We start from the raw sequence: 57,671 nt of genomic DNA, 5'->3' as shown, positions 1-57,671 counted from the left end.
ATTTCTACTTTTCGGGGGTCGCCTACCAAGGTAATCGAGTTTAATCGCTCGTTAGTCAGTACAGACAAACCGGAAAGAACTAACGGTCCAACACCTCTTTGTGCCCGAAGTACTTTAATATCCGGTTCTCTAATTTCTACTGTCCTAGCGGCTGCACCTTCACCGATCGTATTAATTTGTACTCGTTCGATCGGTAATTGAGTTTCCGCACCTTGGGCAGTTAAGAAGTTAGCCGCAGTTGCAGCTGGAACCTGGTTCAAACGCAGACTTCGCACAATAATATTACTAGCGGCTTCCGGTAAATTAGTTCCAACAAAAATGGTATTTCCATTACGGTTAGCTTGTAGCCCTGTAATCCGCAATACATAGTTAAATACATCTTGGAGCGGTTCGTTTTCAATATCTAGAGAAATTGGGGCATCTAGAGAAGTCGCAGCAGCACCTTGTTGTCCTGGTTGTTGTTGTCCCTGTTGTCCTGGTGTCCCTGTTTGAGTAGTCAAAAATACAACGTTGCGATTAGCAGCACGGGCTAATAAAGATAATACTTCTCTTGCGGGAGCATCACGTAATAACAATCGTGGCACTCTTTCCGCTGTTCCCAAATCGATCGTGCTGGCAGCAGAATTGACTTCCGAAACCGCAATATCTCCCACTGGAGGTGCAACTGCTCTAGGTAGGAAAGGTGGGGCGGGACTCACAGGTTGTACTACTCCCGCTGCTGGTGCTGGACCACCCTCATAAGTAATTGTTGGAGTAGGAACTAAGGGTGTTTGATTAGCTGGTAACTGAGCAGTTACCGGAGAATTATTGGGAGCAGGAGTGACATTTGGTGTTCTAGGTGCTGCTGCTGCACTACCGCCCCCCAGATTTAAATTAAAAGTGATACCTTCGCTTTGTTTTGCAGTAACTTCTCCTGTAGGAGTGGCATTTGCCCCGACAACTTGTAAACGGATGCTATTAGGAGCTAATTGAGTTACCGTAACCGCAGCAATTCCTGGTGCGGGGTTTTGCTGATTAAACTGCTGACCTTGAGGTAAACGTAGTTGGGTATTGGTAATGTCGGCTACAAAGACATTTTGGCGATTGACCGTAAATATTTGGGGTCGATCGCCTTCCTTCGTATCCAATATTACCTGTATACTGTTACCTACTGGCTGTACTCTTACTCCAGTCACTTGAGTAGGAGCCGCCCATACAGGCTGTGTTGCTAGGAGAACCGCTGTTCCCCCAAATAACAATCCACCGAGTCCCTGATTATACTTCACCTTGCCTCCTCACACTAACAAGTTGACTGACTCCGGTTATTTATCTGGCTATCGTTGACTTACGCTTATAGCACCTCCATTGAAAACAAGCAATAGAGAGAGCTACTTACGGACTAGGAGTTGCTCCCGGACTAGGAGTTGCTCCTTTATCTTTATCTGCTGTTGGTGGTGGTTGTACCGACTTTTGTTCTTCTGTAGTCAGTGGTCTGAGCATATTTAATTTAAAGGAAGTTGTAATACTCGTGACTGGTTTACCTACAGGAACTATTTGACCCTGCTGCTTATCCACCACTACTTTTTGGAAAGAATTATCCAACAAGGTCTTAAAGTTGTTTGCCACCAATAGATTCTTTTGTCGTTCTAAGTCGAGCAGAGATACTCTAGTTTGATCGAAAGTCCCTTGCATTTCCACATCATATACCTGACGGTAGATATGGTTATTTGCTTGGGAACCAAAAGAACCATCCTTAACAATACCAGACGCACCTGGATCGGGGTCAAATTTAGTCAATTTCGCCTTAATATCTTCTGGCCTCAGATTGCTATTTCTAGCTTCTATGCGCTTGTTCACATCAAGCAGCAAAGTTTTCATGCTTTGTTCGTTACCAAATAAAGCCGCAACTGTATTTTTTTGTCGTTCAGCTTCATTTTTTTCGGCAACTGCTTTTTGCATTAACTCAGGAAAATTTTCTTGAGCTTTTAGTTCTGATTCTTTTTGCGCCAGTTGGGATCTGAGTTCGTCATTCTTTTGCATTACTGGCATCACAAACTGATAGAACAGATAACCAGCCGCACCTAATCCTAAAACTCCTATTAAGGCACCAATTACAGGTGGTGTTAGTTGAATCCCAAACAGACTACTAGAACCACCATTTTCACTTGTCTGTTGTTCCGATCCGTCTAAGGCAAAATCTGCGTTACTCATTTTTTAATAACTCCTTGTTCCTTGAGTGTTTCAATGCGAGCAGTTAATCCTAAATCACCCAAATTGTATAATTGTGGCAGTAATTGAGAAGCAGTTTTATCACTCAGGCTAGTTTGAACTTTAAATTGTACAACCTTGGGTAATTCTGGAACTTGAAAATTACTACCCGAAGATTGTTGTGTCCCAGGATTACGTTCTACCTTAATGGGGTTATCCACCAATTTAGCGGTAATTAAGCGAGTTTCTTTGTTGTTTAAAAATGCCGATCGCTGCAAAGTTAATATCAAGTCATTCACATTATTAAATGACTTAGCTATCCCAGTAATTTCTACTTTGTCTTGAGGTACAACTACTGGAGCACTAGTCGTAGTTGTGGTAGAAGAACTTGTTGAGGTAGTTGATGGATTTGGTACATTTTGACAACCGCCAGTAGAAGAGGGGGTGCTACTAGCTGGAATTTGACCAATACAAGTAATTTGAATTCCTGGAGGGACTCTTTCGCTAATATCTTTAACCATTGCTGACCAAGGTCTAATTTGCTCAAACACGCTAGCTAATGCCTGAGTTTGTTCTTTATATGAATTAGTTTCTTGGCGAATTTTTTGTAATTCTCCTTGTTCTTTAGCAGCTTTATCCAACTTGGCTTGAATTTCCGAAATTTGCGTTTCTAAACTACTTTGTTCTGATTGTTGCCAGAACCAAAAACCAGCTACTGCTAGTGGCAGAAAAGCGCCAACTACGATACCTGCAACTAATGGCACATTACTGCTGACATTAAATTTCTTCTTTTGCTTGTTCTGCTCTGGTTTAACAAACTCAGGCCGATCTTTCAAGAAATTAACATCTAAACTGTACATTTTTAAACCTCCCTAAGTCCTAAGCCCAAAACCACACCTAAACCAGGTCGTTGTACTGGAGCAATTTCATCTCCTACTTCCAAAGATAGTGCTGCTACTGGGTCTACTTGAACAGTAGGCAAACTCAACCGCGATGTGAAAAATTCATCTAGTTGACCAATACCACCACCGGGGCCTGCTAATAGTAATTGTGCTACTTCTATGTTGCTCTGATTTAAATAAAAATCGATCGAGCGTCGCAATTCATCAGCTAATTCTCCTAACACCCTCAACATAGCTGCCATTCCCGGATTAATCCCAGTAGAACCAGTGCGAACACTATCTGGTGGAGTCGAAGGAATGGTCATACTTTTCAAGAAATCAGTATTTCTGGTAGCAGGTAAATTCATCGCTCGGTTCAGCGCACTTTGAATTTGGAACATTCCGATCGCCACAGTACGTGAAAATTGCGGCACCCCATCTACAATAATCGCAATTTCTGTACTTTCAAATTCTACATCTACTAATACGACAGCTTCTTGCGGAGAAAACTGTCGTAATTGTTCCCGAATTGTCCGAATCAGAGCAAAACTATTAATCTCTAAAACATCAAGAGTTAACCCAGCTTGTTTAAACGTCTCAATGTAAGTATTAGTTACATCTTCCCGTACTGCTGCTAACAGCACTTGCACTTTTTCAATCCCATCCTCATCCGTAAAGAACCCCAATTTTTGATAGTCTACATCAGCTTCTTCTCGCGGAAAAGGTAAATACAAACCTGCCTCATGATCTAATACCATGCTACGGAGTTCTTTATCATCCAATTCCGCAGGAACTGGTATGATTCTAACAATTGCTCCTGCTGCTCCCGGTACAGCACTGGCAACTTTTGTTACCTTAATTTTTTTTTCCGCTAAAGCAGTTTGAATAATTTCCGCCATTGTTGGCGGGTCAGTAATCATTCCTTCTTGGAAAACTCCTTCTGGCACTTCTACCGAATGTAAGGTCGTGATTTTAAAACCATGTCCTTGTTTCCGCAGTTGAGCAATATTTACCCTTTCTGGGCCTAACTCAATGCCAATCCCTGGTTTACGCTTGGAAAATAGATTACTTATGAAGTTAACCACTGTTGTAGTCCGTTTTGTGTCAAGTTTAATTTGCAACCGCAAGTAGAAAAATTATTGATTGAGATAAATTTTAGATACTTGCTACCCAATTTAGTCTACGATTACCACGTTTGTCCCGAAAGTACGATCGAGATTGACATGATTCGACACCAAACTTGGAAACGTTTAAGTGTGTTTGCTTTTTTAGGACTATTGCTCAGTTGGATGGTCAGCTGTAGTACTGGCAATGTGAGCAATAAGCAAGCTACATCTAGTCGTCAGGAAGTGGAATTCTGGACGATGCAGTTACAGCCGCAGTTTACAGACTACTTTAACAAGCTAATTGCCAGTTTTGAGGCTGAAAACGCAGGTGTCAAGGTGCGTTGGGTAGATGTACCTTGGAATGATATGCAAAGCAAGATCTTAACAGCGGTTTCTGCCCAGACTGCCCCGGATGTAGTAAACTTAAACCCGGATTTTGCTGCCCAATTAGCTGCCCGTAATGCTTGGCTGGAATTAGATGGTAAAATTCCAAAAGCTGTGCGCCAGTCTTATTTACCAAATATTTGGCAAGCTAGCACTTTTAACGGTAAGAGCTTTGGTATTCCTTGGTATTTAGCAACTCAAATAACTATTTATAACAAAGATTTGTACCAACGGGCGGGTATTAGTAAACCTCCAGCTACTTACGCAGAGTTAGCACAAGTAGCAAAACAAGTAAAGGAAAAGACGGGTAAGTATGGTTTTTTTATTACTTTCGTCCCGGAGGATTCTGCTGAGGTGTTGGAATCTTTGGTGCAGATGGGTGTAAAGTTAGTAGATGCTCAGGGAAAAGCGGCGTTTAATTCTCCTGAAGGTAAGGCAGCTTTTCAGTATTGGGTAGATTTATATAAACAAGGTTTGTTGCCCAAGGAAGTTTTAACTGAAGGTCATAGAAAGGGAATTGAACTTTACCAAGCTGGAGAAACAGCAATTTTAGTAACTGGTGCTCAGTTCCTCAATACTATTGCCAAGAATGCGCCGCAAATTGCTAAAGTTTCGGCTACTGCACCCCAAATTACTGGGAAAACGGGGAAGAAAAGTGTGGCGGTGATGAATTTAGTAATGCCCCGCAATACTGAGCAAGCTGATGCCGCGTTGAAGTTTGCTTTGTTTGTTACTAATGACCAAAATCAATTAGCTTTTGCTAAGGAAGCAAATGTTTTACCTTCTACTGTTAAGGCGTTAGCAAATCCCTATTTTAAGTCTGTTGCTGTTAATTCTTCAACTGTCGATCGAGCGCGGGTGATCAGTGCTAGTCAAATGAAACAAGCAGAGGTTTTAATTCCGGCAATTAAGAATGTGAATGTTCTGCAACGCTTAATTTACGATAATTTGCAAGCGGCGATGTTGGGGGAAAAGTCGGTGGACAAAGCTTTAAGTGATGCGGCGACGGAATGGAATCAGAATTAGTAGAAGTGTAATCCAAGCTGGCAGTTGCGATCGCCGATCTTAAAGATTAGTAAAAAAGCGATCGCTAACCTGTTTTTTGGTGTATATTTTAATAATGGAAATCTGTGCGTTCTTATATACTATTTAGATTTCCATTAAACCATGCTTAAAACGAATATAAGGCAAAATTGCTAAATTGACAAGAATTGGGAAAAAGGAAGAGTTTAACAAAGGAATTTTTAGAGAGATTTTTGGCTTAGTTGGAAGAAGTAACCGAGTAGATAGAGAGAACCGCATAAAACAGTTAAACCTTGATTTGAAGGAACAGCAACTTCCAAAGCATCGGACAAATCTGGATGAGTTTGGATTAAACTTAGTTGGGGACAAAGCTGTTGAGCGAGAGATGCTAAATCGTCAGGGTTAGCAGAGGAAGGCTCGGGTACAGGTACGAGGTGTAATTGGTCATTTGGTTGGAGTAAAGCTTGAAAAACATCAGCATGATCTTTTGTGGAAAGCATACCGATAATCCAAGTTACTGACTGAGGATTGAGACTATTAATATAGTGACCCAGAGCGATCGCAGCTGCCGGATTATGAGCCCCATCTATTAAAATGCGATGACCTTTCCAATTAACCCATTGCAACCTTCCCGGCCATTGAGCATTACGCATTCCCGAAACAATAGCTTCCGAAGGAATGTTCCAACCTTGTTTTTGAAGGAATTGGAGAGAAGCGATCGCCAAAGCCGAATTAGAAAGTTGAAACTCACCCAACAAACCCAAAGGAAACTCAATCCCCCCATACTCAACCCATCTTTCTTCCTCTTTCCTCTGCGTCCTCTGCGTCTCTGCGGTTCCCAATTCCTTAGCCGCCTCCGGGAAAACCGAAGGACAATTTAACTCTTCAATTCTCTTTTTCACAACCTGCATTGCTTCCGAAGGTAACTGACCAATAACAGCCGGACAATTAGGTTTTAAAATCCCCGCCTTTTCGCCAGCGATATCTGCCAAAGTCGGGCCTAAAACCTGCCAATGTTCGCGACTAATAGAAGTAATGATGGTGACTAAAGGGCGATCGCAAACATTAGTCGCATCCAACCGACCGCCCAACCCCACTTCAATCACCGCAATATCGACCTTTTGTTGAGCGAAATATAACCAAGCAGCGGCGGTAATTACTTCAAACTGAGTCGGAGATTCAGAATCTAAACTAATCGCAGACTTTACTTGTAAAATTACCCATTCTAACTCCGCCAAAGGAATAGGTTTGTCATTGATACAAATGCGTTCATTCCAACTAACCAAATGGGGAGAAATATAACGACCGACGCAATAACCTGCGGCAGTTAGTACCGAAGAAAGATAAGCACAAACCGAACCTTTACCATTAGTTCCGGCGACGTGAACGATCGGAACTTTGTGATGAGGATTGCCTAAATTCGCGAGTAATTTTTCGATGCGTTCTAAACCTAAATTAACGCCGAAATGATGGAAAGGTTGGAGGAGAGAATCGATAGTCACGGTAGAGTTTTGTTAAGAGATTATCTAAAACTTTGTGGCAAAACCAAAGATATCTATGAATTCATCTGTGTTTATCTGTGTGCATCTGTGGATATCTGTGGTAAAAAATCATAAAATGGCGGGGTTTGCCAGAATTACAGTATACGATCGCAAATTAGCTTCAGACCGATCGGCGATCGCCTACTTTGCCGTCAGGCAATCTTAGAGAAATATAAAAAGAAGAAACAATTATATAAAGATTTATTTCATTAATTTGAGGAGTTTTGCCCATTTGATCTCTTCCGATGAAACAAACCGTCCCCTAACAAAGGAGACGGTGAGTAAATTTACTTTGATATTCAGCCTAACTTAGGCTTGCTTGCTCAAAAAGGCTTGCACTTGAGCAACGGCATATTTACCGATATTGTACACAGCCCAACCGCCTGCAACTGCCAAAGGTGCTAATACAACAATCACGCGCCAATCCATAATTTGTTTCCCCTCTTTAAAGTTTTATGAACCAGTTTTCATCTTTAATTTATATTTTGCGATCAAGTGGGCAAAATTTCCAGATCCCCGACCAATTTTTAGGTTGAAAGAGGGGGAGAAAAGCCCAAATCCGTACCGATACCAGCGTGAACCAAAGCTAACTTATAATAACGATGGGCGTGGACGATTAATTCCTCGGCTTGTTCTGGGGAAACTTCGCGGACTCGTTTAGCTGGGACACCGACGACTAAAGATAAAGGTGGGACATCCTTAGTGACTATAGAGCCTGCGCCAATTATACTGCCTGCGCCGACTCTGACTCCATCTAAAACTACTGCCCCAATGCCGATTAAACAACCTCGTTCGATATAGGCGGAATGTACTACTGCCCTGTGTCCAACGGTAACGCGATCTTCTAAAATTGTTGGTTGTCCGGGGTCGCCGTGTAAAATTGCCCCATCTTGAATATTGGTAAACTCACCAAGCAAAATTTTTTCTACATCGGCGCGAACTACAGCGTTGTACCAAACACTGACTCCCGATTCTACTTTTACCCAACCCATAACTGTGGCATTGGGGGCGATAAAAGCTGCCTTTGACAAATCGGGTGTAGGCCAATAGGATGACCAATTAGGGAATAGGGGGTTGATATTTTCCACTATCTGCGATCGTTCTTGAAGAAATGCCTGTATACCTCATGTCAGCTATAATAGAGCCACTGGTACCCATTCCACCGCAAAAAATGTTATTACTCACTTCATGATCAGCCCAGGTTTGCAATATCCAATATTTGGCCCAGAAATTCAGTGTCCCCACTGTCGTCAGGTTATCCCGGCGTTGACACTGACAGATACTTATTTGTGTCCGCGTCACGGGGCTTTTGAGGCGAATCCGACGAATGGGGAACTCATTCATCTGCAATCTGGTCGTCAATGGCGGCGGTGGAATAATGAGTGGTATCGTCAGCACACCCATCCTGATGGGATTAGGTTTGAAATTCACGAAGCTCTCGATCGCTTATATACTCAAGGTTATCGAGCAACTAGAGTAATTATTGCCCGTCGCTATCAAGAATTGATTAGTGGTTATTTGGAACGGAGTACTCCTTGGCGCGGACAGTCGGACACTTCTCGCCCCAGACTTTACGGTTTACCTGTTGATTTTAGCCCAGACCCGGAAGAGGAACCCTGCTGGGAAGTAATTAATTTCGATTTGGAAAAAGAACCCGGTGTTCCGGTGCGCTATCCTTATTACCGATTGTTTGAATAGCGATCATTGGTAATAGCAGAGGGGTTTTCAAAGACAAGGAGAATTTTTATCTTCTCCAGTGTGACTTCACCTTCTGCCTTCTGCCTTCTGCCTTCTGCCTTTCTTGCCCTATGCACCATGCTTCGATTCGTACTGCTAATATACACAGAGCGATCGCATTTTACGAACAGCTAGGTTTTACCGTCTGCGAACGTTTCACCACAGGTTACACCCTAGCTTGCTGGATGGAAGGATTAGGCGGACGCATCGAATTAATTCAAATTCCCGAACCTCACCCAGCCCCAGATGCCTTTGGTGACGAACATTACGTCGGTTACTACCATCTATCTTTTGATTTAACCCATTCCACCCCCGACTTACCCAGTTGGTTATTATCTTTAAAAGAACGTATTGCCGAAGTTTCGAGCCAACAACCGGAACAATTCTCACCCCTGAAAGTGCTTTTAGAACCCACCCAGCAAATTATCGGCGATCGCGTTTATGAAGTGACATTTATTGCTGACACTGATGGACTACCCTTAGAATTTATCAGAGTTCTCAGTCCCGCCAATCCATTAACTGCTTAATAAGAAACATTAAAACAATCAGGAAATTTCTACTTAAGAGGCGAAACACTGTTTCGACAAACTAAGAAATAGGCATAAAGTTGGTAAAATGCTGATCTGTTACCCAATATCGTCAGAAAGTAACTTCCAGCAAATTAACAAATAGCCTATTGCTTAATTCAACCAACAACAAAATGTATTTTTCGCCAAATAAACTATGTCTCTTTCATCATTGTGGCGTAAATATCGCCTGTTCGGATTAATTTTTAGTCTTTGTCTGGGAACAACATTATTGCTTTCCAGCGTCGCAACTTCTACCCCATCTACTATTAGTTACGACTTGCCAAACCAAAATTTAAAATCTAACGTTGAATTAGCACTTAACACTCCCCCGCAAGCGCCTAGTTTAACCGAAAATGTTCGGCAAACTGTACTAGAAAACGGTTTAACAGTTTTGACCAAAGAAGTACATAGCGCACCTGTAGTTACAGTCCAAGTTTGGTATAAAGTAGGGTCGCGGAATGAAGAACCGGGAGTCAACGGTATTGCCCACCAATTAGAACATATGTTATTCAAAGGGACAAGCGATCGTCCCATTCAATTTGGGCATTTGTTTAGTGCTTTAGGCAGTGATTCTAATGCGTTTACAGGTTATGATCAAACGGCTTATTTTGGTACTGTAGAACGGGATAAACTATCAGCACTGCTAACTTTGGAAGCAGATAGAATGCAAAATGCCAGGTTAGAATCCCAAGATTTAGAAAGGGAAAAAAGAGTAGTAATTTCGGAATTGCAAGGTTACGAAAATAGCCCAGAATATCGCTTGTATCGTAACGTTGCTAAAGCCACTTTTCCTAATAATATGTATGGGCTACCTGTGGGTGGAACTAAGGCAGATGTGGAAAAATTTACACTTGAGCAGGTGCGCTATTATTACGAAACTTTTTACAGTCCTGATAATGCGATTTTATTAATTGTGGGAGACTTTAAAACAGAACCCACTTTGCAAACAGTAAAAGATTTATTTGGGAACATTCCTCGACGGGGAGAAGCAGAAAGGAAAAAGATTGCACAAAAGCAACCTACTCCGATTAATACTTCTTCTGCAACTAGTAAAACTAAGGCACCTATTTTGGTAAAAGAACCGGGAAGTGCGCCTTTATTACAAATAATGTATCCTTTGCCCAAAGCAGATAATCCTGATGAAGCAGCTTTGCAAGTGATGGATTTTGTATTAACAGGAGGACGCAGTTCTAGATTGTATGAAGCTTTAGTAGAATCAGGAATAGCTAACAGTGTAGAAGGGGAAGTTTCTACTTTGACGGGAATTGGTTGGTATGGACTTGCTGTTAGTGCTATACCTAATCAAAGATTACAAAAAGTTGAAACTGTGATTCGCCAAGTAATTACATCTTTGCAAAATAAAGGAGTTACTGCGGAGGAATTAAACAGAGCAAAGACACAATTTAAAGCTGGGGCAATTTTAGGAAATCGAGATATTAATTCCCAAGCTTCTCAATTGGGAGAAGCAGTAACTACAACGGGTGATTATCGGTATACTGATACTTTGCTTGCAGCAATTTCTCAAGTTACGGCGGCAGATGTGCAAAGAGTAGCTAAAAAGTATCTAACTCCAGCTAAAAGTGTTGTGGGTTATTTTCAACCTACTCAATTACGGGAAGAAACAAAGCCTCAAAGTATTAATAATCATCAAAATCATCAAACTTTGGGAAATTATAATTCTGGTGGGCGGGTAGATCCAGAGTTGGTTACTAAGTATCTCCCACCAATTTCTAGTAGTTCAGAAACACCAAATCAAAAAATATTACCTGAGTTTTTTACTTTAGGTAATGGAATGCAAGTGTTACTCTTAGCAGATAAAAGTACTCCCGCAGTAACTTTGAGTGGTTATATTCGGGCTGGGACAGAATTTGATCCGAAGAATAAGTCAGGTTTGGCGAGTTTAACGGCGGCAAATTTGATGAATGGGACTAAAACTAAGAATGCGATCGCGATCGTTAAATCTCTGGAAAATATTGGTGCTAGCTTAGATTTTACGGAAGCAGGAGAAGGTGTCAGTATTGAGGGCAGTAGTTTATCTAATGATTTGCCAACTTTAATTAAAACTTTGGCTGATGTGTTGCAAAATGCGATTTTTCCGGCAGATCAATTGGAAATTGCTAGGGAAGCAGCAATTTCTGATGTGGAACAAGGCAAAAATGAGCCAGAAACTTTAGCATATAAAACCCTGCAACAAACGGTTTATCCGCCAACTCATCCATTTCATGCTTTTCCTACAGCTAATACTTTGCAGAGTATTACTCGTGCAGATATTTTACAGTTTTACAAACAGCATTATCGTCCCGATACGATGATTCTGACATTAATGGGAGATTTTGAGTCGGCAACAGTACGATCGCTAATTCAGCAACAATTTGGTAATTGGAAAGCAACTGGTGTTGCACCAGAAGTAACTTTTCCTGATGTACCAATGCCGGAAAAAACTGTGCAATTAAATCCAGTAGTTCCTGGTAAAAGTCAATCAATTACTTTCATGGGTTATCAGGCAATTAGCCGCAAAGACCCTCGTTATTATGCAGCAAAAGTGTTTAATCAAATCTTGGGTGGTGATGCTTTTGCTAGTAGATTGGGGGAGGAAATTCGCGATCGCTTAGGTTTAACCTACGGCATTTATAGCAGCTTCAATGCAGGTCAACAACCAGGTCTGTTTTTAATTAATATGCAGACTGCACCAGAAGATGCGAAAAAAGCAATTTCCAGTACATTGTCTTTGTTGCAACAAGTTCACTCTGAAGGCGTAACTAACGCAGAAGTAGAAAATGCCAAAAAATCTATTGCGAGTGTTTACACTGTAGAATTGGCAAATCCAGATAATTTATCTGGTGTCATTTTAATGAACCGAGTTTACGGTTTGGATCTATCAGAAATTTACAATTTTCCCCAAAGAATTCAAGCCGTCACTACAGAACAAGTGAATCAAATTGCTAAAGAATTACTGCGACCTGATAATTTAATTATTGTCACCGCAGGGCCGTCTTCAGCAGCAGCAAAATAAGAAATGGGGAGATGGGGGGAAAATAATTTAATTACCTCTTCAACTCCTCTTACCTCCTTACCCCCGCCACCTCTTCCTCTCAGTGTTCAATTACCAATTACTTATTACAAAAGCAGTGATGATTCAACTTTTGACTTTAATTAAACAAACTCTTTGGATAGCGGTGGGATTAGTGGTTTGTTTCGTGGTGATGTTTCCTGTGAGTGCGATCGCCGCTACAACATCCACTAATGTAGAAGTAGTAAACGTAGATTTGGGTAATACTGCCAACGAATTGAAATTTGTTCCTAATGAACTTAAACTAGTAGCCGGAAAACGCTACAAAATAGTTTTAAACAATCCCAGCCCTCAAAAACATTACTTCACGGCTAAAGACTTTGCTAATAACAGTTGGACACAAAAAGTCGAAGCTGGGAAAGTAGAAATTAAAGGCGCAATAAACGAATTAGAACTAAAACCTGGTGCTACAGCAGAATGGGTATTAATCCCAGAAAAACCGGGAACTTATTCCCTGCGTTGTCCGATACCTGGACATACGGAAGCGGGAATGACAGGGAAAATTATCGTTTCTGCTGAGTAAAAATTTCAAGGTACGTTGTTGGCTGTCTTTACCCTCGCAACAACGTACTGCGGTTAGTGCAACAAAGTTGCAATATCAGTTAACGTAGATTAAGACAAGATAATAAACTGTCAAACAGAAGTTAGGTAGTGGGTAGTGGGTAGTGGGAAAGATAAGATGTATCTTTGTGCTGATATCTTTATAAATCTTAGCTTTCAGGCTATATACTTTTACCAACTGCCAAATATTGACTACTGTCTACCTAACGCTCTCAATTATCACCCTTAGCTACCTGTTAATCTATGAACATTCTTGGCAATATACTCCCCCAACCACCAGCAGCCCCAAGTAATAAAAAACGTAGAGGAATTGAAATTAAGTCGCAGCGTGAGATTGACATTATGCGACAAGCAGCGAAAATTGTCGCGACGGTGCTCAAGGAGGTTTCCCAGATGGTAGAACCTGGGATGACGACTGCTGACATCGATGCTTACGCGGAAAAACGGATTCGGGAAATGGGCGCAGTTCCCAGTTTTAAAGGTTACATGGGATTTCCGGCTTCAATTTGCTCTAGTGTGAATAATGAAGTGGTGCATGGTATTCCCAACGCCAAAAAAGTAATTCGCGCTGGTGATGTATTAAAAGTTGATACAGGTGCTTACTTTCAAGGTTTTCATGGTGATTCTTGCATCACTATTGGTGTAGGTGAAGTAACAAAAGAAGCGGCTAAGTTAATTCGGGTAGCGGAAGAAGCTTTATACAAAGGTATTGAACAAGTTAAAGCAGGTAATTATTTAATGGATCTTGCTGGTGCAATTCAAGACCATGTGGAAGCGAATGGCTTTACTATTGTGGAAGATTTTACCGGACATGGTGTAGGTCGAAATCTGCACGAAGAACCTTCTGTGTTTAATTTCCGCACTCGTGAAATGCCGAATGTGAAATTACGGGCGGGAATGACTTTGGCGATCGAACCAATCGTTAATGCTGGTTCTAAGTTTACCCGCACTTTGCGCGATAAGTGGACAGCGGTGACTGTGGATAATGCCCTTTCTGCTCAATTTGAGCATACAGTATTGGTGACAGAAGATGGTTATGAAATTTTGACCGATCGCTCGCAAGTTTAATCTCAGTGACAAGCAAAACTTACTCAGAGGGAGGAAGAAAATTTCCCCCTCTTTTTTTTGGGAATAGGGAACCGTGAACGGGGAATTTAGACTTTGCAATTGGTGCAAGATGTGAGTAAAAGGTGACAGTTACTTAACCGTCCACTCCAACTGCCGGAAAAGTAGGATTTCACTTCACTACAAAGCAGTTTAAACGGGACGATGGGTAAACTGTCAACGCAAATTTTAAGTTTGGCTAATTTGCGATTTAAAGTGTGATGAAACTAAGTTAATCAGGCGATAAACTGGTCATGAATAATAACTTAGATGAGTGTTCAACTACTTCAGAAAGTGGCGATCGACAAAATTTTCTCCCACCTCTGACAGATGCAATTATTCAACGGGCGCAAGAAGGTTTAGCGGCGGCGCGAGATCCTGAAGCTAAGGAAAGTGTACGAGAATCTTTGGCAAATGCAGAAGCGATCGCGCAAGGTAATTCCCATAAACAAGTAAACGGCGAATTGCGAAGGTTATTAATCAGAACTATTATCAATTCTTTGTTTCGGGTAAAAGTGGAATACCGCGAAAGAATCCCCCAAGTTCCGGCAATTTTAGCACCCAATCATCTCAGCCATTTCGATCCTTTTTTGATTCTTTCGGAAATTCCGGCAAATCCTTTTTACTATATTTTAGGTGATGCTCGGACTCTTTATAATAAGTGGTGGAAACAAGTATTTTTGAGTTTGAATGGTGGGACTATTCCTTTAGATCGTTTGTGGAAAGAAGAATTAGCGGTTATTGAAGGGGCTCGGAAAAATAGAAAAGATTTAGTAGATTTGGCAAATGCGATCGCTCAAGATGTTCCTGATGGTAAATCTCTGCAAAAACTTAGAAGATTAGACCGAATTAGTCAAGGTATATTATCTCGTGGAAATGGGTTGTTGCTTTTTCCTGAAGGCAAATTGGGAACGGCGGAAGGTGAGTTATTGCCTTTAAAGAAAGGAGTTGCAATTTATGCTTTGCGTGCGGGAGTGCCGATCGTTCCCGTAGCAATTATTGGCAGCAAAGATTTATATTTTAGAAAGCCCATAACTTTGAGGTTTGGTAAACCTTTGGTTTTTCCTCAATCTCTGCGACCAAAATCATCTCAAGTGCAAGCAGTTTTAGATGCTTTACAAGCAGCTTTAATAGATTTATTGCCTTCAAATTATCAGGAACCACAGGGAATAAAATTATGGCGAAACTTCCTTAATCACGCATTATGTTAATAAAGGTTTGTTGTAAGTGCTTTAGCACTACTAGCACTGAAGTGCTTACAACAGACCATTTTACAACTAACCTAAAAAATGTTTGAACCATGAATAAGATTGATTTGGCTTTTACTCCGGCTTTAGAACAAGCACAATTAATTAAAAAGGGCGAAGTTTCTCCTTTAGAATTAGTTGAGGTTTATTTGGAACGTATCCAAAAATTAAACCCGCAATTAGGTAGTTATTTTACTGTGATGGCAGAAGCAGCGTTAGCTGATGCCAAGGCAAAAACTGAGCAATTAGCAGTAAGTCAGGAAAATTTACCGCCTTTTTTTGGGGTGACAATTTCGATTAAAGATTTGACTTCTGTAGCGGGTGTACCTTGCACTTATGGTACGCCAGTTTTAATGAATCAAATTGCTAGTTACGATGATGGTATTGTGAGTAAAATTAAAGCGGCTGGTTTTACTATTTTGGGCAAAACTGCTACTTCAGAATTAGGTTCTTTACCTTATACAGAACAGCCAGGTTTTCCCCCAGCGAGAAACCCTTGGAATTTAGAATATACTGCTGGTGGATCGAGTGGTGGTGCAGCAGCTTCAGTAGCAGCGGGATTAAGTGCGATCGCACAAGGTTCCGATGGTGGTGGTTCGATTCGGGGCCCAGCAAATTGTTGCGGTGTGGTGGGAATTAAACCTTCTAGAGGTCGGGTTTCTTATGCACCAGTAGGCGATCGATTAAGTGGAATTTCTGTTAATGGGCCGATCGCACATACTGTAGCTGATGCCGCCGCATTACTCGATGTCATGTCCGGCTATATCACCGGAGATCCCTATTGGTTAGCAGATCCAAATCCCTCTTTTCTCGCGGCAACAAAGCAAAATCCTAGTACTTTAAATATCGCTTTTTCTAACACCTTGCTACCTGTGGGTGAAGCCGATTCAATTTGCCAAAAACCAGTATTAGAAACAGTACAACTTTTAGCAGAAATGGGTCACAAAGTAACCGAAGTTTCTCTAGATTTTAGTGATTTAATTGAACCGTTTAGATTAGTTTGGCAATCAGGCGTAGTAGCAGCAGGAATTCCTTCAGCCGCCTTAGATAAAATTAATAAATGGTTGGCAGAAAACAGCTGCACTACAGGCCAATATTTACAAGCTGTGGCGCAAATGCAAATAATTGCACGGCGCATAGTTGCCTTGTTTGACAATTTTGATGTATTGGTATTGCCTGTGTTTATGCACCCCACAATTCGCGTTGGTGAATGGGCAGAATTATCCCCTGAAGAAACCTTGGCAAAAGTGATTAATTGGGTAGCACCTTGTCCACCTTTTAACGCTAGTGGACAGCCATCTATTGCAATTCCAATGGGCTTTAATTCAGCGACAGGTTTACCTCTAGGAGTACAATTAGTAGGTCGTCCAGCAGCAGAAGCAACTTTAATTTCTCTAGCTGCACAAATTGAAGCAGCTAAACCCTGGATTCAACATCGTCCGATTTTGTAATAAAGCTAGTTCGTTGTGAGGACTTTAGTCCTATTTTTCCAAAGAGAAACGACTAAAGTCGTCACTACAAACTGAGTTCGTTGTCCAACTTTAGCAACTTAGAAAAGTTATGAGTCTATGCGACGAGATTCTATCTTTTACCAATTGTTTCAACAATGGCCCGAACTGTTGTTTGAGCTATTGGATAATCCTCCAGCCAATGCTCAAAGTTATCGGTTTGATTCTGTTGCTGTGAAAGAACCCAAGTTTGAAATCGACGGGGTATTTCTCCCACCAGAATCGGAAACACCGGGAGTTGTTTATTTCTGTGAAGTTCAGTTTCAAAAGGACGAACAACTTTATGAGCGATTGTTTGGGGAATTGTTTTTATATTTTTACCGTAACCGCGATCGCTTTGATGATTGGCAAGCTGTGGTGATTTATCCATCCCGATCGACAGAACAAAGCCAAACTCGCCCATATCAAGATTTATTGAATGGCGATCGCGTTCATCGAGTGTACCTGAATGAAGTGGGCGAGATGGCTCAATTGCCGTTGGGGGTTGCGTTAATGGTATTGACAACACTTCCAGAAACCCAGGCACCTATAGAAGCGAGAAATTTGCTCTTCCGTTCACGACAGGAGTTACCACTAGAAACGAGTCGTGCCATCATGGAGATGGTAGCGACGATTATGGTTTATAAGTTTACAAATCTGAGTCGGCAAGAGGTTGAAGCAATGCTAGGAATCACACTTGGGCAAACAAGGGTGTACCAGGAGGCTAGAGAAGATGAGGCGAAATCGCTGATTTTGCGCCTTCTACCCCGAAGAGTGGGAGAAGTACCTGAGTCAGTCAGAGTACAAATTAATACCTTATCTCTTACCCAACTGGAATCTTTGGCAGAAGCATTGCTGGATTTCTCTAGTCTGTCTGATTTAGAAACATGGTTGGCCCAACAGAGGCAGTAGCTTTGCTACGCTATGAGAAAATACAAAACAAAAAAAGTGCTATGTTTCAAGCTTTTATTTAAACGATGGTAAAGGGCGATCGCACATGGTTTTTTATGACTTTTAATTGATGTGTTAGGCTGGTAGCGAAGACAAACCGAAGATACCTTTAAAAAGAATGCTGCTGACAGGCATAGAAAACGGATCATCAAGTTAACGAAATTATCTAGAAGAAAAAATCGTAAGGGAAAATGACCTGTTTTTTCTGGGATTTTGCCGTTAAACTTAGCCTGTATTACCTTCTACCTTTTTTCAGCAAATCCTAATTTAGAGGTCAAGTAAATGGAAAAATTTTTGAGTAATTACTAATTACTTAAAACATAAAAGCTTCTTCCCCTGTAATCCTTAACTTAATCTCCCGATCGCACACGCCACATTCTAATAGTGCTGTCATCATCATCACTCAACATAGCTGGTTTTTCAGCACTGCTAAAATAAAACGAATTGTTATCTTTATTGTTGATAATTCGCAGCAATTTGCCAGTATTTAATTGCCAAAACCTTACGGTATTATCATCACTACTACTAACTAAAGTGTGGTTATCAGAACTAATTCCTAGAGATAAAATTGCTCCGCTATGACCAGTCAAATTATATAGTGGTGATGATGTTTGTGGTTTGCCATCTTTTCCTAATTTCCAAATTTTAATAGTTTGGTCAGAACCGCTACTAGCTAAAGTTTTTCCATCAGCACTAATTGCCAGTGCATCTACCCAATTAGAATGACTTTTAAGAGTATTAAGTAATTTACCAGTTTTAAGTTGCCAAATTTTAATGGTTTGGTCAGAACTAGCACTAGCAAAGGTTTGACCATCAGGATTCATCACTAAGGAAGCTACCCAATTGCAATGTGCTTTAATACTGCGAAGCATTTTGCCATTGCTGGTTTGCCAAATTTTAATTGTGCTATCAAAACTACCGCTGATGATATTTTCTCCATCAGGACTCATAGTAACCGCCATTACTGAACCAGAATGTCCGGTAAGATTTCGCAGTAATTTACCATCCTTTAAGTTCCAAACTTTCAGGCTATTATCATTACTGCCACTGACTAAAGTTTGCCCATTTGAACTAATTTTTAAACTCAAAACTGCGCCCAAATGACCTGTCAGAGTTCGCAGTAAACTTCCGTGTTCTAAACACCAAATTTTAATAGTACCATCGTTACTACTGCTAGCTAAAAGTTTACCACCAGGACTAATAGCAAGCGATCGCACAGGTTCTAAATGGCCTGGAAGAATGCGAAGCAATTGACCACTTCCTAAATGCCAAAGTCTAATGTCCTTAGAGTCACCAGTGATTAAAGTTTGTCCGTCGGGAGTAATACAAAGAGTACGGACATAATCAACGTGACTGACGCGAGTGTTTACTAGTGGAGGACGGGGAGGGGTAAACATTAATTTAAAGTTATCTCCTTTTTTATAATTAACGAAGTATTTGCTTTATTTTCAGAGAATATTATACATAAAAGCCAAATTTGGTAAGTATTTTTGCTATAGAAATAATTCATCTGGGCGCTTTTGCTCGTAAGTTCCAGATAGATGCCACTGATTTCTAGTATGTTTCTTTCTGGCTATGTCTGACAAGGTGATCTTCACTACAGCTGATTCTACCTGTAAAATATCAATTTTTGCACCCAAACAAGAGAACTTATGGCTCTGCCAACGTTATTATATACCAGCTACATCAACTGATATTGAATCATTTTTACCAAAAACTTCACCAGCGTTACGGAAATCTACATGAATCTAAGGAGAAGTAACAGATAATAATTATTACTCAGTAATTATTTACATACGCTTTTTTCCTTGCTTTCGGAAGGTAACTTTACTTCTTTGCGTATTTTGACAGGATAAATGGCAAAAATCAACCCTAATAACACTGATTCTATCATGAGTAAAGCATCTGTACTAGTAGAGCGTGGCGGAAATGATTGAGCAGATGAAAAAAAGGTAAAAATTTAGGGGTAGGTTTAGAAGAAAATTTTGTCATCATAACAGAACAATTAATCAAAAAACCCACCCCGACAAAGCCTTCATTCCAGGAAGACTTCTACATCAAAGCCTTGTGCCTTCTTGTCCAAGTAACTCTTCTATATTCCTGCCCGTAAAAATGGGGCAGTTCATTTATTTCATGGTAAAAGTTTCTGCCCCATTGATATTTTTTCTCCAGTTTATCACTGATGTTAAAAGAACTTTATGTACCAGAACAGCGATCGAACCATTCCTGATAAATACTTTTATTTTCAGTATTTTCTAGCACTATTTCCACTCGCACTAATTGACAATCATCATGCTTTTGTTTAGCAATAGCATCTAATAAAAGACTGGCAGTTTTCGGAGAAACAAATTCTCCTTTGACAATGTTGTTATTGCTAGTTTGGTTAACAGCAATGTCATTGCTTATAGTAGTGACATCTTGTTGTTGACCTAAATCAACTTCAGCGATAATTTTGGGTTCTGGACTAACTTGTTCTACAATCAATTTTTCATATTGAACTGGCACTTCTACCATGCGAGTTTCAATTTCTTTCCGCACAACTACTTCGCCTACTTTACGCTTTTGATGATTGATGACTAATCTTTCTTCTATTAGACGAATCACTTCTTCTTCGACAACATCTGTGCTGGATGAATCAGAAATTTCGGAATCATTTACATAGCTATCGGGCAAACTAGTTTCGTCGGTAACTTGTTGGTCTACTGTTTGCAGTTGAGGAGATGCCAGAATTGGCTGAATCTCTGATTTATCAATACTCGTCAAAATTGCTTTTTGCGAGTAATCAACTTGCTGAATTTGATTACTTGTCAGAGAAAAGGTGTATGACTGTGGCAAATCTGTGGCTAAGATCAGCAAGTTAATTTGACGAGTATTACTCAAGTAAATGTCCTTAATTATGCCAATTTCCAATCCTTTATTATCTAAGACTCGAAAGTTGTTTAGTTTGTTTTTCAACTTATCTAACAAAGCTTTAACTCTGAGATTGTGTCTCACGGTTTCCTGTTTTCTTGCAGCAGCTTGATTATCCATCGGTTCCCCCATTTTTAATTTGATTAAAGTCTATTTAAAAGTATAGGCAGAGCTTTATGTTGCCCCGCCTGAGTAGTTTTTAAGCACTCATTTCAGTTAAGATATTAACAACTTGTTATTCCAAGTTGTTCAAATGCGATCGGTATTCTCGACAATAGGATTACCATCAGTATCGATATCCAATCTTTCCCTACGAATTGTCTCTTCCCGATCGACTGTATCGCGATCGACTACTTTCTTAATTGTCACTTCTTCACGCACGAAAGCTTCTTTATGAATGTCGGGAGTTTCTTCATAAATTTCCATGCGTACTACTTCTCCTTCGCGGAAGTCAGCCTCGCCAGGAGCAACTATTCTCTCGGCATCAACGGGTGTAGTGCGTTCAACGATCACTCGTTCTTTTTCTACGGGAACTGAAACTCTAGCAGTTTCGGTTTCAACGCGCTTACCAATTGCTACTTCTCCTGCTTTGCGGCGAGTTTTGTTAGCAATTAATCGTTCTTCGTAGAGTCTAAATGTTTGGTGATCGCGCTCGTTCATACCAAAGAATGTTGGTTCTTGATCGTATGTGTAAGTGTTACGATCGAAGTTGCGATATCCTGTAGTTCCAATTGCTTCTGGAGTAGAAACTGCATAATCTGCATCTACAGGAGTATTGTAAGAGTTGCGGTAGACATTTCGCACTCTTTCTTCATAATCATAATCCGCTACAGTGCGATCGTTAAATTCTGGTAAATCCTCTGCTTGCTTTCTGCTCATATTGATCGCATACACGCGATCGGTATTATAATTGATGCGGGAAAGACCAACAGGTAACAAAACTTTCTTCCCGAAAATCCAAAATCCTAAATCAACTACCAAGTAGCGAAAATGTCCTTCTTCATCAACTAAAACATCGCTGACAGAACCAATCTTTTCTTCAGCTTCGGTATAAACTCCAAAACCTTTAACGTCATCACCTTCAAAAGTTTGGACATAATTAGAATCAAAGTCGTCCAGTTTCATTAATGCCATATTCTTAAATCCCCTTTATTCAGACTTTATTTGATATCTCTAAAGTTAATAAATTTACCTTTTATTTGCCTCTTCCCAGAGATGGAACTGCTTGTTTATTCTCGAATTTATTGATAATTTAATAAAAAATTAAATTGAATAATTTACAATAGCAAAGCTTACGCTTGCACATTTTGAAAATGCCTATATAGCGTAAGCTCTGTTAATTCTATGACGGTAATATGCGGTAAACTACAAAGCAAACTTTATTCTGGGCGACGAATTGTTTCTTCTGTCAAACTACCCTGATTGTTGATATCTAACTCTTCACGACGCAGGGTTTCTTCTGCACTTACATTTTCCCGCTCGACTTCTTTTCTAATAGTCACTTCTTCCCGCACAAAAGCTTCTTTACGAATTTCTGGCACTTCTTCGTAAATTTCTATGCGTGCCATTTCGCCTTCTCTAAAGGCAGTTGGATTGGCGTTAGTTACAGTTCCAGCATCTACAGGAGTAGTCCGTTCAACGATCACTCTTTCTTTTTCCACTGGTACAGAAACTCTAGCAGTTTCTGTTTCAACGCGCTTACCAACTGCTACTTCGCCTGCTTTCTGGCGCGTTTTGTTAGCAACTAAACGTTCTTCGTACAATCTCAATTTTTGATGATCTGTGTCGTTGATACCATACAAACTTGGCTGTTGTTCGTAGTCGTAGGTAGCGTATTCATTAGCAGCAACTGTTGGTTGTGGAGTAACAGCTGGTGGCACAGTAGCTTGAGGTTGATAAACGCCTCTTACTTGATCTTCGTAATCGTAATCGACTCTCTCAAGATTGTCAAAATCGGGCAATTGTTCTACTTGTTCTTTGGTTAATCCGACTGCATAAATGCGTTCTGCGTTAGCATCAATGCGAGAGCGTCCAACAGGTAGTAATACTTTTTTTCCGAATACCCAAAAACCTGTTTCGACAACAAAGTACCGGAAACGACCAGTTTCATAGTCAACTAAAACGTCTTTGATTGTCCCAATCTTTTCATCACCGCGATCGGCATAAACATCCAATCCCTTGACATCTTCTCCATCAAATAATTCGTCACGGTAATTGGGGTAATAACTTTCAATTCTAGCTAAGGCCATAACTTGCTTCCTCGACTTGTCTATAGAATAATGTTAGTAAATTAATTCTTCGGATACCTCCTTCCAGAGAATTATTCCTTTTGTTTGCAAGTCTGTCATCGGAGAGAAACAGTTACTTGTAATGAACTTACACAGTAAATAAAACTTTATTTTATTTACTATAAAGAAATGTTATTATAAAGAATTTAGGTTAATAATTAAGAATTTGAGCAATTAAATTTCTTGAATAAATACTGACGGAAAAGCGTTGAATTTAGGAAAACTATCAGCAAATAATAGCATACAAAAATCTTTCCGAAAGTAAATGAATGGAAATGTCTAGTCAATCGTGGTTAAAAGTGTTACAGAAGGAACGAGCGATCGCAGTAATTCGCGCCCAAAATTGGCAGGAGGGTTGTCAAATGGCGAAAGCTGTAGCAGCGGGAGGCATGAAACTAATTGAGATTACTTGGAATAGCGATCGACCAGAAAAAACTATTAGTTATTTGCGCCAAGAATTACCAGATTGTCAAATAGGTAGTGGCACTTTGTTAAATTTAGAACAACTGGAAATGGCGATCGCTTCTGGCGCAGAATTTCTCTTTACTCCCCACGTTGATTTAACCTTAATTAAAACCGCAATTAAAGCCAATATTCCCATCATCCCAGGCGCACTTTCGCCAACCGAAATTGTTACTGCTTGGCAAGCAGGCGCTAGTTGTGTAAAAGTATTTCCCATTCAAGCCGTAGGAGGAGCAAGCTATATTCGCAGTTTACAAGGGCCATTAGGAAATATTCCCTTAATTCCTACTGGTGGTGTGACCTTAAATAATGCCAAAGAATTTTTGCAAGCAGGAGCGATCGCGGTCGGACTTGCAGGCGATTTATTTCCTCAAGATTTAATTAACAAAGCAAATTGGCAAGCAATTAGCATAAATGCGAAAAACTTAATGCAACAAATAAATCATTGACCCAATTAATTAGTTTAATTAACATGAAATAAAACCTTGAGCCTGAGAGGTAAAAATAATGAATAAAACGCTTTCTTCCCTTTCATTACAATATTTTGGAGCATTATTAGTAAGTGCAGTAATTAGTTTCAATGTACTACCCGCATGGTCAAACACCTCAGAGGCGAGAACTGCACAAGCCGATCGAATTGCTAATAAAATATTGGAATTGCAAGAAACAGAACAACGTTGGATTCAAATCGACCTTTCCAACCAAAGATTAATCGCCTGGGAAGGAACAAAACCAGTTTACGCGGTAGTTATTTCCACCGGAAAAACAGCTACACCCACCATTTTAGGAACCTTCGCCATTCAAACCAAACACCGCCTCGCCAGAATGACTGGGCCAGATTACGATGTCCCCAATGTACCTTATACCATGTACTTTCATGGAGGTTACGCCATTCACGGTGCCTACTGGCATAACCGTTTCGGCACCCCAGTCAGTCACGGTTGCGTTAACGTAGCACCAAATCACGCCGCATGGTTATTTAATTGGGCGAGTGTAGGAACGCCAGTGGTTGTGCATGAATAGGATGATTGGGGACTGGGGAGATGGGGACAAGGGGACAAGGGGACAAGAGAAATTTTTACTTTCTGCCTTTCTTTCCTTCTGCCTTCTGCCTTCTGCCTTTTGCCTTTCTTCCCTTCTGCCTTCTGCCTTCTGCCTTTTGCCTTTCTTCCCTTCTGCCTTCTGCCTTCTGCCTTCTGCCTTTCCCCAGCCCCCAAAACCCTGATCTTTGCAGAAATTTACTTACCAAAAATGTAGTTATACCTCAGAACTGAGAAACCTAAATCTAGAGGTTTCTTCATTTAAAAAGAGGTAGCAAATCATGAACAGCAAAGTGAGTACCCTAAGTCGTTGCAGCGGCTTTTGGGTAGGTACAGCATTGAGTTTTGCAGCGTTATTTTCTTGGTCAGTACCACCGACACTAGCCCAAGGAATCAGAAGCCAAGGAAACATTATTGCAGAAAGAATTGCCACGCTGCAACAGTCTGAAGAACGCTGGATTGAAGTGGATCTTTCTCAACAAAAACTAATTGCTTGGGAAGGATCGAAGAAAGTTTATCGTTTAAATGTTTCTACTGGTAAGTCTGCAACTCCGACGATTACGGGTACTTTTACAGTCCAATCAAAGCACGTATCTGGTAGAATGCGAGGGCCAGATTACAACGTTCCTTATGTTCCTTATATTATGTATTTTTCAGGTGGCTATGCAATTCATGGAGCTTATTGGCATAACCGTTTTGGTACGCCCGTTAGTCATGGTTGCGTGAATTTGCGAGTTTCAGAAGCAGAGAAAGTTTTCCGATGGGCTTCTGTGGGAACGCCAGTGATTGTACATCGTTAGGAAAAATTTAGGAAGGTTGGTTTTAATTTTGTAATTAACTTTTAAATTTCGATCAAAAATTTTGACATACTTAACACTAACAAAGCCAAAGGAAATTGCACAAAGTACTCCTTTGGCTTTGCAATTAGTTAATTTTTCATTTCATAATGTTTAATTTTCTTTTCTAACTTTATGCAGTAATCTAGATGCCAAGGAGGAAGTGAATTTATGGAAACAATCATTCGCTCAACTTGGTTACGTCGTTCAAGTGTTTTTTGGGTAAGTCTAGCGTTAGCGATCGCTACTTTATTTGCTTGGACTGTACCTACTTCGGCTGCTTCAAGGTCAAGTAGGGGTGGATCGGGTCGTTGGATTGAAGTTGACCTATCTAGCCAACGTTTATATGCTTGGCAAAATGGAAGACGGATTTATTCATCCCGCATTTCTAGTGGTAAGCGTTCTACTCCTACTCGTCTCGGTACTTTTGCAATTCAAAGAAAGTATCTGTATAAAACAATGCGGGGGCGGGGATACGTTGCTCCTAATGTTCCCTATACTATGTTCTATTCTGGAGGTTATGCGATTCACGGGGCTTATTGGCATAATCGCTTTGGTACTCCAATTACTCATGGGTGCGTTAATTTACCAGTTGGTAAAGCCCGTCAATTATATAGTTGGGCGGGGCCAGGAACAAGAGTGGTAATTCGACGTTAGGAGGTTGAGAATTTTAGATTTGCGATCGCTTTAAAATTCGCGTAGAGACGTTTCATGAAACGTCTCTACAATTGAGATTAACTGAGTTGAACTACTGGCTGATTTTCTAATAGGGTTTGTTTGGTAAATAAATCTTCGACGGTAATTCTGAGAAAACGATCGCCATCAACTTGAAAAAGTAGTTTAATGCGATCGCTTCCCGGATACCCAGGCGGCGTTAGTTGGGCGATAGTCCGGGCTCCTTCGCGATCGTTTAAAGGTTTGACTTGGGTTTCGCCACTGGAGAGATTACGAGTGACTAAGCGATCGCCATCAAAGTAAACTTCAGTAGCAGCTGTTTGTGTGCCTAATTCGCCAATAATTAATTCGATGCTGGGTTGATTTTCCACCGAAGCGCCCAACAATAATTCTACAGGTTCGCTCATCGGATAAGGTTGCCCTTCTTTAATTAAAGAATGCCAATTATGGCGATTCAGTTTGCGATCCCAATAACGAATCCCGTAACTGTGATAAAGAAAGTCTTTTAATTCAATACCTTGGGTGAGTTGTAATGCACCTTGGGCGATCGCTTCAAAGGGTTTTTCACAACGAATCTTTGATAAATCAAAATATTGCTGTACCCACGTTTGTACAGCGGGGATTTGTACAGTTCCACCCACTAACAACACAGCATCAATATCAGCAACTTCGATGCCTTGTCGCCTTGCTTGCTGCAAAACTTGAGTCATGGAATCGTCTAATTTAGCAAAAAATTGCTGTTCTTTGAGGATGGTTTCAAAGCGATCGCGGTCTAATTCCAACTCGTAACTTTCAAAGGTTTCATCATCAAAATAAACCTCACTTGCCTGCCTTTGCAAAGAAAGCTGAATTTTCAACTTTTCTGCTAACCGAATTGTTAACGGTGTCGCTTCTATTCCCTGGGTTTTAAGAAAGTAATCAATCAACCAATTATCAATATCTGTACCGCCTAAATTTTGCCCAGCTTTAGCAATAACACGGGCAGTTTTTACCTTTTGACCAGAATTTTCGGCTAGGGATTTTTGCCCCCATTTCAAAATAAAACCTACGGGTTTTTTAGCTGCGGTACTATCCAAACGTACCAAAGAAAGATCCAGCGTTCCGCCACCAAAATCAACAACTAAAATAATTTGCTGGTCTTTCATTCCATAGCCTAAAGCGGCTGCGGTTGGTTCATCCAGAATTCGCACTTGTTCTACTGGCAAAGTTTTACATACTTCACCTAACCAATTCCGATAAGCTTCAAAGCTATCAACAGGAACAGTTAATATTAAAGATTGACCGACATCGGGCAAAGTTTCTTGTAACTTTTCAATAATATTAGTGAGAAACCATTGTCCGACTTTCTCAAAAGTAACAATTTGCCCATCTAATTCAGGGAGAAAACCTTGAATATCTGCACCTATTCCCCGTTTAAAACTGCGGAAAAAGCGAGGGTCGGTTTTAATATCCAAACCCCGATCGCGTACCGCTTGTCCAACTACAACTTTACCAGCGTAAGCATCTTCAACATAAAGCAAACTGGGAATTAAGGGCGGATTTTGCGCCAAGGTGACAGACATTCCCGGTAAATTCAAGGTTTCTGGTTGCTGGGTGACTGGGTTCCAGCGAGTAATTACAGTATTGCTAGTACCAAAATCAATTGCGATCGCCATTCAGCTATTCAATCAATGAATTAGGTTTAAATCATATTATGGTATTTAGCAGCCCAAACACAAACACAACATTATGAGCGAATCAAATTCCTCAAAAAATGGTTTTATAGTTTCTGGACGGGGAATTGATGGCATTTCAGTACGTGGCTATAAGTCACTTTACGAAGAGTGCAGCATTGAAGTGTGTCCCCTAACGATTCTTGCTGGTGCTAACAGTTCCGGTAAGTCCAGTATTATGCAGCCATTACTGCTACTAAAGCAAACTCTGGAAGCTAGTTATGATCCTGGTGCTTTACTACTCAATGGCCCTAATGTTAAATTTACTTCAGCAGACCAACTTTTGTCTCACTTTTCTGAAAAAGATTACACTGACAGTTTTACTATCAAAATTGTCATCAATAATAATTTCTTAATTAGCAAATTTACCAAGGAAAAAAAGCAAGGAATTCAAGTTGTGCAATCAACTTATTACTTAGCTGATAAAGAAATTACTATCTCTCCAGATATGGATCATGATGAGTTAGTTAAAATACTTCCTGAAGGGCTGAATAGTATTTATGAAGATTATCTGAACGATATTACAGATGAACATTGGAACGTAACTAAGGTAAGAAGTTTTCTCGACTTTAAACTGGGAAAAAATTTACTTGTTTATTCTGAACTTTCTGGGTTTTTTCAAAAACAAATTCGCCACTTAATCCACGTTCCTGGATTGAGAGGAAATCCCGAACGGACTTACAATACCACATCTGTTGGTCAGGAGTTTCCTGGTACTTTTGAGAATTACGTTGCCAGCGTAATCAGTCATTGGCAAAATACAGAAGACAATCGATTTATAGAATTAGAAGCAGATTTGGAAAAACTAGGATTAACTTGGAAAGTTGATGCTAAACAGCTGAACGATGTACAGATTGAATTGCGTGTAGGTCGTTTGCCGCGCACTAGTGAAGCAAGCGATATGGTTAGTATTGCTGATGTTGGTTTAGGTGTCTCACAAACTTTGCCTGTTTTAGTTGCTTTACTGGTAGCAGAACCGGGACAATTAGTTTACCTAGAACAACCAGAAATTCACTTGCATCCTCGCGCTCAAGTTGCGTTAGCGGAGATATTAAGTGATGCAGCGAATCGTGGTGTAAGAGTAGTTTTAGAAACTCACAGCGAATTGCTTTTATTAGCAGTTCAATCTTTAGTTGCAGAAGGTAAATTATCGCCAGAGTTGGTAAAACTTCATTGGTTCAAAAGACGAGAAGATGGTGTTACTGAAGTTAGCAGTACTAATTTAGATGCAGCGGGAGCTTTTGGAGATTGGCCCGAAGATTTTAGCGATGTTTCTTTGAAATTAGAAAGTCGTTATTTGGATGCGGCAGAGGCTCGACTGATAAATAATTAAGATGATAGAAAAAGTTTCTAAGCTGCTGGTAATTGATGCTTCTGTTGCGCGTGCTGCTGGTGGAGAGAGTGCGATCAGTAAATCAAAATACTGCCGTGATTTTCTGCTTGCTGTTTTAGATATTTCTCATCGAGTTGTGATGACACAAGATATCCGAAAAGAATGGGATAAACATCAATCAAATTTTTCTCGCACATGGCTTCGCACAATGATAGCAAAAAAGAAGTTGGAATATCGGAGCGATATTTTAATAAATGATGAACTATGGAAAGGAGTTGAAGATTTTACCGATTTCGACAATCAGCGCAAAGCAATGGTTAAAGATTTACTTTTGATTGAAGCAGCACTGGTGACAGATAAAATTATAGTTTCTCTTGATGAAGTAGTAAGAAAACTTTTTCATCAAGCAGCTGAACAAGTGGAAGAACTCCGAAATATTGTCTGGGTTAATCCTGCTAAATCAGAAGAACAAGCAATTTCTTGGTTAGAAAGTGGCGCAGCAGCAGAACAGGAAAGAATGCTGGGATTTTACACAAAATAAAATGACTTGCTAAAAGCTAACCCTTTTCTGTCTAAAGGCTAATTTTCTGAGTATCAACAAACTATGTCCAAAGATAGATTATTTGTCTGTGGACAGTAAACGTTATTTTCGTTACAATCTTTTATATACATCTTTGTAATTATGTCAAGTAATTAAAATACTTCTTAATATTGAAGTGTTTCAGGGATAGGCATCGGTCTGAGAAAAAGTAAGCATTCCTGTCCCAGCAGGAGAGATTTGCAAAAAAGGGCGAAAAATGATGAGTAAAGAGCAGAAATCGGAGATGGCGCGGTTTTTAGGTGGCCTGAAGAACGGAATTTGGTTTATTGGGATTTCTTCTTGGCTGTTTGGAATTTGCGATCGCACCATAGCTTCCCTAGCAGATGGATATTTGTCGGCGATCGACATTGTTCAATTATTTACAGCTTCCTTCTTTTTTGTCAGTTGGCTATTTTTAAAGCCAACATCTAGACTTTGAGGACAAAAATATCTAACTATCGATAGATCAACCCGAAAATTTTACAGATTCCGCCTTTGCTTTGCAGAAAATAACGGAAAAAAAGTTAGAAAAGGAAGAGTATCGCTATGATCGAGATAGCAATTTAGAAAGAAACCAAAGGAATTGCTTATGGATATCATTCGGATCATCATCGCTATCTTTTTACCGCCGTTAGGAGTGTTCTTGCAAGTTGGTTTTGGGGGACAGTTTTGGCTAAATATCCTATTGACATTACTCGGATATGTTCCTGGGTTAGTTCATGCAATTTGGATTATTGCCAAAACAAAATAGGTGAATTTTGTTACCAGATAACTAAGTGTTGAAGCTAGCAAGAAACTACCAGTGTAAGTTATAGCCCTATCGGATAGATAACTAAAAGCGCGATCGCCATTACCAATAAAAACGCGACGTGCTTTTTTAGCAACTATTCATACCTCTGCGATTATCCATGACCCACTACCCAAGACCAATAGCAAGTAACTAGCAAGTTGAGTTATTTACAGGCTTTGAGTTAATATTTTCTTAAGAATTAGTCGATTTTCACTAAAATATACAAGTGTATTTTTAAATATATTTATCATCTCTCTCTAGGAAGATTTACTGCAAATTTTATGATTAATTAAGCATACATTTGCTTAATATACCCCCCAGTAGGATTGAATTTTTTGTGAAAAAAAGCTTCTATAAATAAAGTTACATCTTAAAATCAGGGTGACAAAATTTGTTACTGAATAAGGGTTCATTCGTGTCATTTGATCTTTCATTTTCCAATTGGTTACATTGGGTAATCCAACCCCAGCTAGCCTTACATATCCCAGATGGGTTTTTAAGTTTACCTGTTAGCCTAGTTTGTTGGATATTGGCGATCGCTCTAATTACCTTGTGCTTAAATAGAGTCCAAGCACAATATCAAGAAAAAGCAGTCCCATTAATGGGAGTTTGCGCCGCCTTCATCTTTGCCGCTCAAATGATTAATTTTCCCATTCCAGGAGGGACTTCTGGACACTTGTTAGGAGGCACACTTGCAGGTGTTTTATTAGGCCCTTGGGCAGGTTCTTTAGTCATGGTAGTAGTGTTCATTGTGCAAGCAACAATCTTTCATGATGGAGGATTAACAGTATTAGGAGCTAACATTACTAATATGGGGTTAATTGGCACTTTTGGCGGTTATTATGTGTATCGCACTATACGTTATGCCATAGGTCGAGATACTTGGAAAGGAGTAGCTTTTGGTGTGGTAATTGCTAGTTGGTTAAGCGTGTTTGTCGCCGCAATTTTCACCGCATTTCAATTAGCATTATCTGGTACTGTACCACTTGGAATTGCTTTAACTGCGATGGCTTCTTGGCACATTTTGATTGGTATAGGAGAAGCCTTAATCACATTAGCAGCAGTAAGTTTTATTTGGCGAACAAGACCAGATTTAATTTACCATCCACCTCGGAGATTTTCTACTTCTCGTTCTCTAACACCTCATTAACAAACGCACTATGACTAGTAAAAATTCTCAAGTACGTAATCGGGCTTTAATCATTGGTGGTTTAGGTATAGCATTGTTAATTGCTGTTTTCCTTTCCCCTTTTGCTAGTTCCAATCCTGATGGTTTGGATCGAGTTTCTCAAGACTTAAAATTTGAGGATAAAGCAATTGAAGATGCCCCAGCTAAAAAGTTACCTTTCTATAAAGTTTTTGATGAATATGCCTTGCGAGGTGTACCAAAAGGGGTTGCTACTCCGCTGGCTGGTTTAATTGGTACTTTAGCAACTTTTGGTTTAGCTTGGGGTGTCGGTAAATTAGTAATTCGTCGTTCTGGTTCATCTGATGATATCAATAATTCAGATTCTTCAGGAACTTCCCTTTAGCTAAATTTTAGATGCGGGATTTTAGATTGGCGATCGGTAATTTTTTCTAGTCTAAAATTTTCCCTGGCATCTGAGATGATTAAAACCGCAGAGGCGCAGAGGACACAGAGAAGAAGAAAGATCGATAATTCTGATGCAAAGGGATTTAATATCAGATGCCAAAGGCAAAAATCTAAAATCTAAAATCTAAAATCTAAAATGCTACTACACATCAACGCCTTTCACTTAGATATTGATAGCAAACAGTTTAGTTTTTGGCATTTCCTAGCCCCAAAAACTCGCGTCCTCTGCACTCTTCTTTTAGTGTTTGCTATTGCTTTAACCCCCAATGGTAGATGGTGGACTTGGGGAATTTATGGTATTGGTGTACTTTGTTTAGTGTTACTTAGTAAGGTGACTTTGCCAGTGTTATTTAAGCGGATAGCTGTGGAATTTGCCTTTGTTGCAGTGATTCTTTTTGGTACTTTGTTTCGCAGTGGTGGGGAAATTGTTTGGTCTTGGGGAATCATCAAAATTACCTCAGAAGGTTTAACTGTGTTGGGTAGCGTTACAATCAAAGCTTTGCTATCGTTATTAATGTTAAATCTGTTAACTTTAACTACTTCGGTTCCAGCCTTACTAAATGGATTAATCGCTTTGAAAATGCCACCTTTGTTAGTAGCAATTTTGGCTTCCATGTATCGTTACATTAGCGTGTTAATTGGAGAATTTAACGCTATGCGTCGGGCTGCTGCTTCACGCAATTTGACTGGAAATAGTGGTTGGCAACGTCAAGTAATTGGTAATATGATTGGTGCTTTATTTATTCGCACTTATGAAAGAGGCGATCGCGTTTATCAAGCAATGTTAGCGCGAGGATATCAAGGCGTACCACCCGTATCTGAATTACCATCTGGAGGAAAACGTGATATTGTAGCTTTAACTTTAACCTTAATTTTGGCACTATTAGGACAAGCAATTTATTTAGTTTAAAACTCCATAAATCTATCATTCAGCCTGACATTTACAAGTTTCAAAATGCACCACAATCCCATTTTTATAGAAAACCTCAGCTACAGTTATCCTGATGGCACACAAGCACTTAAAAATATTAACTTAACTATTAAAGCTAATGAAAGAGTAGCTTTAATTGGTGCTAATGGTTCGGGAAAATCAACCTTACAGTTACACTTAAATGGAATTATTTTGCCGCAAGAAGGACAGGTAAGAATTGGGGAATGGATAGTGAATGCTGAAAATTTACGAGAAGTGCGAAATTTTGTGGGGTTGGTATTTCAAAACCCAGATAATCAATTATTTATGCCGACTGTTTGGGAAGATGTGGCTTTTGGGCCAATGAATCAAGGTTTACGCGATCGCGAATTAACCGAAAGAGTCCGCAAAGCAATGGCAGCAGTAAGCATGGATTTAGAATATTATGGCAAGCGAAATACTGAAAATTTATCCGGTGGTGAAAAGAAACGAATTGCGATCGCCGGAGTGCTAGCAATGAATCCCCAAGTATTAGTATTAGATGAACCTTCCGCCCAATTAGATCCCCGTTCTCGCCGAGAATTAATTACTTTATTAAAAGGTTTATCCATCACTCAACTAATAGCTACTCATGACTTAGATTTGGCGTTGGAAATTTGCGATCGCACAGTCGTTTTAAGTCAAGGCGAAGTAGTTTTTGATGGCAAAACTGAGCAAGTAATGAGTAATACTGACTTCTTAATTCAACATTCTTTAGAAGCGCCTCTGTGCTACAGTCGCCCCTATTGTTTACTTGGGGATGCGCCGAAAAAGGTAATTCCAACCCTGCAAGAACTTACTCATCATCAACATTAATTCTCATTTAGCTGGCTCAGGACTCACGCTTTTGGGGTTTAAAACCCCAATATTGGAACTGGTGCAAGATATAAATAAACATAGAAGAAATTTGCAGTTAAGCCAAGCTTAGTTAAATACAAGCTTGGCTGATTTTTTTTAGAGTTTTGTCAAATTATTACAAAATGTAACCAATATCTTGACAGTGAATTTAAGAGTTATATCATTTTTTATTGCAAATAAGTTGCATTAACTACAGAGAAGACACGGAAGTAATAGCAGTGTAAGGAATAACCCAAGTAATTCCTTTCCTGTTCAAATTAAGGAATTGAATCAAAGAGTCTACGATCGAATTGCTCAACTTTGGCAAGCAGGTCGATCGCTAAAGCAGCAATTAGTTTATCAAGTAACAGTAACTCCAGATGGTGCGATCGCTAGCTATAAACCACTCATTGCTGCTGCCGAAAGTTACTTACCAGAAACTCCCTTACCAAAATTACTCCAACCTTCTCTTAGTGATGGAACTAACAGAGAAGTAAAAGCAGTTACTAAAAAAGCAATTGCTAAATATAAGGTCGTGTTTACCAATAGAGGTATCCTAGAGGTTAGTCCTTGGAATGGCTGGAAAGGTTAACTAGCATAGAGTATCAAATTTTACGGCAAAGAACATTGCAGCAATCATGAAAAAATAAAGTAGTTAAAACTCTTTGCCAATTATTTGCAATAATGAACAGGGAACTTTTGACATAAAGAATGAGCGATCGCTTTTTACCAGAGAAAGGAAAACCTTGGAACCGCCGACAACTCTTAAAATTAGGGCTTCTGGGCGGTGTGGGAATCACGGGTGCAGCAATAGCACTGCAAACTTCCATAGCTAGATCGAAGGGAAAGGTGTTAGTGCCACCAATTCCTAGCGATACACCTGACTTTGGCAACGGCATTAGCCCAATGGTACTGCTGCGAGATTTTGATTACGGCACAGTAAAACGGGAAAATGGGCGAACAATCCGCGAGTTTCGGCTGACAGCTAAAAGTTCCACCGTCCAGTTAAACAGTGCTGTCTCTTTCAACACTTGGAATTGCAATGGACGAGTGCCTGGGCCAACTTTACGTGCGCGAGAAGGCGATCGCGTGCGGATACTATTCTTCAACCAAGGTGGACATTCCCACTCCTTGCATTTTCACGGCACTCACCGCGCCGAAAGCGATGGTGTAAAACCTGTTCTCAATGGCAAAGCCACCATTTATGAATTCGATGCCGAACCTTACGGTTTACACCTTTATCATTGCCATATTGAACCAGTAACTCGTCACATTGCCAAAGGACTTTACGGTTTATTTATTGTCGATCCACCAGGAGGCCGTCAACCTGCTGATGAAATGGTCATGGTAATGGGAGGCTATGACATTAATGACGATCGTCGCAATGAAATTTACGCCTTTAATGGGCTGCCACATTACTATATGCAGTACCCAATATCGATTTATAAAAATCAATTAATTCGGCTGTATGTTCTCAACATGATCGAATATGAAGCCGCAGCAACCTTTCATATCCACGCCAATTTTTTCGACGTTTATCGCACTGGAATGTCTCTCAAACCAAGTGAAACAGCTGATGTAATCACAATGGGAGTAGCTGAACGTCACATTTTAGAATTTACCTATCGTTATCCAGGTAAATATATGTTTCATCCCCATCAAGATACCCTCGCAGAAAATGGCTGCATGGGATTATTTAACGTCCTTGAAACTTAGGTCTGTTTTCACGACTTTAGTCGTACATTTATCAAGCAAAGGGAACACTGAAGTGTTCACAACAAACGGTTCGTAGTAGCGACTTCAGTCGTACATTCCTGAATCTAGGGGAACACTGAAGTGTTCACAACAAACGGTTCGTAGTAGCGACTTCAGTCGTACATTCCTCAATCAGAACACTGAAGTGTTCACAACAAACATCTATCTAAAACAAAGTCATGAAAGTTTTACGTTCCTTGTCCGTTGCAGTTTCTCTTGTCAGTTTGATTGCTATTTCCGCCTGTAGCACCACTGAAAGTAAAGAAAATACCTCAACTACAAAAGTTGCGACTGACACTACCACAACAGCAACTACAAATCATAATGGTCATAGCAGTAACCAGGCAAAAATTAATATTAACAATGCAATTTTGTCAGAATTAGATAAGTTAGAAGCCAAGTTAGGAATTCCGGCACTATCTAATAAAATTCAAGCCAGTCGTCCTTATGGTAGTATTGAAGAATTAGTCTCCAAACAGATAATTACCCAAGCAGAATTTGACAAAATTAAAGACATGGTGACAATTGAGGATGTTGTCCTCACTGGTGAAGCTAAAGATGTCGATTACATGACCAAATTGGGATTAATGAAAGGGCATCTTTTGGTAGCTAAAGAACTTTTAGATCAACAACAACCAAAGCAAGCAGAACCCCATATTGGACATCCAGTAGAAGAAATTTATGTGGATGTACAAGATCAGCTAAATGAAAGAAATGTGAAAGAATTCAAAACCACTTTAGTCACTTTGCAAGACTTAGTAAAATCTAAACCAAAAGACACGAAAATTGCCACAGAATTTACTAATTCTATGCAAGCGGTAGATGGTGCAATTCAGGCAATACCGGAAGCGCAAAGAAATTCACCGCAATTTGTGTTAAAGGTAATGAATAGTTTGCTAGATGCGGCTAACTCGGAGTATGGAGCGGCGATCGCCAATGGTAAAATTTCCGCAGCCATTGAATATCAAGACTCTCGCGGCTTTGTTAACTACGCTAATACCCTCTATCAGGGAATAGCCCCACAAATGGCAAAACAAAATCCAGAAGCACATAAAGCGATCGAAACTAATATGGCAGAATTGAGCAAAGCTTGGCCTGCTGCTATTCCCCCAGCCGCACCAGTATTAACACCAGCCCAAGTCTCTCAATTAATTAAAACAATAGAACAAAATAGCCAAAAAATAACTAGTAATGGTTAACTGATAATAAGTAATTGATAAGGGGAACGAAAAAATGCAATTAGCCTATTATCAATTACTTATTATTAATTTACGACTAGCAAGTGTGACGACTAATGAGAGAACTAGACCAAGAAAAAACGATCGGTATACTTAACACGATCATGGAATTTGAATTAGCAGGCGTAGTGCGTTATACCCACTACTCTTTAATGGTAACAGGGCCAAATCGAATTCCGATCGTGCAATTTTTCAAAGCCCAAGCCAATGAATCTTTACTCCACTCCCAACAAGTAGGAGAAATTCTCACAGGCTTAGAAGGTCATCCTACCTTGAGAATTGCGCCAATAGAAGAAACCTACAAACATACAGTAAGAGACATTTTGCAGGAAAGTCTCAATCACGAGAAAACCGCGCTAAATTTGTATAAGTCTCTTCTAGAAACAGTACAAGATGCTAGTATTTATCTAGAAGAATTCGCCCGCACAATGATTGGTCAAGAAGAATTACACAACTTAGAAATCAAAAAAATGTTGCGGGATTTTAGCTAATAATTACTAGGTAGTCGGTAGTGGGTAGTCGGTAGTGGGCAACAATCAGAAGCTACTATTATAAGTAATTACCAACTACCAATTACCAATTACCAATTACCAATTACCAGATTATGGATTTTAGTGCTGCTTTACCAACATTTGTAATTACCCTCAGAGAAGGAGTAGAAGCCGCTTTAGTAGTGGGAATTGTGCTGGCTTTGTTGAAAAAAGCCAAACAAACTAAACTCAATCGTTGGGTTTATTTAGGAATTGGTGCAGGAATTATTGCCAGTGGATTAGTCGGGTTACTAATAGGCTGGATATTCCAATTATTAAGTGCTTCCAATTCACCTTATGGGGCTGTAATTGAGCCATTTTTAGAAGCGGCTTTTGGGCTGGGTGCGATCGCCATGCTCAGCTGGATGTTAATCTGGATGACACAGCAAGCAAAATCCATGAAATCCCAAGTCGAAGGTGCAGTCAACGCCGCCCTGCAAAAAAATGCAGTTGCCGGATGGGGAATTTTCAGCTTAATTTTTATCGCCGTTTTGCGCGAAGGATTTGAAACCGTTCTCTTTATCATCGGCAAATTTCAACAAGGTTTAGTTCCCGCCATTGGCGCACTTAGCGGATTAGCAGTAGCCGCTGGAATTGGCGTACTCTTATTTAAGTGGGGAATCAAAATCAACATTCGCCGCTTCTTTCAAATCATGGGAGTTTTGTTACTCCTAATTGTCGCAGGTTTAGTAATTTCTGCATTGGGAGATTTGAACGAAGGAATGAGAACTCTCTCCCAAATGAATCGTGAATCAGAAGCTTTTTGTTTCTACTATGAAAGATTTGCCAAAAACCCCTCTTGTATTTTAGGCCCAATGGTTTGGGATACGAGTAAAATCCTGCCCCAAAGTCAGTTTCCCGGTTTAATTTTGCGAACCCTTTTTGGTTACACAGATAAACTTTATCAAGTACAAGCCGTAGCCTACGTCCTATTCCTAGTCACCATTGGCGGGCTTTATTTCCGCAGTTTGAATAGTCAAACTCCTTCACAGGCAAAGAATAAAAAAGAGAAATTGCCAGCCAGAGAAAAATCTACCAGTTCTTAGTAACTAATCTCATATCTGGCTAATCAGCCATAGTATCCTTAACCCAAAAGTTTGTAGAGACGTAATATATTACGTCTCTACATTATGTCTAATCAGCTAGACATGATATAAGAAATTGAAACTAAGCTCTGTCAATAACTCGTTTTGCCTGATCTTTTAAATCTTCTTTAGCGTGCATTGCAGCAGCTTCTCTTTGTTTAGCTTTACCTTCTACTTTATCTTGAGGATTACCAGTTACTTCGCTCATTGCTTCTTGAACTTTACCCTCAACATTTTTAGCAACTGCATTCAAACGATCTTCAACACTCATACTAACCTCCAAAAAGTTATCCAATCTTTTATCAGCTATTATGGATACTTAAAGAGTAAAAAAGGATCTTTCGAGAGTATTATTTAAAACATAGTCAAAAACACAACATTAGTTAGATGCACCACTAGACAATTTTGTGCTAAAAGACAAAAGCAAAATTGTGGAGACGTTATATATAACATCTCCACAAAGTTTTGGGTTAAGGATAGTAAGTCTGATTAACCGGACTAATCTAACAGCTATTAGATTCCCAACTGATTACCGCGCTTGTACTGCAAGTAAGCAGCAACAAACAACCCAGCGAGGGTTACTAGCACTAAGCCCAGCACAATTCCTGAAAGTAGGGGTTCTACCACGTCAGATCTCCTTGAATGTTAACGTTTATTACCTGTATTTCATTATCGTACTAGTGACTGTGACCACTAGTATTAATTAAGTGTGAAGTAAAAATTAACCCAAATCTGGGAGGATGAGGCTGAATCACTTTCAGGAAGAGACCTCTGGCCCATTGCGTTGGCTTGCCTGAATTGTCTAGAAATCTTAAGCTATGTATATGATTAATAACATTGTTTGTAAATTTTCACTTTGCTAGGCAACCATGTGGATAAACAATTGATTAAACCAGAAGCCCTGATTGGACAACTTACCTTATTGCTTCTCGCACTAGTGCTGGCAATCTTTTTAGGGATGGTGATTTTTCATCAGTGGCAAATGTCCGATCCATATATTAAGAGTGTTATGTCCCTGACAGGCGATCCAGTTAGGGGTCATGCGATCTTTCAAATGAACTGTGCTGGATGTCATGGTTTAGAAGCAGATGGTCGAGTCGGCCCCAGTTTGCAAGGTATCTCCAAGCATAAATCACAAATTAGCTTAATTGAGCAGGTGATTAGTGGCAAAACTCCACCAATGCCACAATTTCAACCAGGAGTACAAGAAATGGCAGACCTCCTCAGTTACTTGGAAAAGCTGTAAATCTGTCAAAAATAAATGCTGTTTGTCCCTCTGGCACTATATAGTGTTTGAGGGTTCTTTTTTTTTTAATTACCAAGAGGCAGAGCCTCTGTTTTTCGTTACCAGGTTGAACCTGGTAACGAGATCTGGGAGATTTTACTTACCCTGATGCAACATCAGAGTTAAATATTGATTATATAAAATCAACTCTGGGACAGATTCCCCTACAGTTGAGTTAATTGTAATTTAATGACAACGAATGAGAGATAAAAGCAGCCAATGGTGAAAGTAGGCGCTAATTACTTAGGAAATGCTCGTTGTCAATTTACAGTTTGGGCACCGTTGCTCAAAGAAGTAGCAGTAAAAGTTGTTTCAGCTAATGAACAATTGCTACCAATGCAACAATTGGAGTATGGTTTTTGGCAAGTTACCGGAGAAGATATTGAACCAGGTAGTCGTTATGTTTATCAATTAGAAGGAACTAAAGAATTCCCCGATCCAGCTTCTTATTTTCAACCAGAAGGCGTACATAAGGCTTCGCAAGTATTCGATCATAGTACATTTAATTGGACCGATCGCCATTGGACAGGAATTCGTTTAGAAGATTACATAATTTACGAATTACACATTGGCACTTTTACTCCAGAAGGAACCTTTGAAGCAGTTATTCCTAAACTTACCCGGTTAAAAGAGTTAGGAATTAATGCTATTGAAATTATGCCAGTGGCACAGTTTCCTGGTGATAGAAACTGGGGCTATGATGGCGTGTATCCCTACGCAGTTCAGGACAGTTATGGTGGGCCAGATGGATTCAAGAAACTAATTAATGCCTGTCATTTAGAAGGAATCTCTGTAATTTTAGATGTAGTTTACAATCACTTAGGCCCAGAGGGAAATTATTTACCTAATTTTGGCCCTTATTTTACGAAAAAGTATCTCGGTGATTGGGGAGATGCACCTAATTTAGACTTTGCTTATTGCGATGGGGTGCGAGAGTATTTCCTAGAAAATGCTTTATATTGGTTGGATACTTTTCACGTAGATGCCCTGAGATTAGATGCAATTCAGGGCATTTACGATCTGAGTGCCAAACACTTTTTAGAAGAGTTATCTGAGAGAGTTCATGCCCTTTCGCAACAAAAAGGAAGGAAGTTTTATCTCACAGCAGAAAGCGACTTTAATGATGTGCGAATCATTCGTCCGAAAGAGGTGGGCGGATATGGACTTGATGCCCAATGGTGCGACGATTTCCATCATTCGCTGCATACTTTAATTACAGGTGAACAACAGAGATATTATCAAGATTTTGGCAAGTGTAAAGATTTAGAAAAATCCTTGCGTGAAGGCTTTGTTTATTCGGGACAATATTCACCAGATAGAAAACGTCGTCACGGAAATACATCGGCGGAAGAACCTGCTTATAAGTTTATTGTTTGTGCCCAAAATCATGACCAAACAGGAAATCGAATTTTGGGTGAGAGAATGACAAAACTCACTTCATTTGAAGGGTTGAAGTTAACGGCGGGGACGCTAATACTTTCGCCTTTTATTCCCTTACTGTTTATGGGTGAGGAGTATGGGGAAGAAGCACCATTTTTCTATTTTATTAGTCACTCAGACCCTGAATTAATAGAGGCAGTGAGAAAATCAAAAAAAGATGAGTTTTTGCAATCTGGACATGAGAAAGATTTTCAAGACCCGCAAGATCAGGGAACTTTTAACAAGTGTGTTTTAAATTGGGAACAACAATATCAAGATAAACACAAAGTTCTGTGGGATTTTTACCAAGAGTTGATTTTCTTGCGGCGGATCAATGAGGCTTTGAAAGTTCTAGATAAAAAGAAATTAGAAGTATCTAGCCGGGAAGAAGATAAGCTTTTGTTTATGCGTCGCTATAGTGATGAGAATCAGGTGTTTTATGTGATGAATTTTAGCGATCGCACTCTCACTTTCGATATTGACACACCCAGCGGAAGTTGGCAAAAATTCCTCGATTCAGCTGATACTAAATGGATGGGACCCGGTGCCACCATGCCCGACAAATTAATCCCTGGTGAATTACTCACAATTCCCGCCAAAAGTTTTGTACTATACCAAGCATAAACCCAGATTAAAATGAGAATTCCTACCTCAACTTACCGCATTCAATTTCATAGCGGTTTTCCCTTCGCCGCTGCCCAAAAAATTGTCAATTATTTGGCAGAATTGGGAATTTCTGACTTCTACGCTTCGCCCATTTTCAAAGCTAGGGCTGGTAGCACTCACGGTTACGATGTAGTCGATCCAACTCAATTAAATCCAGAGTTAGGAACAGCAGAAGAATTTGAGCAATTATTAAGCGATCTGCAAAGTCATAATATGGGATGGTTACAAGATATTGTACCTAACCACATGGCTTATGATAGCGAAAATAAATGGCTGATGGATGTGCTAGAAAATGGCCCTGACTCGGAATTTTTCGACTTTTTTGATATCGAATGGAATCACGCTTACGAAAGCTTTAGGGGCAGAATTCTCGCACCTTTACTCGGCACATATTATGGAGAATGCCTGGAAAATGGCGATATCAAATTAAACTACGATGAGACAGGATTAAGCATTGATTATTTTGGCTTAAAATTGCCAATTAGAATCGAATCGTACACTAGTTTTTTAACTCAAAATTTGGGACAATTGGGTAGAGAATTAGGCAGAAGACATCCAGATTTTGTTAAGTTACTGGGTGTAGTTTATCTGATTAAAAACCTGCCAGCGGAAGTCAAGGGAAGAGAAAGATACGACCAACTTGCCTTTGTAAAAGGGTTGTTGTGGGAACTTTACACCCAAAACGAATCTGTTAAAGAATTCTTCGACAATAACATTCAGTTCTTTAATGGAGAACCGGGAAAATCGGAAAGTTTTAATCTTTTAGATAGCATCCTTTCCGATCAATATTATCGTTTATCTTTCTGGAAAGTGGGTGCAGAAGAAATCAACTATCGGAGATTTTTTACAGTCAACGAATTGATTTCTGTAAAAGTGGAAGAAATGAAAGTTTTGGGCAGGTCTCATTCCTTGATTGAGAGATTTGTCAGAGAGGGGAAATTTACGGGTTTAAGAATTGACCATATTGATGGTCTTTATAACCCCAATGATTACCTAGAAAAACTCCGAGAAAAGGTGGGAGATACTTACATTACTGCGGAAAAGATTTTAGAATTAGTTGGTGAAGATTTACCGCATCATTGGCCGATTCAAGGAACGAGCGGTTATGATTATCTTAACTATGTGAATGGTCTTTTCTGCTGTTGCGATCGCGAACAAGAATTTCAAGATATTTACTCTGCTTTCACCGGATCGAATGCACCATATCACGACTTAGTAACCGAGAAAAAGCACCTAATTATTGAGAAAAATTTGTTGGGCGATGTGGATAATTTAGCCCAGAAATTGAAACACATTTCTGGTCAAACTAGGGAAGGAAGCGACTTTACTGCTAATGGTTTGAAAAGAGTATTAACCGAGGTATTGGCATTATTTCCAGTTTATCGGACTTACACTTCTTCGCCAGATGTGCGACCAGAAGATACCACTTACATCAAAGAAACAATTGAAAAAGCGAAAGGTCGCGTACCTTTGTTGGTCAAGGAACTTGGCTATTTAGAAAAGTTGCTGTTACGCCAAGATGAAAGCTATTTGAATGAGGAACAAAAAGCCGATCGCCATCACTTTGTCATGAAGTTTCAGCAATTAACAGGCCCCTTGATGGCAAAAGGTGTAGAAGATACACTTTTCTATAACTATAATCGTCTAATTTCTCTTAATGAAGTAGGAGGAAATCCCGGAAGTTTTGGCGTTACTCCTGAAGAATTTCATGAGTTTAATCAAAGAAGAAGTAGTCATTGGTTACATTCAATGAATGCTACGGCAACTCATGATACCAAACGCGGTGAAGATACCAGATCAAGAATTAATGTTTTGCCGGAATTAGCATCAGAATGGGAAGAAAACGTCTGGACTTGGAGTGAAATGAATCGCGCCAAGAAAACTATCATTAAAGGCAAACCTGTACCAGATACAAACGACGAATATTTCCTTTATCAAACGCTGATAGGTGCTTTTCCATTCAATGAAAATGAGTTTTCCCAGTTTGTGCAAAGGGTGAAAGATTTTGTAATTAAAGCAGTAAGAGAAGCTAAAGTTCATACAGCATGGTTAAGACCTGATAGTGCTTATGAAGAAGGATATCTCAATTTTGTGGATCAGCTTTTAGCCGATCCAGAATCTAATGAGTTTCTCCAAAAGCTGCGTCCTTTCCAACAAAAAATTGCTGAATACGGTATCTTCAATTCCCTCTCCCAAATCCTTTTGAAAAACACTTCTCCGGGAGTTCCAGACCTTTATCAAGGTAATGAATTGTGGGATTTAAGTTTAGTAGACCCTGATAATCGTCGTCCGGTTGATTACGAACTGCGAGTAAAATATCTACAAGAAATTAAAGAGAGATTAAATGCAGATATTCCGCAGTTAATTAAAGATTTGTTTGCTACTAAAGAAGATGGCAAAATTAAAATGTTCTTGACTTATCAATTGCTGCAAGCGAGAAAAGAACATTTGCAACTTTTCCAAGATGGTGATTATAAACCATTGATGGTGAAGGGTAAATTTAGCGATCGCATCATCGCTTTCGCTAGAATTCATCAAGACAAAGTAGCAATTACCCTAGCAACTCGCTTATTAACAAAAGTAATTCAACCGGGAGAACTACCTTTAGGTAAAGATATTTGGGAAGATACAAATATTGAATTACCTGAAGGAATGCCAACTACTTGGAAAGATGGGATTACTTTGCAGGAGGTGAAGTGCGATAACACCCTTTATATTGGCGAAGTACTTCAACATTTTCCCGCTGCATTGTTGATTGGTTAATAAGAGTTTGGGCGATTAAAATCACCGCTACATAAACAAAGTCCGCCTGCGCGGACTGAATTAAAATTTATTGTAGAGACGTTTCAAGAAACGTCTCTACATTTTTAGCAAGCTTCTTTTAAAATAAAATCAGTCAGCGAAGGGAGACATCAAAAATGGCTGTGACTCAAAAGCTAATTGTTCCGCCTTTGGAAGGAGGCGATCGCCTTTCCCGCGATGAATTTGAACGCAGATATGCCGCATCTCCTCACATTAAAAAAGCTGAACTGATTGAAGGAGTAGTTTACATGGCAGCAGCTGTTCGTTTCAGAAGTCATGGTCAACCACATGGCAGAATTATTACATGGTTGGGTGTTTATGAAGCAGCGACTTCTGGTGTTGCTTTAAGTGATAACGGTACAGTCAGATTAGATGAAAATAATGAACCTCAACCTGATGCTTTGCTGCGAATTGAAATAGGTGGAAATTCTCGCGTTACAGATGATGATTATATCGAAGGTGCGCCGGAATTAGTAGTAGAAATTGCTGCTAGTAGTGCGTCTTATGATTTATATGATAAAAAGCAAGCTTACCAGCGAAATGGTGTACAAGAATATTTAGTTTGGCAAGTTTTCGAGCAAAAATTAGATTGGTTTCAATTACAAAACGGTAACTATATATTATTGCAACCTGATGAAAATGGTGTGGTGAAAAGTCTGATATTTCCAGGACTTTGGTTAGCAGTCAATGAATTATTATCAGGAAATATGGCAACAGTTCTAACAGTGCTACAAGAAGGGTTAAACTCTCCTGAATATGCCGAATTTATCAAGAACTTGTTGCCACAGTAAACAATAGCTATTGCTAATTTTTTTGATTCCTGTATTCTAGCTTCTGCATTTTTGCATAACTCCTTCCTCGCCATTGGGTTGGCTTATTTAGAGAAGATAGCAGAATTCTCAGAAAAGCTAAGGGATCTGCTAGGGGGGAAAGCCAAAAAGTCCAATTTGAATTGCTGTTTGTGCGATCGTAAGAAGGCGCGATCGCAAACAACAAAGCAAACCTAATTGCTAACAAAAATAAATTCAACCGCAACAACAGCACAAAGGGAAAAGCAGAGAAAGAGAAAAAGGGAGAAATTAACAAATAGGTGAATACTATTATTAAAGGCAAAGCTTGAACACTCAACAACAACCACAAATCACCTAATATTTGTGAAAAAGAAGCCGCATCTTTTAAATCTAAACTTCTGCCCCATTCTGTCCAAGTTTGCGCCATCCCTTCATACATTCGGACTTTAATAACTTTCGCACCATCTAAAAAGCCAACTTTGTAACCTTGAAAAGCGGCATAACGGGCTAAAGTCACATCATCACAAAAAGAACTCCGGGCGCTAGTGTAACCGCCCAAAGCTGCTAAAACCGATCGCTTACACAAAAAACACTGACCATTTGCCATTACCCTTTCCGGGCTTTGATTATTCGTTCCCGCCGGATCGAATCTGTACAATAAAGTCATTAAAAGCGCAGGTTGTAGCCACCACTCCCCAGGATATTGCAAAATAAACTGGGGAGAAAGAGAGACTAAATCATAACCTTGCGCTTCGGCAGTTTTAACTAAACCTGCTACTAATCCTGGTTGAGGTTGAGTATCTGCATCAATGCCTAAAATCCACTCACTTTGCTCAGAACTATAGAGGAAACCATTGTGTAAAGCCCAAGGTCTTCCTACCCAATCTTCTGGCAAAGGATCGTCATTAATTAAGCGAAATCTGGGGTCTTTTTGCTGAATTTCTTTGACTAAATCAGGGGTAGCATCGTGAGAGTAACTATCAACAATAATTATTTCTCTCACTTCGTAGCTTTGGCGACTTAACCCAGCTAAACAGGGAGAAATTCGCTTTGCTTCGTTGAGGGTGGGAACTACCACACTGACTGCGCCGACAAGATCTGGTGTTGGCGAAAGGGGAGAAACTGGAGGTTGACGAAAAGGCCCTTTGAAAAGGCGGGAAAGCAGAATTAATGTGGCTGGTACTTGTAAAAGTAACAACCCAAAACAAACAGCACCCGCCACTATTAACCAATCTTGGTTCACTTTAATCCTACTTTTACCGCTGCCACTGGAATTTCGGTTTTAATGGTAGCTGATTCTTCATTAGCAAATAAAGCTTTGCTGCTAGATGCTAACTGATAAAGTGCCAATGTGGGAATCACGCCTACCAATACGCCCAGTAAAACTGGAATGCCAAAACCCGAACCCAAGCTTAGCACGGCAGCATATCCAAAGTTACTCAAATAAATAGCTAGGGGAAAAACTAGTTGATTTTGAGTGAAATATTTGGGTGAATTTTGCTTTCCTGCGCCAAACTTGAGGTTCCAAAAAATTGCGGCTACGCTCATGAATAAAAAGCTGGTGCCATACCATCCGGCATAGTTTTGGTAAGGTGTACCAAAGAAAGCTCCGGCTTTTTCCCAATACCAGAAAGGTACAATGGTTTGACTCATGGCTGGTTCGAGGGCAAAATCCCAAGAGGTGAACAATAAAGCACCAATAGCGATCGCACCGAGTTGACGTATCCAGTTCGGTTTTTCTGCTAATTTGACTCCGGCACGAGCGATCGCATAACAAACAATCCCCATGTAAAACCAAGAAATCGGAATTGTAAACGGCACTAAACCAGCAATTTTATACCCCAACCCGTTCAGGTAATGATAATCACCAAAAGGAAATCCGGTACTAGTTCCTAACAATTCACTGCTTACAGAAATCAGCATTGCCGGAAACATGAAGCTTAAAGTAGGCCAAACTCCCCAAGTACGATAAGCATAAATAGATACTGCGATCGCACCCAGAATAATATTAACCACTCCACCCCAAGCCATACTCAACCCAAACACGGTTTGCCCTGAACTTGGTAAACTGGCAATAAGTTCTGGATGCGGTAAAACATAGAGCAGCCCTGCCCATCCAAAAATCATCGATAAAATATGTCCAGCTAGACAGAAGCGTTCGACTATAAGAAGTTGCTTCATTAATGACTCCTCTAGATAGGTGACGATCGGAAAGCACTTCTTAATAGTTTACAAATGTTTACTAAAATTTACTAATAAGATTATAAGTTTCTGCAACTAGTGCCAGATGGCTCCAAGAAAATTGGAGAGGTCAGGGCTACAGCTTGCCACTTTCGCGGCACAATGGTATCACAGCAATTATCCGTCCTCAGAGCTAAGCGTTGTTCAACTCGGCTGGAAGAGACTCTATATTATATGCAGAAGGTCAGAAGTTCTTCTTTGCTATCGCTATTACTACTTTTTTTTACCTACATGATTTTAGGTTGGGTGTTGTATACAAACACCCTTAAATGGGGTTTATGTAATGGTGAGTTATTTGGGTTAACATTTTCTTTTAAATGTAAATGGTGGGTACTGATATTAACGGGAGCTTTAATTCTACTGTTAGCTGAAACTCTCGCTGCGCCCCTTTCCAACTTGAGAAAAATTTTATCTTTGACTTTTCAATCTGACACAAGAGCTTTTATTGCATTAATTACCTTAGCTTTTTTGACATCAGTATTAATAATTTGGATTAATTTTGTTGCTTATATAGTTCTTCTCGTTGCCAGCGCCTTGCGAGCTAGACTAGATATGGCAATGATTGGGTTTAGAGACTGGCAAGCTTTTTTTACTTTATCTGCCGTTTCTCTATCTGGCTTTCTACTGGGGTGGATTGCAGCAAAGATAACTTTATTGTCCTAGTATCAGGAAGGCATCGGGTTTTCTGAAGGCTCGAAGAAAAGAAGGTTTGTACACAGCTTTTTCACTGTATACCTATTTCTGCCAGACGGCACTAGTTGTTAAATTCTAGACTAGCGATCGCAATAGACACTAGATAAATCGTCACAAAGCAGGCGAACGCCTGCCTAGAATTTGCGGACACTAGAAGATAAGCGTTTAACTGTCCTAAAAGCCCTACTGCTACTAAGCCGTAGGGTTATTTTATAACACAAAAGGCAGGGGTTAGGGGACAAGGAGAAAATATAACCTTCTGCCTTTCTTTACTTCTGCCTTCTGCCTTCTGCCTTCTGCCTTTCCCCTTCTGCCTTCTACAATAAGCGGAAAATAAAGGGATAACGGTAGGGTTGTTCAGTGTTACTCAGGCAATGAAGAATTGCTAAAGTTGGCATCACCAAGTTGACAATTTGTAAAATACCTAACAACAGGAAACCGATTAAAACCCAAGTTAAGATACCAAAGATAATCCCGTAAAGCCAAACATTTAAGTGAAAATTCAGAGCTTCTTTAGCATTATCTTTTACAACTGGGTCATCGGATACTAGTAAAATTGCGATCGGGATACCAATAGAAATCCCCAAAAGGCTGAAGAAAATCGAACCGTGAGACAATGCAGATAGTAATTTGCGTTTGTCCATGTCGTATGTTTTATCGTACATTTAAGTATCCCCTGATCTAGTCAGGTCTAAGCTTAATTTGAAGTTATCATATCCGACAAACTACTGGACAGAAGAAATTACCGTACCATTTTTGGGGGATTTTAACATATTGTTCACTTCTGGTAAAATCTGTTAATCGTTGCCATTAGTTTCACAACTAGGATAAATTACTTATTAAAGATACCTTTATCTACCATCGCCGTAAGGATAAAAATATAATGCAAAAACTTTTTAATTTGTTATTTGAAATAGAATTTTATTTGAAAATAGCAATTGCTTGCACAATTTTTCAGCAGATTTTGTATTTAATATTTCACAATATTGAACTCAACTTTATCACACAGGTTTTGTTGTACTGGGTAGTTGGTTCTGGGTCATTTTATGGCATGGGTTTTTTCATTGAAAATGTAATTAAAGAAAACGATAACTGGAAGAAAAAACTGACGGCAAGAGTAAAAAAAGTTAAACAGCAATCATTTCCTAAACTTACTGTTTCAGGTTTTATTTTGGGAGAAATAAAAAGTTTGATAGCCGCGATTATTATTCTCTATTTAGCTCCAGAAGTTCAGAGAGGGAATGACTTACTCCTAAACTTGGGATGGTTTTTAATGAGAATAGTTGTTGCTGATTTCTGTTTTTACGTTGCCCATTGGCTATTACATAAAAGATTCTTACAGAAAATCCACTTGAAACATCATCAGTTCGCAGATTCATCGAGTTTTGTAGCCGGACATAAGAGTATTCTTGAATATATTATTGTCACTGTGACAGATCTTTTGCCGATCTTTATATTTGGATATGACATAACTCAACTCTGTGCTTGGACTATTGTAGGTAATGCCTTTAATTTAGAAGGTCATAGTTCTTTGTCAATATTTTTTATTCCGGCTGATTTTCACGATCTGCACCACACTTGCTTTAAGGGTAACTACGGCATTCACGGATTTTGGGATAGAATATTCAAAACCCTGAATCCTCCTACAAAGAAACGGGGAATTATGTTCCCTGTTGCTTCATTGGAATATAGACTTATCAGGAAATCTGGTAGTTTGGATTGAGTTAGAAAAGCGATCGAGCTTTCACCATACCTCAACAATACCAAAGACTAATTTCACCAGCGATCGCCTCAAACTCATACCCTGGTTAAGCATAAACCAGAAAAATTTTGATAATCTCGCTATTCTAGTATTGGTAATTTGCTAAACTTAAGGTTTGCTTAACTGTAATTTCTGACCACCAGCCAGCATGACAACAGAACTTCTTCCAGAACTCGAAACAGCTGTAGAACAGCGGCGCAACTTTGCGATTATCTCTCACCCAGACGCAGGTAAAACCACCCTAACAGAAAAGTTGTTACTCTACGGAGGTGCGATTCACGAAGCAGGTGCGGTGAAAGCGCGTCGGGCACAACGTAAGGCGACTTCTGACTGGATGGAGATGGAACAACAACGGGGTATTTCCATCACTTCTACGGTGTTGCAGTTCGCTTATCACGGTTGTCAGATTAATTTGTTAGATACACCCGGACACCAAGATTTTAGTGAAGATACCTATCGGACTTTAGCAGCAGCGGATAATGCTGTAATGTTAATTGATGCGGCTAAAGGTTTGGAACCGCAAACACGCAAACTTTTTGAAGTTTGTCGGATGCGAAGTTTGCCGATTTTTACTTTTGTCAATAAGTTAGACCGTCCGGGAAGAGAACCTTTAGAGTTGCTGGATGAAATTGAAAAGGAATTAGGTTTACAAACTTATGCGGTAAACTGGCCTATAGGAATGGGCGATCGCTTTAAAGGCGTATTCGACAGACAAAAACAGCAAATTCACCTCTTTGAACGTACTGCACACGGTAGCAGAGAAGCCAAAGATACAATTGTAAATTTAGGCGACCCCAGAATAGAGGATTTATTAGAAAAAGAGCTTTATTATCAACTAAAAGAAGATTTAGAAGTTCTCCAGGAATTAGGACTAGATTTAGATTTAGAAGCAGTTCACGCAGGCCAAATGACACCCATATTTTTTGGCAGTGCCATGACTAATTTTGGTGTAGAACTGTTTTTAAATAACTTTTTGCACTACGCTTTAAAACCTGGTTCTCGCAATAGTACAAACGGTGAAATTCCGCCAACTTATCCAGAGTTTTCGGGCTTTGTTTTTAAGCTGCAAGCTAATATGGACCCGAAACACCGGGATAGAGTTGCTTTCGTCCGGGTTTGTACCGGAAAATTTGAAAAAGATATGGTCGTAAATCATGCGCGTAGTGGTAAAACTGTACGCCTTTCTCGACCACAAAAATTATTTGCTCAAGATCGAGAATCCATTGAAGAAGCATATCCTGGAGATGTCATCGGTTTGAATAATCCGGGAGTGTTTGCGATCGGTGATACCATTTACACAGGTCAAAAATTAGAATACGAAGGTATTCCTTGTTTTTCTCCCGAATTATTTGCTTATTTAAGAAATCCCAACCCTTCTAAATTTAAACAATTCCGCAAAGGTGTTTCCGAACTGCGGGAAGAAGGCGCTGTACAAATTATGTACTCAGTTGATGAAGCAAAACGCGACCCAATTTTAGCCGCAGTCGGTCAATTACAATTAGAAGTTGTGCAATTCCGCTTGTTAAATGAATATGGCGTAGAAACTACCCTAGATTATTTACCTTATAATTTAGCTCGTTGGGTAGCTGGTGGTTGGGAAGCTTTAGAAAAAGTCGGTCGTTTATTTAACACCATCACCGTTAAAGATAGCTGGGGAAGACCAGTACTTTTGTTTAAAAATGAGTGGAATTTACATCAAGTACTCGGCGATCATCCATCACTAAAATTAAATAATAGTGCGCCAGTAGTTGCGGGACAAGAACCAGAATCTTTATAACTCAATAAATGCAGAAGGATTCAGGTAAAAAAAATAACTCAAAGGCTGAATCATAAAAACCCGGTTTCTCGATCTAAGTAACTTAAGTCGCTACTTACTAAAGTGGTCGTAGTTGGGAATTAGTAATAGCTAGTTGGTAGTTATTAATTCTTTCTTGTTCCCCCCTTGAGTAAGGGGGGTTAGGGGGGATCTAAGGCTGTGATTACTAGATTTTGATCCCCCCAACCCCCGTGATGTTAATAGCGAAGCTTCCGCTGGTTCCCCCCTTATTAAGGGGGGCGGAGGGGGGATCTTTTAGGGGGGCTAAGAAACAGCCAGACTTGTAACTAGCAACTTGAGTTAATAGCTAGTTGGTAGTGGTAGTCGGATTCCTACTACCCACTACCTATTACCTACTACCAGCTTCAATCTTATAAATAGCAACTTGGGTGAAAAGGCATCTGAATCTTTACTTTTTCTAACTATCTCTGGTTAACTGATAGTTGAGAGTTACAATCTGGGTATCTTGGGAAAAGCCGAGTAAGACGAGTAAAGTAAACGATGGCATCTGTTCCTGAATCTCCTTTAGAAGCTGGATTAACGGCTTTAAAACAAAAAGATTATCTATCTGCGATCGCGCATTTAGAAAGCGTCTGCCAAAATGAACTCAACGAAACCATTCTCATTAAAGCACAGATGGGTTTGGTGGCTGCTTATGAAGCGGTTAATGATGTAGAAAAAGCGATTAATTTAACACAGCAGTTAAGTGAAAGTACTAACTCCAAAGTTCAAGAATGGGCTGTGGGCAAGTTAGAATATTTTAATAAAAATTACCCCGAACAAACAAAACCAAAAACAGCTTATATTCCGCCAAATACCGACAGCGGTTTTGTTCCTTTAGATAAATTACCGCCACCTTCTACACAAAGAGTATCTGTAAATTTACCAAATCCAACTCCTAAGTCAAACCCTAATAATTTAGCTGGTTTTACTCCAATTGAACCTAGTAAAAAATTAGAATCACCACCAACTATAGAATCGGCTTTCCAACCAAATAAACAACAAAAAATTCCTGAAAATCCTGCTGTCAAAAGAAGTATTTCTGATAATCAATCAGTCAGTAATAATCAGCAAGAACAAGTAAACATTCCTGTTTATAAACCAGAATGGAAGCAAGCAGAAAGAGCGAAAAAATGGCAGAAATTGCCAGTAAATCTTGGTTTTAGATTCGATATAACTCAGCTTTGGGGAGTGCAAGTAATTAGCGCGATCGCCATTACCATTCCCTTATATTGGGTAATCAGTAATACGGCTTCATTTCTAATTGGCAAAATTCACGAAATTTGTCTGAAACTAAGCTTATATCCTTATAATGAAAACGATCCTTATGGCCCACTTCGTTACGTCACACCGATCGCAGTAATAGTAATTATCGGGCTAATTGTAGCAACTCCTTGGCTCATTGATATTCTGCTGAAATTAATCAGTCGTTTAGAACCATTACCTTTAACCAGTGTTAGTGAAACAAGTCCAGAAGCATCCAGATTAATGCAACGGATTTGTCGAGAAAAAAAATTAGCCATACCTCAATTGTTTGTTTTACCTGACAAGACACCATTAATTTGTACTTATGGAAATTCCCGAATCAATGCGCGAATAGTTGTTAGTCAGGGATTACTCGAACAACTAACAGATGACGAAATTGCTGTGGTTTATGCAACTCAATTAGGGCATATTCTTTGCTGGGATTTTGCCTTAATGTCTTGGGGAGTTTTAGTTACTTTATTACCATACGTAGTTTATTATCAATTTAGTCAATCTGCTGACGATAGTGAGAATGCTTTAGTGCGTTTTATTGGCGGTGCGATCGCAGCATTAGGTTACGGTTTATATTGGTGTTTTCGGTGGCCTATGTTATGGCTGTCTAGAGCTAGAATTAACTTTAGCGATCGGCTAGCCTGCGAAATCACAGGAAATCCCAACGGACTAACTCGCGCCTTACTAAAAACCTGCATTGGCATTGCCGAAAACATTCAAAAACAAAGAGAAACTAGCTATTTATTAGAAAGTTTTTCCCCATTAAACATCGTCGGAACTCAGCAAGCAATTACTCTCGGTAGTCTATATGCGCTGACTCCCCTAGAACCGATTTTAACTTGGGATTACCTCAATCCTTATCGGCGTTGGCTAACAATTAATAACTCCCATCTTCTCTTAGGAGAACGCTTGCGAATCTTAGCTCGTTACGCTCAATACTGGAAGCTAGAAACCGAGCTAAACTTGATTGCGGAACCTGCACCAAAAACTAAATTCGCTAAACTTTTATTACAAGGGTTGCCTTATTTAGGTATCTTTCTGGGTTTAGCTTTAGGAGGTACACTTTGGCTAATTGGTGGAATTAGTACTCGAATCAAACTAAAACAAGTATTACTAGACTGGATGTGGGGAGATTGGTCACTAATTTACGGTTGTCTTTTAATTGGCATTAGTTTAGGGATTTTATTCAGGCTTAATGCTTTTTTTCCCGATCGCAAAATCCCATCTCAACAAAAATCTCCCAGCCTACCTCAACTACTAACTAATCCTGCCACACTCCCAATTGATACTCAACAAATTACCTGGGAAGGAAAACTTTTGGGTCATTACGGCGTAAGTAACTGGCTTTGTCAAGACCTGATTTTACAAACCGCCACAGGTTTAATTAAATTACATCACTTCTCTTGGTTTGGCCCTCTAGGAAACCTGTTCTCTCAATCACCCCGTCCTAGCGAAATGGTAAACCGCAACGTCACCATTACAGGTTGGTTTCATCGTGGTGCTACCCCTTGGCTAGATGTGAGAACTTTAAGTACCCAAACAGGCGCAACCATTCACAGTAGCCACCCAACTTGGTCTTTTATTTTGGCATTAGCAGCTGCCCTCTGGGGTGCTTACATAATTTATCAAGGCAGCTAGTGCAAGAAAGGCAGAAGGCAGAAGGCAGAAGGCAGAAAGCAGAAGGTAGAAGTCAGAAGGGAAAGGAGGCAAAAGTTAGCTAAAGGAAAGGGATAAATTCTTCAATTCTCTGTCTCTATCAAATTTGCACCCCTTCTCGTGCTTCTGTCTTGAAGCCTTTTCTTGGCTGAATTGTAAAGAAAAGTTGCGAAATGCCAGATAAAATGTTACATTTATTTACAGGAATCTCTAAACCAAAGACTTGACTCAAGTAGTCTTCTTCATTAGATTGACATCGCTTGAAAGCCTTGGTATCAGGATTTCCTCCTCCCAACACAGCAAGCTGAACCAGCCGACAAGCATAGGCTGGTTTTTGTTTGCTATTTTTTTAACACATAGCCCAGGATGCAGGTACAATTTGAAACAGTGCCTATTAAAAGGATGAGAGTTCTGGGTAACTGCGTTTCACCTGTGGGAGATCCAAATATAGAGCATATAGAGCGGAAATCTATCCACAGAACTGGTTACTGATCGTTGGTCGTGATACCTTAATGAATGGCGTTAACATCTTAGAAAAGCAACATCCGAGCCAAACATCCGATCGTCAGATGTGTGATGTAAACTTCTATGCTGCAAAGTTAGGTGTAAAATTTTGGGCACCGAATGGGAAACCAAGCGTTTTTTGACGTGGTGAGCTGTTTAATGGTAATTGGCCAGAGGGACACAGAAGTAGTTTTGTGTGAGCATTTGTCAATCCAGTTTCTCCTCAACCAGCAATATAGGAGCGCTGACAAGCAAGTTTGTTTGAACCAAAGTCTGGAGGGATTTTTAATATGTCAATTCGTCTGTATGTAGGCAATTTGCCGAAAGAAGAAATCGATCGCCAAGAATTACAAGCCGTTTTTGCCGAAGCTGGTAGCAATATTTCTACCAAAGTCATTAAAGACCGGAAAACTGGTAAATGTCGCGGTTTCGGTTTCGTCACCGTCCAAAATGATGAACAAGCTGATGAAATCATTGGCAAGTTTAACGGTTTTGTTTTTAAAGATAGTGCTTTAAAAATCGAAAAGGCATTACCTCGCACCAAAGGTCAAAGTGACGAGGATGCAGCACCCCAACAATCAGCAGCAGCTAGCAGCACACCCAAACCGAATACCAGTAATGCTGGTGGAGGTTCTGGTGAAGGTAAACGTCGCAATAAAAAGTCGCGTCGTCCCGCTGGTGGTGGCAGTAATACGCAGACTTATTCTTCTAATAATGATGCTGTTCAACCAGATCCACGCTGGGCTTCCGCATTGGAAGAACTCAAGCAGCGTTTGGCTGCACAAACTACAAATCCTTAAAATTTGCTCCCGACTCCATAAGGAGTCGGTGATTGGATCGCTCTAAGGACTTGTTGGTTCGACAATCTGGCTGTGGAAAAATTGCTCCGTAATTGATTACCGGATACATTTTCTTTAGCCTTGGTTTCGGGTGCCCGAATTTATCAATAAAACTCTGGATAGATGAACAGATTCTCTCTGCTCATCTATTTCTTGCGATCGCTCTCCTCTGCTGCCTCTACTAACAACTTAAATGAGTAATAACTTAACTTATGCCCTTGTCCATGAATGGTTGACACCCAAAGCTACTGGAGGTTCAGAGCTAGTTGTTAAAGAAATTTTAAAGTATATTGATGCCGATCTTTATGCCTTAATTGATTTTGAATCTACTAATCCAGAAAGTTATTTATTTGGACGTTCTATAGGTAAGACTTTTTTACAAAATTTCCCGTTGGCGAGAAATGGGGTACAGAAATATTTGCCTTTTTTACCTTTGGCGATCGAACAATTAGATTTACGAAACTACGATATTATTCTTTCTTCTTCCCATACCGTTGCTAAAGGTGTAATTACCACTCCGCAACAATTACATATTTGTTATTGTCATGCCACCATGCGTTTTGCTTGGGATTTGACTTTTGATTATCTGGCTCAAAGTTTTATGGGGCAAGGTATTCAGGGGATGATGACACGATATTTGCTGCATAAATTACGCCAGTGGGATGTTTTAGCTGCAAATCGAGTAGATTATTTTATTGCTAATTCTGGGCATACAGCTAGTCGAATCTGGCGTTATTATCGTCGGAAAGCAGAAGTGATTTATCCGCCTGTAAATATCGATCGCTTTTCCTACCAAACAAACAAAGAAGATTATTATTTGATAGTCTCTCGCTTAGTTAGTTACAAAAAAGTCAGTTTAATTATTCAAGCTTTTAATCAGCTAAAACTACCTTTAATCGTAATTGGTACAGGGCCGCAATTAAAAAAAATGCGCCAACTGGCACAGCCTAATGTACAGGTTTTAGGTTTTCAGCCAGATGACGTAGTAGAAAAATATATGGCTAATGCTAAAGCCTTTGTATACGCTGCTTATGAGGATTTTGGCATTGCTCCTGTAGAAGCGCAAGCTTGCGGTACACCAGTCATTGCTTTTGGCGCAGGCGGTACCTCAGAAACGGTACGGGATATTCGCCAACATCCAGATAGTGGAACTGGAATCTTGTTTGCCGAACAATCAGTCACAGCAATAACAGATGCGGTTAAAACCTTTGTTACTTATGAAGGTAAGTTTAATCCTGAAATAGCTCGATCGCACGCCGCTAAATTCTCCCCAGACATCTTTAAACAGCGTTATTTGGAATATGTCGATCGTTGTTATAACAGAAGGCAGAAGGCTTTTTGAAGGCAGAAGGCAGAAGGCAGAAGGCAGAAGGCTTTTTGAAGGCAGAAGGCAGAAGGCAGAAGGCAGAAGGCAGAAGGCAGAAGGCAGAAGGCAAGAAAGGATAAAGGTTATATTTTCATCCCCATCCCCTTGTCCC

Annotated in this window: 54 protein-coding genes (1 of these 54 running past the window's edge); 37 read left to right on the top strand and 17 right to left on the bottom strand. The window is 39.8% G+C overall.

Annotated elements, in window-relative coordinates:
• The 4 genes from IQ264_RS10315 to pilM form a co-directional block, all read right to left on the bottom strand.
• Positions 1-1,265: the 5' portion of an AMIN domain-containing protein gene (locus IQ264_RS10315; protein WP_193980690.1), read on the bottom strand. The gene continues 1,129 nt to the left of window position 1, outside the view; the window shows 1,265 of its 2,394 coding nt (coding positions 1-1,265); it begins with the start codon at positions 1,263-1,265; its stop codon lies off the left edge, out of view.
• Positions 1,266-1,371: 106 nt separating this feature from the next.
• On the bottom strand, positions 1,372-2,190 hold the full coding sequence (locus IQ264_RS10310; protein ID WP_193980689.1) for a hypothetical protein: 819 nt from the start codon (positions 2,188-2,190) through the stop codon (positions 1,372-1,374).
• On the bottom strand, positions 2,187-3,047 hold the full coding sequence (locus IQ264_RS10305) for a PilN domain-containing protein (RefSeq protein WP_193980688.1): 861 nt from the start codon (positions 3,045-3,047) through the stop codon (positions 2,187-2,189). The genes IQ264_RS10310 and IQ264_RS10305 overlap by 4 nt, the downstream gene beginning before the upstream one ends.
• Before the next feature lie 2 nt (positions 3,048-3,049).
• Complete coding sequence (pilM, locus tag IQ264_RS10300; protein WP_193980687.1) at positions 3,050-4,153, bottom strand: type IV pilus assembly protein PilM; 1,104 nt, start codon at positions 4,151-4,153, stop codon at positions 3,050-3,052.
• Positions 4,154-4,294: 141 nt separating this feature from the next.
• Here pilM and IQ264_RS10295 point away from each other — a divergent pair, with 141 nt between their 5' ends.
• Positions 4,295-5,584, top strand: coding sequence for a sugar ABC transporter substrate-binding protein (locus tag IQ264_RS10295; RefSeq protein WP_322744652.1), 1,290 nt, complete (start codon positions 4,295-4,297; stop codon positions 5,582-5,584).
• A gap of 218 nt (positions 5,585-5,802) precedes the next feature.
• On the opposite strand, the gene IQ264_RS10290 is transcribed toward IQ264_RS10295, so the two are convergent.
• The gene (locus tag IQ264_RS10290) at positions 5,803-7,083 is read right to left on the bottom strand and encodes a bifunctional folylpolyglutamate synthase/dihydrofolate synthase (RefSeq protein ID WP_193980686.1); all 1,281 of its coding nucleotides are present in this window, start codon (positions 7,081-7,083) and stop codon (positions 5,803-5,805) included.
• A gap of 55 nt (positions 7,084-7,138) precedes the next feature.
• On the opposite strand from IQ264_RS10290, the gene IQ264_RS10285 reads away from it, so the two are divergent.
• The gene (locus IQ264_RS10285) at positions 7,139-7,288 is read left to right on the top strand and encodes a hypothetical protein (protein ID WP_193980685.1); all 150 of its coding nucleotides are present in this window, start codon (positions 7,139-7,141) and stop codon (positions 7,286-7,288) included.
• Positions 7,289-7,431: 143 nt separating this feature from the next.
• Here the strand turns inward: IQ264_RS10285 and IQ264_RS10280 are convergent, their stop codons facing one another.
• Together IQ264_RS10280 and IQ264_RS10275 are read right to left on the bottom strand one after the other, a co-directional pair.
• Positions 7,432-7,551 (bottom strand): photosystem II protein Y, encoded by a 120-nt coding sequence (locus IQ264_RS10280; protein ID WP_193980684.1) that lies wholly within the window; start codon positions 7,549-7,551, stop codon positions 7,432-7,434.
• A gap of 98 nt (positions 7,552-7,649) precedes the next feature.
• The gene (locus tag IQ264_RS10275) at positions 7,650-8,210 is read right to left on the bottom strand and encodes a gamma carbonic anhydrase family protein (RefSeq protein ID WP_193980683.1); all 561 of its coding nucleotides are present in this window, start codon (positions 8,208-8,210) and stop codon (positions 7,650-7,652) included.
• A gap of 100 nt (positions 8,211-8,310) precedes the next feature.
• On the opposite strand from IQ264_RS10275, the gene IQ264_RS10270 reads away from it, so the two are divergent.
• From IQ264_RS10270 to IQ264_RS10235, 8 genes are all read left to right on the top strand, one after another.
• Positions 8,311-8,820, top strand: coding sequence for a TIGR02652 family protein (locus IQ264_RS10270; protein WP_193980682.1), 510 nt, complete (start codon positions 8,311-8,313; stop codon positions 8,818-8,820).
• Positions 8,821-8,930: 110 nt separating this feature from the next.
• A complete protein-coding gene (locus tag IQ264_RS10265) occupies positions 8,931-9,386 on the top strand; it encodes a VOC family protein (RefSeq protein ID WP_193980681.1) in 456 nt (151 codons plus the stop codon).
• 196 nt (positions 9,387-9,582) lie between these two features.
• A complete protein-coding gene (locus tag IQ264_RS10260) occupies positions 9,583-12,441 on the top strand; it encodes a M16 family metallopeptidase (protein ID WP_193980680.1) in 2,859 nt (952 codons plus the stop codon).
• 190 nt (positions 12,442-12,631) lie between these two features.
• Complete coding sequence (locus IQ264_RS10255; RefSeq protein ID WP_228061428.1) at positions 12,632-13,021, top strand: cupredoxin domain-containing protein; 390 nt, start codon at positions 12,632-12,634, stop codon at positions 13,019-13,021.
• Between the two features lie 281 nt (positions 13,022-13,302).
• Positions 13,303-14,127, top strand: a complete 825-nt coding sequence (gene map / locus IQ264_RS10250) for a type I methionyl aminopeptidase (protein WP_193980678.1) — start codon at positions 13,303-13,305, stop codon at positions 14,125-14,127.
• A gap of 290 nt (positions 14,128-14,417) precedes the next feature.
• Positions 14,418-15,374 (top strand): lysophospholipid acyltransferase family protein, encoded by a 957-nt coding sequence (locus IQ264_RS10245; RefSeq protein WP_193980677.1) that lies wholly within the window; start codon positions 14,418-14,420, stop codon positions 15,372-15,374.
• An 89-nt stretch (positions 15,375-15,463) separates the two neighbouring features.
• Entirely contained in the window at positions 15,464-16,861 is a 1,398-nt protein-coding gene (locus IQ264_RS10240; RefSeq protein ID WP_193980676.1) for an amidase, read from the top strand.
• Between the two features lie 117 nt (positions 16,862-16,978).
• Positions 16,979-17,809, top strand: coding sequence for an Rpn family recombination-promoting nuclease/putative transposase (locus IQ264_RS10235; protein WP_193980675.1), 831 nt, complete (start codon positions 16,979-16,981; stop codon positions 17,807-17,809).
• A gap of 389 nt (positions 17,810-18,198) precedes the next feature.
• On the opposite strand, the gene IQ264_RS10230 is transcribed toward IQ264_RS10235, so the two are convergent.
• The 4 genes from IQ264_RS10230 to IQ264_RS10215 form a co-directional block, all read right to left on the bottom strand.
• Entirely contained in the window at positions 18,199-19,245 is a 1,047-nt protein-coding gene (locus tag IQ264_RS10230) for a WD40 repeat domain-containing protein (protein ID WP_193980674.1), read from the bottom strand.
• Between the two features lie 799 nt (positions 19,246-20,044).
• The gene (locus tag IQ264_RS10225) at positions 20,045-20,890 is read right to left on the bottom strand and encodes a YsnF/AvaK domain-containing protein (RefSeq protein WP_193980673.1); all 846 of its coding nucleotides are present in this window, start codon (positions 20,888-20,890) and stop codon (positions 20,045-20,047) included.
• Between the two features lie 117 nt (positions 20,891-21,007).
• Positions 21,008-21,892, bottom strand: coding sequence for a DUF2382 domain-containing protein (locus tag IQ264_RS10220; RefSeq protein WP_193980672.1), 885 nt, complete (start codon positions 21,890-21,892; stop codon positions 21,008-21,010).
• 245 nt (positions 21,893-22,137) lie between these two features.
• Complete coding sequence (locus IQ264_RS10215; protein WP_193980671.1) at positions 22,138-23,007, bottom strand: DUF2382 domain-containing protein; 870 nt, start codon at positions 23,005-23,007, stop codon at positions 22,138-22,140.
• A gap of 314 nt (positions 23,008-23,321) precedes the next feature.
• Between IQ264_RS10215 and IQ264_RS10210 the strand changes: the two genes are divergently transcribed.
• From IQ264_RS10210 to IQ264_RS10195, 4 genes are all read left to right on the top strand, one after another.
• The gene (locus IQ264_RS10210) at positions 23,322-23,957 is read left to right on the top strand and encodes a bifunctional 4-hydroxy-2-oxoglutarate aldolase/2-dehydro-3-deoxy-phosphogluconate aldolase (protein ID WP_193980670.1); all 636 of its coding nucleotides are present in this window, start codon (positions 23,322-23,324) and stop codon (positions 23,955-23,957) included.
• 58 nt (positions 23,958-24,015) lie between these two features.
• On the top strand, positions 24,016-24,531 hold the full coding sequence (locus IQ264_RS10205; RefSeq protein ID WP_193980669.1) for a L,D-transpeptidase: 516 nt from the start codon (positions 24,016-24,018) through the stop codon (positions 24,529-24,531).
• 298 nt (positions 24,532-24,829) lie between these two features.
• A complete protein-coding gene (locus IQ264_RS10200) occupies positions 24,830-25,348 on the top strand; it encodes a L,D-transpeptidase (RefSeq protein WP_193980668.1) in 519 nt (172 codons plus the stop codon).
• 207 nt (positions 25,349-25,555) lie between these two features.
• On the top strand, positions 25,556-26,041 hold the full coding sequence (locus IQ264_RS10195; RefSeq protein WP_193980667.1) for a L,D-transpeptidase: 486 nt from the start codon (positions 25,556-25,558) through the stop codon (positions 26,039-26,041).
• A gap of 77 nt (positions 26,042-26,118) precedes the next feature.
• On the opposite strand, the gene IQ264_RS10190 is transcribed toward IQ264_RS10195, so the two are convergent.
• The gene (locus IQ264_RS10190; RefSeq protein WP_193980666.1) at positions 26,119-27,714 is read right to left on the bottom strand and encodes an Hsp70 family protein; all 1,596 of its coding nucleotides are present in this window, start codon (positions 27,712-27,714) and stop codon (positions 26,119-26,121) included.
• Positions 27,715-27,787: 73 nt separating this feature from the next.
• Here IQ264_RS10190 and IQ264_RS10185 point away from each other — a divergent pair, with 73 nt between their 5' ends.
• The 13 genes from IQ264_RS10185 (at position 27,788) to IQ264_RS10125 (ending at position 38,423) form a co-directional block, all read left to right on the top strand.
• On the top strand, positions 27,788-29,104 hold the full coding sequence (locus IQ264_RS10185) for an AAA family ATPase (protein ID WP_193980665.1): 1,317 nt from the start codon (positions 27,788-27,790) through the stop codon (positions 29,102-29,104).
• A gap of 1 nt (position 29,105) precedes the next feature.
• Positions 29,106-29,645 carry a hypothetical protein gene (locus IQ264_RS10180; RefSeq protein ID WP_193980664.1) on the top strand — a complete coding sequence of 180 codons (540 nt, stop codon included), beginning with the start codon at positions 29,106-29,108 and terminating at the stop codon, positions 29,643-29,645.
• 256 nt (positions 29,646-29,901) lie between these two features.
• Positions 29,902-30,123 (top strand): hypothetical protein, encoded by a 222-nt coding sequence (locus IQ264_RS10175; RefSeq protein ID WP_228061424.1) that lies wholly within the window; start codon positions 29,902-29,904, stop codon positions 30,121-30,123.
• Between the two features lie 150 nt (positions 30,124-30,273).
• The gene (locus IQ264_RS10170; protein ID WP_193980663.1) at positions 30,274-30,435 is read left to right on the top strand and encodes a YqaE/Pmp3 family membrane protein; all 162 of its coding nucleotides are present in this window, start codon (positions 30,274-30,276) and stop codon (positions 30,433-30,435) included.
• Positions 30,436-30,889: 454 nt separating this feature from the next.
• Positions 30,890-31,624 (top strand): energy-coupling factor ABC transporter permease, encoded by a 735-nt coding sequence (locus tag IQ264_RS10165; RefSeq protein WP_193980662.1) that lies wholly within the window; start codon positions 30,890-30,892, stop codon positions 31,622-31,624.
• 10 nt (positions 31,625-31,634) lie between these two features.
• Positions 31,635-32,006, top strand: coding sequence for a PDGLE domain-containing protein (locus IQ264_RS10160; protein ID WP_193980661.1), 372 nt, complete (start codon positions 31,635-31,637; stop codon positions 32,004-32,006).
• A 198-nt stretch (positions 32,007-32,204) separates the two neighbouring features.
• Entirely contained in the window at positions 32,205-32,978 is a 774-nt protein-coding gene (cbiQ, locus tag IQ264_RS10155) for a cobalt ECF transporter T component CbiQ (RefSeq protein ID WP_193980660.1), read from the top strand.
• A 45-nt stretch (positions 32,979-33,023) separates the two neighbouring features.
• Positions 33,024-33,833, top strand: coding sequence for an energy-coupling factor ABC transporter ATP-binding protein (locus IQ264_RS10150; protein WP_193980659.1), 810 nt, complete (start codon positions 33,024-33,026; stop codon positions 33,831-33,833).
• Positions 33,834-34,140: 307 nt separating this feature from the next.
• Complete coding sequence (locus IQ264_RS10145; RefSeq protein ID WP_193980658.1) at positions 34,141-34,446, top strand: hypothetical protein; 306 nt, start codon at positions 34,141-34,143, stop codon at positions 34,444-34,446.
• A 119-nt stretch (positions 34,447-34,565) separates the two neighbouring features.
• Entirely contained in the window at positions 34,566-35,570 is a 1,005-nt protein-coding gene (locus IQ264_RS10140; RefSeq protein ID WP_193980657.1) for a multicopper oxidase domain-containing protein, read from the top strand.
• A gap of 218 nt (positions 35,571-35,788) precedes the next feature.
• Entirely contained in the window at positions 35,789-36,808 is a 1,020-nt protein-coding gene (locus IQ264_RS10135; RefSeq protein WP_193980656.1) for a ComEA family DNA-binding protein, read from the top strand.
• Positions 36,809-36,903: 95 nt separating this feature from the next.
• Positions 36,904-37,338, top strand: coding sequence for a ferritin-like domain-containing protein (locus IQ264_RS10130; RefSeq protein ID WP_193980655.1), 435 nt, complete (start codon positions 36,904-36,906; stop codon positions 37,336-37,338).
• 113 nt (positions 37,339-37,451) lie between these two features.
• Positions 37,452-38,423, top strand: coding sequence for an FTR1 family iron permease (locus IQ264_RS10125; RefSeq protein WP_193980654.1), 972 nt, complete (start codon positions 37,452-37,454; stop codon positions 38,421-38,423).
• A 121-nt stretch (positions 38,424-38,544) separates the two neighbouring features.
• Here the strand turns inward: IQ264_RS10125 and IQ264_RS10120 are convergent, their stop codons facing one another.
• Both IQ264_RS10120 and petG read right to left on the bottom strand, forming a co-directional pair.
• Entirely contained in the window at positions 38,545-38,733 is a 189-nt protein-coding gene (locus IQ264_RS10120) for a CsbD family protein (protein WP_193980653.1), read from the bottom strand.
• A gap of 242 nt (positions 38,734-38,975) precedes the next feature.
• A complete protein-coding gene (gene petG, locus IQ264_RS10115; protein WP_073592562.1) occupies positions 38,976-39,089 on the bottom strand; it encodes a cytochrome b6-f complex subunit V in 114 nt (37 codons plus the stop codon).
• Between the two features lie 256 nt (positions 39,090-39,345).
• Here petG and IQ264_RS10110 point away from each other — a divergent pair, with 256 nt between their 5' ends.
• From IQ264_RS10110 to IQ264_RS10095, 4 genes are all read left to right on the top strand, one after another.
• Positions 39,346-39,708 (top strand): c-type cytochrome, encoded by a 363-nt coding sequence (locus tag IQ264_RS10110; protein ID WP_228061422.1) that lies wholly within the window; start codon positions 39,346-39,348, stop codon positions 39,706-39,708.
• A 261-nt stretch (positions 39,709-39,969) separates the two neighbouring features.
• Positions 39,970-41,790: a malto-oligosyltrehalose trehalohydrolase gene (gene treZ / locus IQ264_RS10105; protein ID WP_193980693.1), complete on the top strand. Its 1,821-nt coding sequence runs from the start codon at positions 39,970-39,972 to the stop codon at positions 41,788-41,790.
• Between the two features lie 12 nt (positions 41,791-41,802).
• Complete coding sequence (gene treY / locus IQ264_RS10100; RefSeq protein ID WP_193980651.1) at positions 41,803-44,595, top strand: malto-oligosyltrehalose synthase; 2,793 nt, start codon at positions 41,803-41,805, stop codon at positions 44,593-44,595.
• A gap of 155 nt (positions 44,596-44,750) precedes the next feature.
• Positions 44,751-45,425, top strand: a complete 675-nt coding sequence (locus IQ264_RS10095; RefSeq protein WP_193980650.1) for a Uma2 family endonuclease — start codon at positions 44,751-44,753, stop codon at positions 45,423-45,425.
• A gap of 13 nt (positions 45,426-45,438) precedes the next feature.
• On the opposite strand, the gene cruG is transcribed toward IQ264_RS10095, so the two are convergent.
• Both cruG and cruF read right to left on the bottom strand, forming a co-directional pair.
• Positions 45,439-46,668 (bottom strand): 2'-O-glycosyltransferase CruG, encoded by a 1,230-nt coding sequence (cruG, locus tag IQ264_RS10090; protein WP_193980649.1) that lies wholly within the window; start codon positions 46,666-46,668, stop codon positions 45,439-45,441.
• Complete coding sequence (gene cruF, locus IQ264_RS10085) at positions 46,665-47,606, bottom strand: gamma-carotene 1'-hydroxylase CruF (protein ID WP_193980648.1); 942 nt, start codon at positions 47,604-47,606, stop codon at positions 46,665-46,667. Before cruF ends, cruG begins: the two co-directional genes overlap by 4 nt.
• A gap of 234 nt (positions 47,607-47,840) precedes the next feature.
• Between cruF and IQ264_RS10080 the strand changes: the two genes are divergently transcribed.
• Positions 47,841-48,329 carry a hypothetical protein gene (locus IQ264_RS10080; protein WP_193980647.1) on the top strand — a complete coding sequence of 163 codons (489 nt, stop codon included), beginning with the start codon at positions 47,841-47,843 and terminating at the stop codon, positions 48,327-48,329.
• Positions 48,330-48,676: 347 nt separating this feature from the next.
• Here IQ264_RS10080 and IQ264_RS10075 read toward each other — a convergent pair whose 3' ends face one another.
• Positions 48,677-49,024 carry a DUF4870 domain-containing protein gene (locus IQ264_RS10075; protein WP_193980646.1) on the bottom strand — a complete coding sequence of 116 codons (348 nt, stop codon included), beginning with the start codon at positions 49,022-49,024 and terminating at the stop codon, positions 48,677-48,679.
• Positions 49,025-49,242: 218 nt separating this feature from the next.
• On the opposite strand from IQ264_RS10075, the gene IQ264_RS10070 reads away from it, so the two are divergent.
• From IQ264_RS10070 to IQ264_RS10050, 5 genes are all read left to right on the top strand, one after another.
• Positions 49,243-50,082 (top strand): sterol desaturase family protein, encoded by an 840-nt coding sequence (locus IQ264_RS10070; protein WP_193980645.1) that lies wholly within the window; start codon positions 49,243-49,245, stop codon positions 50,080-50,082.
• Positions 50,083-50,269: 187 nt separating this feature from the next.
• The gene (prfC, locus tag IQ264_RS10065; protein ID WP_193980644.1) at positions 50,270-51,898 is read left to right on the top strand and encodes a peptide chain release factor 3; all 1,629 of its coding nucleotides are present in this window, start codon (positions 50,270-50,272) and stop codon (positions 51,896-51,898) included.
• Positions 51,899-52,438: 540 nt separating this feature from the next.
• A complete protein-coding gene (locus IQ264_RS10060; RefSeq protein ID WP_193980643.1) occupies positions 52,439-54,832 on the top strand; it encodes a M48 family metallopeptidase in 2,394 nt (797 codons plus the stop codon).
• 812 nt (positions 54,833-55,644) lie between these two features.
• Positions 55,645-56,154, top strand: coding sequence for an RNA recognition motif domain-containing protein (locus IQ264_RS10055; protein WP_193980642.1), 510 nt, complete (start codon positions 55,645-55,647; stop codon positions 56,152-56,154).
• Positions 56,155-56,386: 232 nt separating this feature from the next.
• Entirely contained in the window at positions 56,387-57,535 is a 1,149-nt protein-coding gene (locus IQ264_RS10050) for a glycosyltransferase (protein WP_193980641.1), read from the top strand.
• Positions 57,536-57,671: the final 136 nt, after the last annotated feature.

The sequence above is a fragment of the [Phormidium] sp. LEGE 05292 genome (genome assembly GCF_015207735.1).
In the GTDB taxonomy this organism is placed as follows: domain Bacteria; phylum Cyanobacteriota; class Cyanobacteriia; order Cyanobacteriales; family Aerosakkonemataceae; genus Floridanema.
The sequence above is the reverse complement of the archived record's forward strand: the minus strand, read 5'-3'. Positions and strand labels throughout refer to the sequence as shown.

Excerpts from the sequence above, each read along its gene's own strand:
- IQ264_RS10255 (WP_228061428.1), top strand. The coding sequence starts at position 12,632 with ATGTTTCCTGTGAGTGCGATCGCCGCTACAACATCCACTAATGTAGAA.
- IQ264_RS10225 (WP_193980673.1), bottom strand. The coding sequence starts at position 20,890 with ATGGGGGAACCGATGGATAATCAAGCTGCTGCAAGAAAACAGGAAACC.
- IQ264_RS10055 (WP_193980642.1), top strand. The coding sequence starts at position 55,645 with ATGTCAATTCGTCTGTATGTAGGCAATTTGCCGAAAGAAGAAATCGAT.
- IQ264_RS10235 (WP_193980675.1), top strand. The coding sequence starts at position 16,979 with ATGCGACGAGATTCTATCTTTTACCAATTGTTTCAACAATGGCCCGAA.
- IQ264_RS10060 (WP_193980643.1), top strand. The coding sequence starts at position 52,439 with ATGGCATCTGTTCCTGAATCTCCTTTAGAAGCTGGATTAACGGCTTTA.
- IQ264_RS10220 (WP_193980672.1), bottom strand. The coding sequence starts at position 21,892 with ATGGCATTAATGAAACTGGACGACTTTGATTCTAATTATGTCCAAACT.
- treY (WP_193980651.1), top strand. The coding sequence starts at position 41,803 with ATGAGAATTCCTACCTCAACTTACCGCATTCAATTTCATAGCGGTTTT.
- IQ264_RS10200 (WP_193980668.1), top strand. The coding sequence starts at position 24,830 with ATGAACAGCAAAGTGAGTACCCTAAGTCGTTGCAGCGGCTTTTGGGTA.
- IQ264_RS10050 (WP_193980641.1), top strand. The coding sequence starts at position 56,387 with ATGAGTAATAACTTAACTTATGCCCTTGTCCATGAATGGTTGACACCC.
- IQ264_RS10070 (WP_193980645.1), top strand. The coding sequence starts at position 49,243 with ATGCAAAAACTTTTTAATTTGTTATTTGAAATAGAATTTTATTTGAAA.
- IQ264_RS10285 (WP_193980685.1), top strand. The coding sequence starts at position 7,139 with ATGAATTCATCTGTGTTTATCTGTGTGCATCTGTGGATATCTGTGGTA.
- IQ264_RS10175 (WP_228061424.1), top strand. The coding sequence starts at position 29,902 with ATGATGAGTAAAGAGCAGAAATCGGAGATGGCGCGGTTTTTAGGTGGC.
- IQ264_RS10310 (WP_193980689.1), bottom strand. The coding sequence starts at position 2,190 with ATGAGTAACGCAGATTTTGCCTTAGACGGATCGGAACAACAGACAAGT.
- IQ264_RS10180 (WP_193980664.1), top strand. The coding sequence starts at position 29,106 with ATGATAGAAAAAGTTTCTAAGCTGCTGGTAATTGATGCTTCTGTTGCG.
- IQ264_RS10195 (WP_193980667.1), top strand. The coding sequence starts at position 25,556 with ATGGAAACAATCATTCGCTCAACTTGGTTACGTCGTTCAAGTGTTTTT.
- IQ264_RS10190 (WP_193980666.1), bottom strand. The coding sequence starts at position 27,714 with ATGGCGATCGCAATTGATTTTGGTACTAGCAATACTGTAATTACTCGC.
- IQ264_RS10260 (WP_193980680.1), top strand. The coding sequence starts at position 9,583 with ATGTCTCTTTCATCATTGTGGCGTAAATATCGCCTGTTCGGATTAATT.
- IQ264_RS10095 (WP_193980650.1), top strand. The coding sequence starts at position 44,751 with ATGGCTGTGACTCAAAAGCTAATTGTTCCGCCTTTGGAAGGAGGCGAT.
- IQ264_RS10170 (WP_193980663.1), top strand. The coding sequence starts at position 30,274 with ATGGATATCATTCGGATCATCATCGCTATCTTTTTACCGCCGTTAGGA.
- IQ264_RS10305 (WP_193980688.1), bottom strand. The coding sequence starts at position 3,047 with ATGTACAGTTTAGATGTTAATTTCTTGAAAGATCGGCCTGAGTTTGTT.
- cbiQ (WP_193980660.1), top strand. The coding sequence starts at position 32,205 with ATGCTACTACACATCAACGCCTTTCACTTAGATATTGATAGCAAACAG.
- IQ264_RS10120 (WP_193980653.1), bottom strand. The coding sequence starts at position 38,733 with ATGAGTGTTGAAGATCGTTTGAATGCAGTTGCTAAAAATGTTGAGGGT.
- cruF (WP_193980648.1), bottom strand. The coding sequence starts at position 47,606 with ATGAAGCAACTTCTTATAGTCGAACGCTTCTGTCTAGCTGGACATATT.
- IQ264_RS10125 (WP_193980654.1), top strand. The coding sequence starts at position 37,452 with ATGGATTTTAGTGCTGCTTTACCAACATTTGTAATTACCCTCAGAGAA.
- IQ264_RS10135 (WP_193980656.1), top strand. The coding sequence starts at position 35,789 with ATGAAAGTTTTACGTTCCTTGTCCGTTGCAGTTTCTCTTGTCAGTTTG.
- IQ264_RS10210 (WP_193980670.1), top strand. The coding sequence starts at position 23,322 with ATGTCTAGTCAATCGTGGTTAAAAGTGTTACAGAAGGAACGAGCGATC.
- map (WP_193980678.1), top strand. The coding sequence starts at position 13,303 with ATGAACATTCTTGGCAATATACTCCCCCAACCACCAGCAGCCCCAAGT.
- IQ264_RS10080 (WP_193980647.1), top strand. The coding sequence starts at position 47,841 with ATGCAGAAGGTCAGAAGTTCTTCTTTGCTATCGCTATTACTACTTTTT.
- IQ264_RS10150 (WP_193980659.1), top strand. The coding sequence starts at position 33,024 with ATGCACCACAATCCCATTTTTATAGAAAACCTCAGCTACAGTTATCCT.
- IQ264_RS10160 (WP_193980661.1), top strand. The coding sequence starts at position 31,635 with ATGACTAGTAAAAATTCTCAAGTACGTAATCGGGCTTTAATCATTGGT.
- IQ264_RS10140 (WP_193980657.1), top strand. The coding sequence starts at position 34,566 with ATGAGCGATCGCTTTTTACCAGAGAAAGGAAAACCTTGGAACCGCCGA.
- prfC (WP_193980644.1), top strand. The coding sequence starts at position 50,270 with ATGACAACAGAACTTCTTCCAGAACTCGAAACAGCTGTAGAACAGCGG.
- IQ264_RS10205 (WP_193980669.1), top strand. The coding sequence starts at position 24,016 with ATGAATAAAACGCTTTCTTCCCTTTCATTACAATATTTTGGAGCATTA.
- IQ264_RS10270 (WP_193980682.1), top strand. The coding sequence starts at position 8,311 with ATGATCAGCCCAGGTTTGCAATATCCAATATTTGGCCCAGAAATTCAG.
- IQ264_RS10245 (WP_193980677.1), top strand. The coding sequence starts at position 14,418 with ATGAATAATAACTTAGATGAGTGTTCAACTACTTCAGAAAGTGGCGAT.
- IQ264_RS10215 (WP_193980671.1), bottom strand. The coding sequence starts at position 23,007 with ATGGCCTTAGCTAGAATTGAAAGTTATTACCCCAATTACCGTGACGAA.
- IQ264_RS10230 (WP_193980674.1), bottom strand. The coding sequence starts at position 19,245 with ATGTTTACCCCTCCCCGTCCTCCACTAGTAAACACTCGCGTCAGTCAC.
- IQ264_RS10185 (WP_193980665.1), top strand. The coding sequence starts at position 27,788 with ATGAGCGAATCAAATTCCTCAAAAAATGGTTTTATAGTTTCTGGACGG.
- IQ264_RS10240 (WP_193980676.1), top strand. The coding sequence starts at position 15,464 with ATGAATAAGATTGATTTGGCTTTTACTCCGGCTTTAGAACAAGCACAA.
- IQ264_RS10075 (WP_193980646.1), bottom strand. The coding sequence starts at position 49,024 with ATGTACGATAAAACATACGACATGGACAAACGCAAATTACTATCTGCA.
- IQ264_RS10130 (WP_193980655.1), top strand. The coding sequence starts at position 36,904 with ATGAGAGAACTAGACCAAGAAAAAACGATCGGTATACTTAACACGATC.
- IQ264_RS10265 (WP_193980681.1), top strand. The coding sequence starts at position 8,931 with ATGCACCATGCTTCGATTCGTACTGCTAATATACACAGAGCGATCGCA.
- IQ264_RS10280 (WP_193980684.1), bottom strand. The coding sequence starts at position 7,551 with ATGGATTGGCGCGTGATTGTTGTATTAGCACCTTTGGCAGTTGCAGGC.